The organism is Chitinophaga sp. S165, from assembly GCF_003182155.1.
Lineage (GTDB): Bacteria > Bacteroidota > Bacteroidia > Chitinophagales > Chitinophagaceae > Chitinophaga.
Map to the genome: position 1 here is coordinate 1 of NZ_QGTG01000001.1, position 57,671 is coordinate 57,671.

Here is a 57,671-nt window from a genome sequence, read left to right on the forward strand (position 1 = left end):
CGTAACAAATACCTTCTTCCATCTGCGGACGAGACTTCATCGAAAATTATTATCGGAACTTTACCAACATTGCCAGTTGCAAAATCTATGATGGGACCAGGATTACTGGCTCAACTGGTTGTAGAGAAGATCTGCGATCATCTTCCTGTGCATCGCCAGCAACAACGTCTGGAAAGAGATGGCATAAAATTACCATACTCAACACTGAATGATGGCTTTGCTAAGACGGCTGAGTTGATTACGCCTGTTTATAAAGCCCTGGTGTCGGAAACACTGAGTGCTGATTATCTGCAGGCTGACGAGACGGTGGTCCCAGTGCTGGACAAGGACAAGAAAGGGAGCACTCATCGGGGGTATTATTGGTTGTATCAGGATAATGTTAACAAGCTGGTGGTCTTTGATTATCAACCTGGGCGTGGTCGGGAAGGGCCCTCAGAAATGCTGAAAGATTTTTATGGTACGCTGCAAACAGACGCTTACTCGGCGTATAATAGTATCGTTGATACTAATAACATAACTTTAATCCACTGTCTTGCACATGCAAGGAGATACTTCGCTGACGCTATTTACAGCGACCGTGAAAGAGCAGAATACGTGCTGGGACAATTACAGCTCGTCTATCAGATTGAACGCGATAGCCGGGCGTTAAATCATGATAATGAAAAACGAGCAGTTTCAAGACAGAAGCATTCCTTACCTATACTCCAGGAACTAGGAATATGGATGGAAGACCAATACAAGCAGGTACTTCCACAAAGCCCTATAGGAAAAGCCCTTGCCTATAGTATAAAGCGCTGGGATAAGCTCTGTGCCTTCGTTTATGATGGAAAGCTACATCCAGATAATAACGCGGCTGAAAGGTCTATAAGGGCGACTGTTATAGGCCGCAAGAACTATCTCTTTGCCGGGAGCCATGAGTCAGCAAAGCGAATCGCGATGCTTTACAGCCTGATCGGGACCTGTAAACTGCACAACATTAATCCCAGCCTTTGGCTAAAAGACGTTTTAACGATTATTAACGACCATCCCATCAACAGAATCAAAGAACTTCTACCTCATATCTGGATCACGAAGCAAAAGTAACGCTCTCCAAGATCATCACCTAGATGCTGTCTACCGGATACTTACCAATAACGGAAGTATTATCGGCTTTGCTGCGCCGGATCGTGTTAAACGACCATGCTTCTAAAGCTTTAGAGGGAACAGCATAACTTAATACCCGCTCAATCCCACTATCATTAAGCCTGGGATCTATCCACTTTTTATAAAGGAATTGGCAGCACGTGCGGCATGCGAAACGGACCTAGTCAGATAAACTGCCGTATGAAGTGTGGTTGTTAGAAAAGACTGCCACCTTTTCTTTCTTGAGTAATGTCCACCATGAACGCCGGCGCGCTACGATCATCACGAAACAAGTTGGAAAATAAACAGGAAAGCCGAGGCCTTCCTGTTCGGGTTACGCTTTGGTCGGAACTAACTCAAAAGCGCAATTTGTATATCGCTATTGACAGCTTATTTATTTAATTGACATTGGGCCAAGTTGGCTCCCCACGCTGCATTTTTTCGAGATTGGTTTTAAGCTCTTTGTCCGCAGGAGCAGCAGCAACCGCCTTTTTTTGCCATTGAAGTGCTTCGCTCTTTTGTCCTAACTTATAAAGAAGGTTAGCATAAGTATCGAGGAGAGCTATCATCTCTTTTTGTTTTAGGCCATGGGCCGACATGGTGGCAACTGCTTCCAATGCGTTTCTGTTATCTGTGTTTTCAAAAGTTGTCCACGCCATCCTATTTATCATGTCGGGACTTAACCAGGGGCGTTTATGCCCATATTTCTCAAACCAGACCTTTAAAGCTTTTCCGAAAGTCTCCCAGTCTTTGTGATTTATACTATAAAATACCCGAGTTTGCCAAACACTTTCTTGACCCAGATCACCGTATTTGTCTATAGCGCTTTTTTCCATCGCTTGCCAATCTGGTATCATGCCTTTCTTAGTATATGGTGCTATTTCATCAGCTTCAATGGCCAGGGTGATACGCGTCTCTGCCATATTGTCTAACACTTCATTTGCTCTATCTACATTGTTGAGCAAAATTTTAAAACCCCGAGATCTGGTGTTATTTGTGAATTGGGCAATGAATTTAAGGTTACTTTCAAGGAGCGGATTATGTAGCATCTGAATATATTCATTAGACGCTTTGACAACGGTTATTGTATCCTTGTTTTTTTGGGCCACCAGGGTTAATTTACGAAGAAAAGCAGAATCTCTGCGCCCGCTATTGTACTCTCTCAACAATTCAGCATATGGTTTATTGCTTGGATTCGCAACCTTGGCGGAAAATCCCTTAGTAGCTAAAAAATAGTTGCTGGTTGCCGGCCATATTTTCGAATGTATGTCTCTGAGTGTATCTGCCGGCAGTTTGATTACGGCCCTGTCATAGGTGAGGAGGCCATTTTGTTCAGACTCTACATCGAACGGCTGTGTATAAATGGATCCACTAAGCCCCTGCCTTTCCAACACTTTTAATGAATCTAGCATTGCTGTGTATTGCTTCTGCATGATTGGAGGGGTAACTACACCATCGTATCCCCAGCCCGTCGCCAAGTCATCCCATAAATGTGATTCCACTGGCACACCAATCCCACCAAATTCACCCAATACCATTGCTTTGCCTGGTTGATTGGGTACATTTCTTGGAAAAGGATAGGAATGTACGTCAGTCATATCTGCAGCCACCCATGCGTTTGGTGCGGGGCTACGGAGCTGATTGTTTACGTATAGCATTTCTCCCGAGTGGCCATTTACAAGTCGGGTTGGGTCAAATTCTTTAATCCATTTCGTAAGGCGCTCCTGATCGTACTGGCCCCATTTTTCATTAAACAGTACCCATGTGATAATACAGGGATGATTATAAAGCTGCGCGATGTTTATTTTATTTTCCTTTTCAAACTGGTTACGGGCCTCCTTTGTATCATTGCCAGGGTTTATCATGTCTTGCCATATCAGCATTCCCAATTTATCAGCATGATAGTACCAACGATCCGGTTCTAACTTTATGTGTTTACGGATGGTATTGAACCCCATTGCCTTAACTGCTTTGATGTCAAACTGTAAGGCTTCATCCGTTGGAGCTGTGTACAAACCATCTGGCCAAAAGCCCTGATCTAACGTGCCAAGGTTATAGGTGTATTTATTATTCAAAAAAATTCTATCAATTCCATTTTCATCCTTTTTAATTGAAATTTTGCGCATACCGAAATAACTTCCTATTTCGTCCACGACTTTACCATTTTTAACCAGTTGGATTCTTAGATCATAAAGAAAAGGATTATCCGGGCTCCAGAGGCGGGGACTTTTGATCTGTGCAATGATAGGTTTACCAGCAGGCCCGAAGGAGCATGTTATCGGCGTATTGCCGTTTTTTACTAGTACATTAATTGAGAAATCAGGTAGAGCCGTATTAGTATTAAACTGCTCGTTGAAGTCATCATAAGAGGTTGTTCCTCCATCAGTAATGACAACCTCTACGGCTACGGATTTCGAGTCAATGTTAGGGGTGATTTTGAGAGTCTCAATATGATGTTGTGCCACCACCTCCATCCATACGGTTTGCCAGATACCGCTGCTGGGAGTATACATAATTCCTTCGGGTTTTAAGGCCTGTTTCCCATGGGGGTTAGGGCCGGCATCAGTAGGATCCCAAACTTTAACAACAAGTTCATTGTTGTCAGAGAGTAGGTTATCGGTGATATCGATTGTGAAATGTTGGTAGCCTCCAGTATGTACCATAAGTTGTTCGCCATTAATAAATATGGTCGATTCATAGTCAACTGCACCGAAATGGAGCAGCACCCTTTGGCCTGAAACGATTGAGGGTTTTGTAAACCTACGACGATACCACAACAGCTCCTCGGGTTTCAATTTCTTTCTAACGCCAGACAAGGCAGACTCAATAGGGTAGGGTACTAATATAGAACCCGTATATGTAGTTGGGACAGCTGAATGTTTAGGCGTAATAGTATACTCCCAAACGCCATTAAGGTTAATCCAGTTATTTCTCACCAGCTGAGGACGAGGATAGTCGGGTAATACATTACCTGCGCTCACCTGTTCGGACCAGCGGGTGGTTATGGAACCGGTTTGAATTTGCCAGGCTGGCTTTTTTTGAGCAATAACCGCAGTATAAAGAAAAAAGGCGAAAAGGCCTGCGACTAACAATCTACATTCTTTTCTAAACATTACGTTAGTAGTTTTATTTGTTCCGGGTATTGATTTTTATTCTTATTGCAGTCATAATACTGGTAGTTTTTCCAACATTCCTTGCCTGTTTTCAACTTGCCATGCATTGGTTCTTTTTTCTGAACCGGTTACCCCAAGCATAATCGTTAATTCCAAGGCTTGAAGCAGCATTTACATTTACACCGTATTTACACGCTTTTCTGGACGAATTCATCATTTCATATGTGCGGAATCGCGTGCGTTACATTAAGCGCTCTGATAGGTTGCTTTCAATATTCGACGGGATAACGATCCGTAGCGTAGTGCCGGAACTCTAAGAGACAGTCCGCAGTGAAAGATTACCAATTGTTCATCCTAACAACTTCTATTCCTGGCCAGGAATCTTTAAGGCCCCGTATTATTAAGGTTATATGTTTGAATCTAGCTAGTTTGTTATAGTTGAAACTGGTAATAAAATCACCAGTGATTGCATCTCTGATTTCAAATGTGTATGAAAAATTTGTCGATGTAGCAGGATACAATTTAAACCCGGTAATCTGTTTATAGTTTAATTGAGCTACTTCTGAACCCATTGGGTTACCTGAAATGTTTATGCTGATATTTTGGAAATCCTCTGACATATTGATAAACCTAACACCGGTAAGACTGTCTGTAATAGCCCTTAGAGTGTCCTTCTGCAGCACATAACTAGCACTTGTCGGTTTTCCCCCAATAAAAAGTGAATAAATATCGCCTGGATTACAACTGATTGTTTGATTGAAGATTGGTTTAGTTGTATCCTCGGCTAAAGTGACAGTCAATGGAATAGTCCTGTTAGACGGAATTCCAAACGTCAACAAGCCATTTGATGAAGTTCCATCAGAAGCCCAATAACTAAGCCTCTTGGTGGTTGCATAAATTATACTACCTCCGGTGAAATTCATATTTAAGTCATTGTTTTCTTCTGCAGCAACTGCATTCACCAAATTAATCGAGGCAGATGCGCCTGTAATATCAGCTTCTGTTTTGTTACATGAAATAAAAAAGAGTGCAACAGAAATAAGCCCAAAAAATATTTTCGTATTCATTACGGTGAAATTAAATGATGAGTTGTTTGTATTTAAGGCTGCTCTTGATACCCAGGATTCTGGTGTCCCCTTAATGCTGGATTAAAGTTAAATTCGCTGTAAGGGATTGGGACAAGCGCTTTGTAGGGCATCCAAGTTCCCCCTTTTTTAGGTGTTACAATCGACATGATATCATTTATTTTGCCTAAACGCTTAAGGTTAAACCATCTATCCCCCCATTCTAAGAACAGTTCCACCTGCCGCTCTTTCTGAATCGCATTTACCAAATCTTCTTTGGTTGCTGCGTGTGTGTTCGATAAGCCGGCCCTGTTCCTAATTGTATTCAGGTCCGTTTCAGCACTATTAGGGCCAGTTAATTTGTTCTGTTGAGCCCGTGCTTCGGCTCTAATAAGATATTGTTCGGCTAATCGTAGAACGGTTGTATACTCCATCTGATCTATAGTTCCCCATCCCTGTTTATATTTGTAAATTATAAGTGTCCCAGATGGACTTGTTGTTATCCACTTATTTCGACGTTGGTCATCTGCCTCGAAAGCTTCCAGTAAGTGAGTGCTTGGGAAGAAAATTGGATTCCCGCCGAACGCATTAATGAGGTAACGTCCATCCGGCGTGTTTTTGCTATCATTATTTAGAATGTTAGGTTGCAGTTGCCAAATAGACTCTGTGCTGTTTTTTAAAAACACTTGATCCAGATCAGTCTGTAGTTCAAAGTTGTTATTGTTGATAATTTTTGTTGCCTCTGTTTCTGCTTCTTGCCATTTTCCCTTGTATAAATAGACCCTTGCCAATAAGGATGTGGCCGCGGCTCTGTTCGGACGAATGCGCTCCATCGTTGGCGCTAGGTCTTTATCCAAATATTCATCAACTAAGAGGTCTTGCGCATCAATTAAATCTTGTTGGATTTGTCCATAGATCTCTTCTTGCGGAGATCGTGATATTGAAGCGTTAATCTTAAAGTCGGTTGTCATTACTAGTGGGACGTCACCATATAAGTTGGTCAAATAAAAGTATATCCATGCTCTACTGAATTTTGCCTCACCTGTTAAAATTCGCTTTGTTCTGTCTGGCAATGTTGTTGATCGCGATATATTCTCTAAAATTGAATTAATTCTATAAATGGTTTCTTTATAGGAGAGTATCCAAAGATTCCAGCCATCTTGACCGGTGTAGCTATTCGAGTACTCCAAAATAACCTCAGGTATTGTTGTGCCCAATTCATCTGCCATTACTGCGGACCGAATGGAAAGTCCATTATCACCTACATAGGGCAAATTTGCAGCAATGGGCGAGTATACACCGTTCATTGCTGCTACTGCGGTTGAGGTATTTGCAAAAACGGTTTCATTTGTAGTTCTATCAATCGGTAGATCAACTTCTATAAGCCTCTTACAGCCTGTGACAATAGAAATTGTGACAAATATGACCACAAGTGTGAAGCGAAGTTCAGATAAGTGCCAAGATCTGATTTTTAATCTTATAACACTTTTTATAGACTTGAGATTTTTCATTTGCTTTTTTATTTTGATTGTTTATCACAGTAAGTGCTTTTATCACTTTATTTCGTTTCCAGCGGTAACCGCGGGCTGTGAAGGAATCTCAAATAGTATGTTCATTTTAAGGTATCTCTTCGTCGCAATTGACCATAAATATTGTTCTGTTAAATTCATTTTTGCGTCTACATTAGGATAATCGATGGAAATGTCTGTGAGCGCCATCGAGCTTACTCTGATATTTGATTATAATCCAATTTGAACTCCTCCCACGATAGTGCGTAGAAGGGGCAATGATGTAGCTGATTGTATCTCTGGATCCAAGCCTTTGTAATTTGTCAATGTTATCAAGTTTTGTCCTTGAATAAATACTGAAAACGTTGCGAGGTGATATTTTTTAATCCTTTCATTAGGAAAATTGTATGAGAGCGATACATTCCTCAACCTAATAAAGGAAGCATCAACCCAAGCTAAATCGCTCGATCTTGCCCTATTGAGTAAATTTCTGAGAGGGTTTGCAGTGTTGCGGGATGTCAATTTCTGAAGGGCTGAAATATCTCCCGGATTTTTCCAACTTTCCATATATTCCATTGGTAGGTTGCCAAATTCTGGCTCCATACTGGAGAAAGATCCGGGATTGAATGAGGTAAAGGCTGGATCAAATAAATAATTTTTCCCCATTTGCTTTGTTAGCTGAAGGAAAAAGCTAAAATTTAGTCCCTTGAACGTTAGAGAATTGTTTATTCCCATTGTCATAGGAATTGTCTTTATTTTTAGTGCGTCTACAAAAAAATTGTCTACATCGGTACTAATATTTTTATCTCTAGTTTCAAATTGATATAGACCATTGGCTGTGTTTACTCCCTTTGACCGATATGCGATAACAAATCCTGTAAAAGGCTCTCCTACCGTAACGAAACGATTGAATCCATAGCCATTATATACACCCTCCGGCCGCGCCAGAAGTTTGTTATTTTGAATGCCGAAATTTGCGCCGATCGTCCATGAGGCATAGGGTTTATTTAAGATTTTGGTATTTAATATAAAATCCCATCCCATGTTCTGTATGCGTGCGTCCTGATTCTTTACAATGGCATCTGCACCAGCTGTTGCAGGAAGAGGAAACCTACCTAGTTGGTCGCTAGCACGAGTTCGCCAATAAGCCGCTGTAAATAATATTCTGTTTTCCAGGGCGCCTAATTCCAGCCCTACTTCTAACTTCTTAATCGTTTCCCAATGGTAATCCGAGTTTATTGTTCCTAGAGATATCAACGGGGTGGTGTTTTGGTAAGAATTCCCAGACTGAGGCTGATATAATTCTATATACTGGTAATCGCTAATTCCATCATTGCCTGACGTTCCATAGCTAACCCTAAACTTGCCAAAGGACAATAAGGGCAACGTTCTTTTAACGTACTCTTCCTGAGTAAAGATATAGCCAGCACCAAATGACCAAAAGTTTCCAAATTGGGAATTTGGGCCAAACCTGCTACTGCCATCACGACGGGCAGTCATATTGAATAAATATTTTCCCAGCACATTAAAATTCAATCTTCCGAAGCCTGCGACATATTTATATTGGGAACTGGAATTGTATCCTGAGATAATCGGAGCCGCTGCCATACTTTTTAATAAGGCATCATTTGTGTAACCTTCTCCTCCAATATATTCGAGTTCCTGCTTTGAACTCTGATAAGATGCACCTAGTAGGGCCTCTATTTTGAACGTGCTGAACTCTTTGCTATATGCTATCTGTGGGTCAACTGTGAATGACTGAGATTTGGAAGTAGATCGAAGAGCGGTGCCTGTATTAGTTGAGATGAATGGATCCGTCGAGGCAATTGGATATAATGATAAACTACTTGCTCTAACTTCTGCAAAGCCAATACTGGTCCTTACAGATATATTGTCTGACAATTGATAGCTTAAGTCGGCACTTTCCCTGAAGTTTGAGTTTGTTGCTTGTGTCGTTCTTAACAGCTGGGCATACGGGTTTACCCATGTAGACGCTTTGACGAATGCGGTAGAATCTGGTTCCCAATTGAGACTTCCTTCGGCATTATACAAAGAAGGGGCATTTGGAGCAAGGGAAACTGCTAGCCTGGTAAAGTCTGTTCCAGGAGATAATATGGTGTTGAATGTATAAGAGTTGTTTAACTGCGCACGAAATTTCCCATTTTGGGAATTGCCTGATATGTTTAAGTTTGTGGTGCCGATCTGATACTTATTTTGTCCAGGATAAACATATTTCTGAGTGCTGTAATTACCACTTAAGAGATACTGGATCGTAGGTGATCCTCCTTGTACGGATAAGTTTGCGGTATGAGTCGTGGCAGTACCTCCCAAAAACACTTTCTGCCAGTCGGTATAGCGAGTTTGATCCCACACGGTAAAATCGTAGTTATTGCGATTTTTTACCACCGATGTTTTGTCTGGAATTGGTAAGTCATCGTTTTTATATGCCTGTTTTCTTAACTGTAAATATTGCTGTGTATTTAACAAGTCCAGTTTATTACTTACCTGGCTAAAACCAGTTGTCAATGTTAAATTGAGCGCCATTGTTCCCGATTTGCCTTTTTTAGTCGTGATTAAGATTACTCCATTTCCTCCACGTGAGCCATAAATGGATGTTGCATCGGCGTCTGTTAGTACATCTATTTGCTCTATCTCATTGACGTTGATCAGGCTAAGTGCTGAGATTTGATCGTTGGTAATCTGTAGTGATCCCAACGCACCTGCTTGTATTGTATTGGGATAGGGGATTCCGTCGATAATAATCAATGGTTCGGATCGTAGAGACTGTGTACTTAAACTATTTTGTCCTCGCATTTGAAATTTAATTGCCGCATTCGGAAGACCGGAAGAGGGGTTTATTACTAAATTAGGTACTCTTCCCTGCAAAGCCATAATAGGATTTGAAACGGGTTGTTTCGCAAGCTCTTCTCCTTTGACAGTGTATACTGTTGCTGTGTTGAAACGCTTCGTAGTGTTGTAATATCCTTTCACAACTGTTGCGTCAAGATCTGACACATACTCTTTCATTGGTATGGTGCCAAGATTGCGTCTGCCTTTCACCGAAACCTGCTGCGTTAAAAACGATATACTGGAAATTGTAATTGATGCAGAACTAGGTACCCCATTGAGGACAAATGTGCCATCAAGACCCGTTGTTGTCCCTCGACTAGTGCCGGAAAGGGCCACCGTCGCGGAAATAATGGGAGACCCTTTTTCATTAATTACCTTTCCAGAGACTGAAATGGTAGTGTCTGACAAAGGAATAGTTGAAGATTCAGTTGTAGCCGATGCCTTTCGTATTGTGATTGTACTGTCATTAACTTCTACCCAGCCCATTCCACGAGGATCCAGCAAATCATGCATTACTTCAGTAAAAGGTCTTTTCTTAACGTTAAGGGAAACATTATTGAAAGGGGCAAGTTGCAAGTTGTTAAAATAGATTGTAATACCTGTGTTTTTCGATATTTTTTTAAGAATTACACTCAAAGAATTACTCTTTGCGTTCAGTGTAACCAACTTCTCCGAAATTCTGGCATTACCCTGAGCTTCGGCAAAAGAATAACATTGAACACAAATAATTACGAATAATAGCTTGTATAAAAGCCGGTTACAGGAATGAACAGCTGAAGGCATAACTGCAATTAATTTGGTTGATAAAAAATGGTTGGTTCAATTTATAATGGTGCTCCAGACACGTTATATTAAAATATAAGTGGCACGTTTATAATAATTTGTTTAGCGGATAATGTTTATTTCCCCGAAATACCGGCGGAGCTTTTGTGGTTATTGGTTCAGGAAAGGAAGTATGAGATTTGAGGGACCAAAACGATCCTTTGTGCTTGCAAAATAGCAAACACAGGCTTTTATGAATTGTATGGTACCAATAGTATAAGTCCCCATCCCTCTAATATAACAACGCAAGAGTTTAAAAAAGGTATTATGAGAATGTCAAAATAATTTCAAGAATTCTATAAATACATCCACCAGATCAAATTTCTCCAGTTTATTAAAAAATTGTTACTTTATGGCTAAATTGGACAAGAATCAGTCAATCCCAAACATCTAGCTAATTTGATTTTTACTATATATATCTTTTTTGTCGGGAACAAAATACTAACCAACCAGCACCGGAAGTATGAAGGATGAATACAGAATCCTGAACAGTGATCTCTTGAAGCAACTTATGGCGGGAGAGGAACAAGCTCTTGTCAAAATCATTGATGTGTATCGTACCCAATTGTCTTACTACGCCTATTATTTCTTAGGTAACGTCGATGAAGCCAATGATGTCGTCCAGGAAGTATTTATCAAACTTTGGATGGTAAAAGATAATCTCAACAACAACACTTCTTTGGAAAAATATTTAATAACCTTAACTAAAAATCTTTGTATATCGGAATTACGGAAAGCCCAAACAAGGCTGCGTCGTGCAGGAAACTATGCTTATGGACAACCTCGGTTTTATAATGCTGACGAACTTGAGAACGCCGAACTGGGTAGTCGTCTTAATGCTGCCTTGCAATCTCTTACTGCCACTCAGCAAAAAATTTTTCGTTCGGTTTATTTAGAAGGAAAGAGCCACCTTGAAGTAATGAAGGAGTATGACATAAAACTTCCAACTGTTAAAGTTACAATCTATACAGCGCTAAAAATTCTGCGTGCTAAACTGCATGATATTGTAAAATAAAATATTTTTAATACTTTTCCATCACTTTCGCGTTATTAACTTGTAATGCAAATAGACCACGAACTTATAGAAACCCTCGTGCTTAAGGAAATTTCCGGCGATATCAGCGCGCCTGAGACCGCTTTGCTTGATCAAATGTTGAATAGTAGTGCCTCGGCGCGTGAATTGGCAGTAATAATTCGCAAAAAGGTTGATTCTGTTGAACTGAATAACTATTTGCAAACAAATGGCAATAAGGTATTTACACAAGAGGTTTTATTTAAAATTTACGAGCGTAAAAAAAAGCGTAAATCTATATTGCGCTATGTAAGTATTTCTGTTGCCGCAAGCCTGATTGTCTTCATTGGTGTATGGTACTCTTTAATTAGACAGGAAGCCAATGGTGTTTACGGAACGATAACACGGGATCCACATACGTCCAATAATATTATATTGCAGTTGCCTGGCGGGGAGGCGATGCAACTTGACTCTACCGAGCAGAAACTGCAGGTTGGGAAATTAACTATTAATACTCGCAACCGTATGCTTTCATATACTGACGACGAGGATGCATCTCTAATGCAGTATGCCACTTTAGTTGTTCCGGCAGGAAAAGACTACAAAATCCTGCTTAAAGACGGTTCGGAAATTCATCTTAATGCAGCTACTAAGTTGCGCTTTCCCTTAACGTTCAAAGGTGTCTATAGAGAAATAAGCGTCGATGGCGAAGCCTATCTAAAAGTGGCTCGTAACGCCAGGATGCCTTTCATAGTCCATTTGCCGAATGGAACTGTAGAAGTACTCGGTACTGAATTCAATGTAAATACCTATGATAGTTCCAGGGAGAGAGTTTCGTTGGTTTCCGGATCCCTTAAAGTTACAACGGCTGCCAGTACGGCATTGTTAAAGCCGGGGATGGAAGCCGTGGCAACGTTAACAGCCGTTGATACAGGCATGTTTAATATAGAAGAAGTGCTTGCCTGGAAGGAAGGTAAATACTATATCGACAATGCAACATTGACAGAATTGAGCGCTGTTTTAAGCAGGTGGTATGGATGCACTGTGATCGTTGATACGGAGAAAGCCGCAATTCAGCGATTTACCGGTGTGTTGTATAGAAATCAACCGGTAGAGTTCATGTTAAAGAGCATTCAACTTACTAATACTATTAGTTATACTAAAGACGAAAACGGCATCATTCACATAAAATGAGACTGCGCCTCATTCGGTAGTTTAGCATAAAATGATACGGTGTTTAAGTTGTTAGTAGCTTGCTGCTCATTAAATAATATCCATGTTTTTAAAGGAGGCCGAAGGAGTTGTCTGCTAACAATGCAATGCTTATACTAATCAATAGTTCATAACCCACATTGTAATGGCTATTATCAAAGAGTAAAAAGTTTGCAAATATGTTATTTATAAACCACATTTAGGTTGTAACTAGCATTGGATTCCGGTGATAGTTAAATGTTCCGTGTCTACAACAACACTGGAGTTGACTTAAATAAGAAGCTTTCGCTTGTATTGAATAATTAATCGCCATCTGCTCTAGTATAAAAGTGTTCCATACAGGAAACTGTGGATGTTGTTGAAATTACTGGCAAACCGTGGTGCCCCTTCGCAGGCAGGTATTATCCAACGTATGATTGCCAACAAAACCACGTAAAAGTAAATACGCTTTCATTGCATCGTTAATTTCTATTTCTAAAAAATAGAAACGCACTAGCTGCCTATTTTGTGTTGTTCCACTTGTCAGTTTGAGTGGAGATCTCTCGTAATATAATTTACTTTTTAAGAGCCTAAGATGAAAACATTGGAGTAACAAAATGAGCGTTGGGGGGAGCCTCAAATCCAGTTAGATTTTGGGCATTTAAGGAGGCAATAGTATTTCTGGGAAGTTGCGCTGCTTTATAAGGATGAACTGATAGGTGTATCATGATTGGTGGCAATTTTAATGTCGAAAAAACATTATATTATATGTCGTTCTTGCAATTTACAGGAGTTGATATTTTGCTTTTAGGCGTGGCTGAAATGCTATCACAGTGTGGTATAGTAGTTTTAAAATTGGTTGACAAACATATTGCACATATTTATTGATACTATGAAGAAATATTTTGTTTTTATTGTAACGCTATTAGCTATGGGCACGTTATCAGCCCAGAAAAAAGTTCTTGATTTCAACGCAATTAATTCATGGCCCAGTGTAACGGGATACGGGATATCTAATGACGGGAAATATTTATGGTATACATTGGATTCAGGACGCATCGGGAGTACACTGTTTATTGCTGATGTTTCCGGTCAACGAAAGTTAACATATAGTCGTTGTTACGGCCCAAAATTTTCTAACGATTCTAGACACATTCTGTTTATGTCTGGAAGTGGGGTTTACAAAATCCGATTATATGATTTCAAGGAGTTGTTCATAAAAAATGCAAAAGACATAATAATTTCAGAACATAGTAGTTGGGCATCATACTATCAAGACGGTGAAATGAAATTGGCAAATATTGACAACGGGTCGCAATTTACCTTCACCAATGTCGTGCAGCGTTGGTTTGATCCTTCCGGTAGACATTTATTAATCAAATATCGAGACTCCCTGTCGTTATTTAACCTTGTAAACTTACAGTCAAGAAAGTTGGTTTCGCGGCCAAATGTTGGTAGTATTTGTTTTAATAATTCCGGGAGCAAACTTTTGTTCTCTGTAGAGGGTGCTAACACATCTATATACATGTATTCGGAAACGACTGACAAAACGGAATTAATCATGTCGGATTCTTTGGTAGAGTTGGGGAAAAGAATAGCATTATCTGGTCAGGGCTTGGGTTTTAACAAGACAAGCGATATAGTTTATTTTAAATATAAGATACTTCAAGATGCTCCACAGAAGGATAGCAATTTGATAACAAACTTTGTTGATGTTTGGCATTACAGAGACCGATTTCTTCAGTCGCAGCAGTTGCTGCAAAAAAGTCATCAATCAGGTATATTTAATCCGGAGCAACTTTATCAAGGCGTTAAACCAATAAATGGCAAGTCGGAAGCATTTTTATTGGAAAATGCTGATACAATCATACATCTGTCTATCGGAAATAAATATGGGCTGGTAAAAAGTGTAAATAACATTGATGAAGTTTACTGGAATGAAGAAGAATGGCCTTCGTATCAGCTTGTTTCACTAACGGACGGTAGCCGTATTGATTTTTTAAAGGCAAGCAGATGCGTTTTCCAGGTAGCATTATCTCCTTCTGAAAAATTTATTACGTGGATAGATACCACTTTGGGAAAATATATTTGTTATAATATCGAAACGAAGCAGACAATACCATTGGAAACCAACGATAACAGTGATAGGAAATTATTTCCAGGAGGGATGATTTTTGACAGCTGGACTGAAGGAGATGCATCGATTATTTGTCATGACGATTATGATCTTTGGAACATTGACCCTTTAGGGCATAAAAGTCCCATTTGTATTACTGGGGGATATGGCAAATCAAAGAAAATTAAGTTTTCGATAATAGAAAATCAAGATCAGTTTAAAAAAACTGGGAAGGGAGATGAGATTATTGTTGCGGCAATAGATGATTCTACTATGGATAATGGATTTTATAAAATTACATTATCATCGTTTTCTACACCTAAAAGATTGTTATGGGGGCCGCATTTATATTATTTCCCAGGACTATTCATTGGCGGTCCCAGGCCACCTTTGAAAGCATTGAATGCAGATGTTTATTTAATGATACGTCAGAGTGATACAGAATCTCCAAATTTGATGGTAACCAAAGATTTCATTGGACAACATTTTATTACTGATATCCATCCGGAGGGGACTTTCAAGTGGTATAATACAAAGTTGGTCTCATGGACAACCAGTTGCGATGAGTCCGCAAAAGGCATTCTGTACATTCCTGATGATTTGGATACTACCAGGAAATATCCCATCATTTTTAATTATTATGAAAAACGTAGCACAGAATACCGCAGATATCATAAGCCAGAATTAAGTGTTACCAATATTAACATTCCATACTACATTAATAAGGGGTATCTTGTTTTTGTTCCTGATATTCCTCAAAAGGAAGGCCACACATTTGAAAATGCTCTGAATGTAATAGAGAGCGGTGCGTCATATCTAGCGCATCAATTCGGTTGGATAGACAAATCAAAAATGGGATTACAAGGGCAAAGCTTTGGAGGAACAGTTACAAATTTCGTAGCCACTCATTCGAAGATGTTTGCCGCCGCACAATCGAGCGCAGGGAGAACGGATTTTATTAGTTGCTACGGAGGTCTTGGTTTCGGAGGAAAAAGTTTACAAGGTGTGGTAGAAGTTTTTCAGAATAAATTGGGGTATACGCCCTGGGACAGGCCTGATGTGTATATAAATAATTCCTCCATATTTGGTGTTGGTGATTGTGTGACACCATTGCTTATTGCGCACGGGACGGACGATGCTGTTGTTAATGTAAGCCAAGCTATTGAATTATTCACTGCACTAAGGAGAGCGGGGAAGAAAGTGTGGTTCCTTCAATATAATTCTAATCATGTTATGGAGTCGCGGAGTGAAGTTGGAAAGGATTTTATGAAGCGCCAAGCGCAGTTCTTCGATTATTATTTACAAGGAATGCCAGCGCCTGTTTGGATGACGCAAGGTATTCCTACTAAATATAAAGGAATAAAATCGGGCTTGACATTAGATGGTCCCAACAGAGTTCCATGACTTTCTGCATAGTATCACACATTGAGCCACATTCTTGTGTTGATGCGGCTACAGTTTTTTTTAATAGACTATTTCGGATATGTTTTACGATTTCTGAACTTAGACTTAGGTTAATATCTAGATGACGGATCAGTAATTAATGATTGCGATCGTTAAAGTGCCTGAAATAATTGATCTGGAATTAAGACACCATGGCCTCAGCTCGATTGATTGAAGTTTCTAACTGGGAGCAGTGATGGTGGTCCAAATGCCTAATATCACCCGGAAAAATTATGAAAAATTGTTAATGAGAGTAAGGGAACATTACAAGGATTTGCATGAAAAGATGTATGATCTCTCGTCATTACAAAGAGTCTCCACGACTGAAGGTCGTGGAGACTCGTATTTGTTAATTTGGCAATAGTCGCAATTGTTTGCAACTATACAATAGTACCATTTTAATTAATCAACTGAAGTAACCCGGGTAAGAACGGTTGTAGCTACAGTGCAATGGTTAGGAAGAGTAATCGTCTGAGTACCACCTTGCCTTGTCAGAGTAGTAAATGCGTCAGCTTCAGCTGTAGTAGAATAAACTATTGACTGAACACCAACTCCTGCGATGGTAAAGAACTGGTTTGTAGTCGTGCAAATAGGACTAGTAGCAGTATAAATTGTTCCGTTCGTAGCATAAGCAAGTGTCGTCGTAAACACTGGATTTCCGTTACGCATAGCTTTAAATGCGAATGCGCCTCCTATTAATGCGAATAGGGCAACGGCAGAAAGTACGATGCGTGCTTTGTTCATAAAATAGTTGCCTTTATAAATCAAAAGGCTAAACTTAAAGATATTAAATGTTGCCTACTCTTTTCGATGGTTTTCGGCTGTCCCATTTGCGCCTGTTTGCTAGCGTCATCAGGCAATACTGAATCAGTATATTATATATATAGTTATTTTAATGTAACGACAATAATAATCATGACATACGGTTCTATGGACTCGATCTTTTATTGTGTTCTCTATGTGGTTGGAGACAGGAATAAATTCTGGTATAATTACAACTTCATAACACAAATCCAAATAAATCTAAGGGTTAAGAATGTCGTCAGTATGGCCGTGTTATCTTTTTATCCCCTCACGAAGATAAATTCGTATGAGACAATTTTACTTACTATTCAGGCTACAAAGTTTGGATAGCGGGATTTTATCCGTTTTTTCCATTGTACTGGTTTATGCGTTTATGCTATCGTTTCCTTTTTGGTCGTTAGGCTAATCTTCCGATTGTCAAACTGCAACGGCGGAAAACCGTTAGAATGCCGACAAATTCTTTCCTTTTTATGGTAGTATCTATCTTACTATAGGGAGCAGTTACCCAGCGTTTGGCCGCGTTGCAATACATCCCAGACATTATATTATACAAATCTTTGTGTGCATCAAGTTATTTTGCGTTATATATCAGTCGATAGCCGTGATATTAGTATTTGTAGTTGTGAATACTGTGCAGTAGTTAGGGATAGTAATGGTTTGCGTGCCACCGATTCTGGTCAATGTATATCTCGCAGTTGCAGGAGCTGTGGTTGATAGTAAATTAATGCCAGGACTTCCAACTGGGGGAAGTGTAAAGAACATGTCTGATCTGGTCCAGCAGAATGTGGCACCACCCGCTCTAGTGTAGATAGTGAAATTTGCATTGAGCTGTGTTGTTGTAGTGAAGACTGGGTTGCCATTTCGCATGATTTTGAATGCAAGGGCAGCTCCAGTTATAGCTAATAATGTAAGGACAGTAAATACAACGCGCGCTTTGATCATAAGATTATTGCCTTTGTAATTAAAAGGCTAAACTTATAGATATTAAATGTTGCCTACTCTCTTCGATGGTTTTCGGCTGCCCCATGATTAAGAAAGTTCTGAGAAATAATGACGAACCAGTTTGGAAGCAATATCTATAACTTTGGATATACAGGTTTAAGCCTCCTAATGCGATCCAGAATGCGTTACTATAGTTTGTTATGACTTGAGATTTGGGACGATTTATAGGACAGTCTTTTGTACTAGAATAATATTATGCTGTTATTGCTCTATTACCTTAATTGCAAGTATTATTCTGCAAATTCAACCGATTTTTGGGTACTCATGAGGTAATTTTTTTACATTGTTTTCCTTTTCACCATTTTTTCGTACTTCTCTTTTCATACAACTGCTGCATATAATATATCAAAAAGGGTTTCAGATTATTCTGAAACCCTTTTTGATATGAAAAAAGCTACTAATTTAACGAACAACGTTTTCTACGAAATTGGTGGTGCATTGTCAGTTGTTTGTTTTAGCTTTATGCAAATTGTAGTAATACTGTGTCCTAAGACATAGTAGATTTCGGTAAATTATGGGACTTCGGGAATAATTTATTTTTCATGCTTTTGTTTATGTATATTCCGGACAAAGTGAACCACCATTCCGGTGCAAAGTGAACCACTTATAAAGCACATCAATAGCGTTATCAAAGTTAGTTAGTTTTTGCTTTACGTTTTGATTCACCCTTAAGATCTATTTTATGCATGCGGGCTGTCAATCTGTCCATAATAGCATCTGCGATGGTAGGTTCATTTAAGTAATCATACCATTTGCTCAGCGGTAGCTGAGCCGCAATAATTGTAGATCCTCTACCATACCTGTCTTCCATAATCTGTAGTAAGGTGAGCCTCATATCATGCGTAAGCGGTTGCAGGCCGAAGTCATCTAATATCAACAAAGGTGTTTTGGCGAGATGGTTCAACCATTTTACATAGGTCCCATCTAATCGTGCTGTTGCTAGTGATTCAATAAATCTATTCATGGAATAATACAGCGTGCGATAACCAAGAGTACAGGCCTGACGGCCCAATGCACAAGCTAGATAACTCTTGCCACAACCGGTGGAACCACTGATTACAATGTTCTCGGATTTTTCAATAAAAGAGCCATCGCAAAGTAGCTGTAGCTGTTCGGCAGTAAACCCTCTTGCTGCGGAGCAGTGTATTTGTTCCAACACTGCCTGGTAACGTAATTTGGATAAGCGCATGTATAATCCGGTACGTTGCTGACTACGATACCCTAATTCAGCTTCTGTAAGCATCGCTAGCAGAGCATGAGCTTCTGGTTGTTGATGTATGGGAAGATCTAGCAAGGCTTCATAACGTCCAGCCATACCATGTAGTTTTAGTTGCTGTAGCTGGGCTACTGTTTGTTCTGTATTCATGTTGCTTTTGTTTTATGGTTCTAATAATTATTATAGAATGTGGTGAAGGGAGTGTTACTAAAAAGCATCTTTTCCTCTTAGATTATCATGTAACGGCAGTTGAAAGGCCACCTTACTATCATCGGGAAGTGATTGCTGATCTAAATTGTTGGAAAGTATATTGTTAATAATCCTGTAGGCATAGGTGCCGCCTTGCAAAGCTCTCTTACAGGCAGCTTCCAGCCGTTCGTTGCCATACGTCCTCCCTAGTCGCAACAACCCTTTACAAGCGAGGAACGCCTGCTCACTGAACTGCTTGTTTAGCAGTAATTTGTCTATATAATGGCTGGTAGCCATACCTATAGCGGTGGCTTGCCTGCGAAAATAATCCGGATCCCAGCCTTGCTGGTAATGCTGGTGTGCTTCCGGCATATGTTCTTTGCAGGTGGTATAGCCATGGCGCTTGTAGCTTCGTTTATGAAATGCTATCCTTTGATGTGCATAATAGATCTCTACGATGTCTGTATCATATATTGCCTTAACCATTTTGCTGATGTAAGAACAAGGAACGCTGTAGTAATGCCAGTCTTCTCCTAATACGATGTGGTAATTACGCTGCACCTTTGCTTCGGTATTATGCTTAATAGAAAATGGATGATCTGGCAAAGGCTGCAGCTGAGATTGTTCCTGTTGTTTAAATAACTGCAGTCGACTGTATTCCTTCCTGTGCATCGAACGACTATTATGTAAGCTAAGCTGCTCATTAACGGCAGCACTCAGCTCTTCCATGCTGAAAAACACCTTATCACGTAATGGTGCATAGATACGCTGATAAGCCAATCTCACAGCACCTTCTACTGTGGCCTTATCTTTAGGTTTAGCTACCCGCGCCGCCAGCAATGTTATATTGTAATGTAAAGCCCATTGCTGTATCATATCTGTGAATACAGGCTCATAACGGCAACTTTTGCTTACTATCTGCTTCATGTTATCCGTCTTCAGGTTGAATGGAACTCCTTTAAAGTATTGCAGACAATTGTTTAATGATTTTGCCAACTGAGGAAGAGTAGCATCAGGCATAGGTACAACGTAGGTATAGCCACTGCAGGGTAATACACAAACCAGCACGGGGCAATAGATAATCTCACCGGTTTGGCGATCCGTATAAGCGAGTTTATCACCCGCAAAATCAACCATCATCATTTGGCCAGGAGGATGCTCAAAATGCATGGAAGTATCCCTTATACTACTATGACGAGATAACAAATCACAGAACTGTGAGTAGCCATATCCATCCGGATACTGTTGCAAATACTCCTGCCACAGGAGTTGGCGGGTAACTCCGGTACGTCTAAGTTCAAGGAGAAAATAGCTTACCCGATCTTCAAACGCCTGTCTGCGCTCATCTTTGACGGGGAAGACTACGGCGTTGTATATAAGTTCACTGAGCGCCGCATCGTCCATCGCTAATAGCTGTTGCCAGCTATAGCTAGTAGCTTTAAGCCGTTGAAGATAATGGCGCACTGTATTGCGCGATATGTTTAACTGAAGGGCAATCTGCCGTTCAGAGGAATTACGTGATGAATGCTGGATAATACTGCGTACAATATGCATCTCTATAACCTTGTTGGCCATTGCTATCCGGTAATTTTTACCGCAAAGCAATGGATTACTGAATAGATGTGCTATTGTATGCGCTTTGTAAGTGGTTCACTTTATGCCGGAATGGCAGGAATAATTATGATAAGGGTGGTTCACTTTCGTCCGGAATCCTGGTTAATCAGCAATATAAATCTGTTATATGTGGTTCAGTTTACCCCGGAATCACTGGTTCAGTTTGGACTGGAATTAGTGGTTCAGTTTACTCCGGATTATACAGTTTATTTATTATCATCAAATTAGGAAAGCGGAATATGGTATACGTCAATTAATTCAGTAACCTTCGTCACAACGCGCAGGATGACTATTTGAGAAACCTTACCGTGTTTCACAACAGCGGCCCGCTTATAATTTCATTCAAATTAGTTCAAACGTAATGATTCGGTTCTCGGCATTGATGAATTAATCAGATATTACCTTTGCTTGGGTTCTTTCTTCTTCCAGTTGTGCGGTAGTAAACTGATAAGCTGATTGGCGGGGCAGTCATGCAGACGATCATAAACATCGCAGAGGTATGTAAATGAATCAATGTCATTAAGGTGACATGATTCACTCAGAGAATAAAATAAAGCTACACGTTCGGCTCCATGTTCATTGCCTGCGAACATTGAGTTCTTGCGGAAGATGGTAGCAGGACGGATTACTCTCTCTACACCGTTGTTGTCAGGGGCGACATATCCATTTTCAGTAAATGCTTTTAAACGTGGCCACTGGCCCACTGCATAATTGACTGCTTTAAAAATAGGGGTTCCTGGTAAATGCTCCTGGTCTTTCTGTTCAAGTAGCCATGATTTAATTTTATCCAGGAAGGGAATAGTATACTTCTGGCGAAGTTGTAAGCGCTGGTCCGGACTAAATTTATTCCTATCAGCATAAGCTTCTATCCGGTAGATGACATTGAATAATGTCAATACCGGGGCTACAAGGTTTTTATCATATTTTTCAGCCTTCTTAAAACCACGACGGATGTGTACCAGGCAACTCATTACCGTAACCTGATCATTATTTTTGAAGGCAGCAGTGTATGATCCCAGACCTTCGGTCTGAAGTATCCCGTTAAAATCTTTCAGCACCTCTCCAAGTATATGTTGGTTTCAGGATGCGTTAAATTCAAACAATACCAACTTGTGCTCTGGGGAGAGGAACACCTATAGCCAGCCATAGAGGGTTCACCTTTGCCCACATCACTTAAATATTTAAGCTTCGTCTCATCAGCCTTGATATATGTTGACTGCATAATCACCTTTCGCAGGCATCGCAGCAGTCGTTGTAGTTTTTTATAGGTAATGTCTTCCCACCCGTCAACTGTAGATGCTGCACAGTCGACACCTGTAGTGCTTTTGATAAATTTCAGCTGGCGGTAATAGGAATCTCCGTATCCAAAACGGCGGCTGTGAAAATGAGCAAGTAATCTATTCCCCACAGTGCTTTTTTCAACCATTCGCGGTTTTACAGGCTCACAGATGATTTTCTTCTGCTCATTGATATATTGCAGGTGTTCTTGCTGCACCTTAATGATCTTGCCCGGTTGATAATCTTAATAGGTAGTTACCTTTCTTCCCATTGGCTTGAGACCCGTTTTATCAATACTGATATCAATAGTCTCAGTTTGAACTTCAAGCCATGATGGCTGCACTCTTCTTCCAATATGAGCGTGGTATCTTTTCTTCTTCCGGCTGCCTTTGATTATTTCTTGATTTGCCTGATATACATCGGTAGAAGTGGCAACAATGCTAATGATCTCCTCTATTTCCTGTGTACCCCTGTCAATGTGGAGATTTGTTGTAAAGCGTCTGTTATCGAGGTTACTAATTCGGGGCGCACTGCGTTGTTGTCGTGGTTGCGGCTGTATAAACGCAGATGATATTAGAATAGTTTGGTTACAGCAACATTTTTTCGCTCATATCTTTTCCTATACCTGATTTCAACGCCTTCCAGGATCAGCACTACATCCTTCTTGTCCAGATTAACTGATCGTATGGCTAATCATACACCGGCGTCCCAAATGTACCCTGCGCTAATCTTTTATGATATAGTGCATGGCCATCACCTTCAAAAGCCAGCATTTTGACCTGCGTGCGTCTGCCATTGAAGAAAAGATAGCTCACTCCACGGTTCAATGGATCCTGATCCATCATATTCCGCACAATCGCGGATAATCCATTTATGCCCATCCGCATATCAGTATGATGGGTATACAAATAAAAATTATAACCTGCAAGAGACAACAATGATTAACGATTTTTCAGCGTGAGTAAATATTTTGCAGGAACGGGCTGCTAGATCTTTATGCCCATCAGTTCAGCAAACAGCGGCTGATACTCACCTTGAATACTGATCGAGTCAATATTGATAGGTAAAATGGCAGGCTTGGTTAAGACCGCCGTATTGATTTTTCTATACTTGCGAAGCCAGTAGTAAAATGTCTTCTCCTTGATCTTATTGGCTGCGCAATATTGTGCAACTGTTTTGCCAGACGCAGGATACCTACTGACAATCTCTTTCATCATATCTGCTTTGGTTGCAGGATGATCATTTCCTTTAACAATGGTCTTTTGCATAATATTGTTTTTGCAAAAGTCTGAAGATTTTAATTCTCTTCGGGAATGCTCAGCTCCGAATCATTACGTTCAAACAGAGGAGTTTCTTTTTAGCACTGAAGATATATCTGCTGTGGTGATCATTTTAAGCATGGACCGTGAGTTGAGGAAAGAAAATATATTGATATAAGTACACATAATCATAAGGATTTTCAGTTTCACCAGTAAATTGACCATTGTACATGTAGGCGCACTTATTTTCCTTTGGTGATAGGAAAATAGAAAGCCGGTAAAAAATTACCAGCTTGTAAATGAATAGCTATTTTCCTGCAGTAAGTGCTCCTATTGACAACTGACTGTTTTGCTATCGGGGGTAGGAGGCACTATACCGCTGGCAGGGCCATAGGATTTTAACCAACCTATTTTAGATGAATTACGTTTCCAACCTCCGTGATGGTGTAGCCACCAGCTGCTTGCTTTATCAGCGTACTAACCGGTAAGTTTCGGTCCAGCACAAGGCGAGCCTTAACGCCGGCGGGAAATGGTCTGTCAAAAACTATCTTTTTACCAAAATACCTGGCAAAGGCTTGTACGATCTGGGTTTCATTGGCGTCGTTTAGGAAAATCACGCCAGTGGTCCAATTTACCTCCTGGGGATCGAATGTTCCAGTCACCAAATGTTGATCTTTAAGTGTTGCCATTCGACCTGGCTCCAGCGTCACGTTTTTATTGCCACCTGATACCTTCACCTTGCCTGAAATAAGACAGACCTGCTGCTGTTCAGTATCATATGAATTAACGTTAAATGCGGTCCCCAATGCCTGCACACGGATGTTATTGAGATTAACCACAAAAGGCATGGAAGGGTCTTTGGCCACCTCTATGTACGCTTCCCCCTTAATGGAGATCTCTCTGTAGCAATTGGAATTTATTGGGAGCCCGGTGTTGAATTCTAAATTATTTGCGCTGCCCGAAGTATTACGTGTTCCGAAAGTGAGTGGAAAGCTGACGCTGGTTTCCGAATTAAGACGGATCAGTGTTCCATCTGATAATTTTAAATTATATGTTTTGCCGGCAGGCACCTCGATGGTGGCCGTCTTTTTTGAATTCGGTGTAATTGATATGTTGGGTGCATTTTCACCGTCAACCATTATTGCTCCATGATGGTTTTGTCGAAGGTTGTTACCAAATAGTTTTACCGGCTCTTCATTATCAATTCTCAGAATGGCCGGCCTGATATTGGGTTCAGTAGCAGCAATTATAGGTTGTGGCGCTGCCCGTTCTATGAATTTTAGTGCAAAAATGCCTATCGTAACCAGTAGGGCAGTGGCCGATGTTATAGCAGCCAGTGAACGTCTCGCTTTTTTTCGGATTCTATACCTTCTGCGTTCATCGCCTGTCTTGATGATCCATTTTATTTTATTTGCTATTTCTTCTTCAGATTCGGTCCTTTCAAGTTCCTGCTGCACCAGGGCGACTAAGGCCGGTGCCTGCGGGCAGGTTTCCAGCAAGGTCCGCAATCGACGTTGATCATCGTTTGATAGCGTACCGGCTATTTCAGCAATAATGAGGGCCTTTATTTCGGTATTTGTGTGCTCCATTGTTATATAGTTAAGACAATCAGGAATAAAAAAGTGAGTAAGCAATCAGGAAATCTTTTTTAAAAGTTCACGCATCTTGGATAAACCCAGCCAAAGATGTTTTCTCACCGTTGTAATCTTCAATTGTATTGACTGTGCAACTGCTTTGTGTCTTTGTCCTTCAATTACAACTTTGTTTAGTATGATGGCCTGCTGCTTGGATAGTTTCTGGAACGCATTCATAACCCGCTCCGCATCAGCAGCTTTTTCGGATTCAGCGGCTTCCTGGTACTCAGATGGAAGTTGAACTGTTTCCTGAAACTCACTCGCTTTTTGGTGTTTTGACAACTCGTTGTTTTTCTTTTTAACATGATTTAATGCCCTATTGGTGGCAGCTTTTGATAAATAGGAAGGTAGATCCATGATATTTAACTTATCCCGCTCATCCCAGACTTTTATCAATACCTCCTGTACTATGTCTTCTGCGTCCTGTTGGTTGCCGACGATAAAATAGGCAGCTTTATACATGTCCTTGCCCCAGTGTCTGTAAATTTTGTCCATCGCCTGGTGGCTGCCCTTCTTTAACTCCTCCATTAAAATAACTTCCTCTTCTTTTCTTGTCATTGATACGAGATGTGTTTTGGCTTGATAAAAAAAATTAAGCTGGACTAAATAAAAGTTAGCCCTAAAGTCACATTGTTTGTTAGGAGTCATAGAAAGTAAATGAGGTCGCATTAAGGGAAAAGTTCGAGATATAGACAATGCAACCTTGAAAAGTGAGTAAGGGTACCGACAAATTTTTATCATTGTCTGCGCTACCAACATGCGACAAATATCCTTGTTTCACTACAATTGTCAGGTGATTTTAAATAACGACTAGCAAAAAAAAATTGAAGCGCCTACTCACTTTCGCAAACAGCATTGTCTATATGTAAACCAATCATTGTAGAACTAAAGGTCTTATTATTCCACACATGGAAATGAAAATGTATGCCAGCAATATATATCCCTTGCTGTTATTGATGTTATTTTTATCACTGGGCGTAAATGCACAGGATACCAAACTGCTGGAAACCACACGTGTTTCTATAGATGAAGAGAGTATCCGACTAAAACCCTTGTTACGCAAACTGGAGGCCCAAAGTTCTCTCAAGTTCAATGCCATCACGAATTGGAATAAGCGATATAAGCTCCAGGTATTTAATGAACAATTAATAAAAGTTTTAGAAGATCACTTCAAAAATAAATGGGGATTTCAGTGGCAATCGATTGATCGGGTCGTGACTATCTGGAAGCCTACTCCGGCAACACCGGAAAGTGGTAAGCCCACACCTGATACAAAAGAAAAGGTAATAAAAAGTAAAACACTTCTGGGCAGAGTCCTGGACGTAAAAGATGAACCTTTGCCAGGGGTAACAATAACTATAAAGGGAACCCGAAAGGGTACCACAGCAGATGCCACAGGGCATTTTATTTTGCCTGCCGCGGATTCGTTGACGACACTGGTTTTTAGTTGTATTGGTTTTAAAACCATCGAACAGCAATGTACACCGGCTAAAATCGTCAAGGTAAGGTTAGAACTGTCCGATAACTCACTCGATGAAATACAGGTGCCCGGATATCTGCCAACGTCCCGCCGACTGGCAACAGACGTCGTTTCGACTGTCAAAGCAGCGGATATAGATCGTTATCCAACAGGTAACCTGGCCGCATCCCTCCAGGGAAGAGCGGCCGGCTTATCGGTCACACAATCGAATGGCGCCCCCGGAGCCGCCTATAAATTTGAGATCAGGGGGCGCAATTCGCTGCTTAATCCGCCCAACCCCTTTATTCTTGTTGATAAAGTGCCTTATGCACCTAATAATCAGTCTCTAAATATATTGACGTCTATGGTGTCTCAAAATACGGGTGGGGGTGTCGGTGCCATTACCGGTATTCATCCGGGTGACATTGAATCTATACATATATTAAAAGATGCATCGGCTACTGCGATCTATGGAAGCAGGGGCGCTAATGGGGTGATTGACATCACGACAAAATCCGCTGCCATTGGCAACGGTATTAAAATGGTAGCCGAATTGATGAAAGGTTATAGCGTGCCCACATTCAGGTATAAAATGTTGAAGACCCCACAATACATCGCATTGCGGCGCGAAGGGCTCATTAATGACAAGATAGCGTCCAGTACTGATCCTAGTGACGATGGTTATGCCCCCGATATGATAGATACTTTAACCAACACGGATTGGCAACAGATACTCATCGGCAATACAGCTGTCCAGAATAGTGCGCATGTCGCTGTGTCGGCGGGAACACCAAAGACGCAAGCCCGTATTGGTATAGGGTATAGCGACGAATCAACACCCTTTTCCGATGATATGACCCATACATTAATGTCCGTTCATTCTTCGGTTCAATATGGATCAAGGGGGGATAAGTTGCAAATTGGAGGATCTTTTTATATGGCAACTGACAAGATAAAATCATATGACGCTTCTTTAAGGCCCATGTTTACCAGATCCAACCTATCACGATATAGACCTGACGGAAGCCTGAATTTTGACTATAGCGGTGAGCAAGGACAACATCCTGAAGCAGACCCAAAAAAGGCCTATCATATTGCCACAGATAATGCGATGTTAAATTTGACGTCACGGTTTGCGGTCGCCAGAAAAGTAGCCCTGAAGGCGCGTCTTGGTTATAGCAGCATTTTCGCGGGCGAAAACCTTCAGCAGCCTATTGCTGCGCAGGATCAGGCAGGTGCTGATACTTTAATGGGTACCTCCACCTTTGCGACCAACCGGTTTGAAAGTTTTATTATAGAACCAATGGCGGAATACCAGACAGAACACCTCAAACTGATCGTTGGCAGCTCATTTCAATACGCGCGCAATAGATCATTGAGATACGTAGGGCAGGGGTATACCAGTGATGCGCTGCTGGGTTCAATAGACGCGGCCTCCCACTTCACTGACTCCATACAGGGAGGAAGTGATTATAAATATGGCTCTTTCTTCGGACAGGCCAATTATAACGTATTCAATAAGTATCTGATGACGCTCACCTATCGCATGGATGGCAGTAGCCGTTTCAGTCCGGAAAACCGTTTTGGCCATTTTGGCGCCGTTGGCATCGCCTGGAATTTTATGGAAGAGCCCTTCCTGAAGCCGCTGAAGTCCACAATTGAATACGGGAAAATCAGAGCCAGCTACGGGGTGACCGGTAATGACCAGATCGGAGATTACCAATACCTGGATACCTGGCGCCGCTCCCGGGGGGAACCTTTTCAGGGAATATCCGGCTTTGCTCCTGAATCGCTTTATAATCCGGAGTATTCCTGGGAACGGTGTCGCAAATTTGATGTTTCACTGGACCTGCAATTTAAAAGAGGGGCGTGGTTGCTTGGTATTGATTACTACCTAAACCGAAGTGATAAACAACTCGTTCGGTTTGACCTTCCAGCCCAGGCTGGCGCACGCAGCGTGCTTAAAAATTTGGATGCCGTGATTGGCAATCAGGGTTGGGAAATCACAATGAGTGGTAATTTGTTGAAGCGTTCTTCGTTGCAAATAAGTACCAGCCTGAATCTCTCATTGCCCAGGAACCGGTTGATCCGCTTTAATGGTTTGGAACGGACCGCTTACGCCAAAGATTTATTAATCAATAAGTCAGTCACTTCCTTGAACGTATTTCAGTACGGCGGGGTGGATCCCACCACCGGCCTGCATACGTTGGTAGACATAGACGGCCGTGCCGGAATTGATGATAATGATAGGCGCTACAGTGGTCATCTTGACCCGGTTTATTTTGGTGGCATTTCACTGCAGATCAACTGGGGCAAGTTTGAATGCAGCCTATTGGGAGAGTTCAAAAAACAAACCGTGCCCAGTTATTTTTACAATGCGGTAATGGGCGATCTGCTGTTGGGGCTTCCGACTAATCATCCGAGTATGGTCGATGATCATTGGCGCCGTCCAGGTGACGTCGTTTCCTTTGCCCAGGCTTCCAGCAGGCGGACCAGTGACGTCCATAAAGACAGGCACCTGATTATAGCTTCCACCCATGGATACGCCGATGGCAGTTACCTAAAAGTTAGAAATGCCTACGTTGCCTATACATTCACGGGTAACCAACTGTCCCGTATTGGGATCAGCCGCATCAAAGCTTCGCTCAAAGCACGAAACCTGTTCACTTTTACCGGTTACGACGCCACAGACCCGGAAACGGCTAATCTGTTTGCGCTGCCAACACTTAGAACGGTAGCGGCAAGCGTTCAAATTACTTTCAAAGACTTGCTTAATAAGTAGATAAATGAGTGTATTATCAAAAACCAGGTGCTTACCCCTTCTTATGCTGGTCGCCGGCCTGGTAAACAGTTGTTCAGATTTTCTGGACGTCGACAGGCCAAGGGACAGGATAACCGGCGATCAGGCATTCCAAAATGCCGATACTGCCACCCGTAGCGTAACCGGTATTTATGCTGAGATGTCCAGAACCGGTAATATGATATGGGGGTATACCACCGTCTATGCCGGGATATGCAGCGATGAATTGGTGTATACCGGCACAGCACTTTCCACACGGGAATATTTCAATGGCGTTATTGATCCCAGTAATGATCTATTGGAAAAGTGGTTCTGGACATCCCCCTATGAATTGATCCATCACGTCAATAGATGCCTTCAAGGGCTGGAGACCACCAGTGCTTTACCACCTGCCGTGAAAAACCCCTTAATTGGCGAATGCAGGTTCTTGCGTGCCCTCCTGTATTTTCATCTGGTACAGCTCTTCGGTGATGTACCACTTATAACCGGGACAGATTATACGGTAACCAGTACCTTACCCAGGGCCAGTAAAGATGTTGTATGGCAGACTATACTCAATGACCTGGGCATTGCCAAAGACCTGCTTTCCAGTGACTATCCATCAGCCGGTAGGGTCCGGGCTAATAGATGGAGCGCCGTTGCGTTACTTGCCAGGTGTTATCTCTACAGAAAAGAGTGGGCGATGGCGGAGCGGGAAGCCACGGCACTGATCAACAGTGGCCTTTACCGTTTGGGCACTGTTGAAAACGTGTTTCGGGCAGAAAGTCAGGAAGCGATCCTTCAAGTATTTCCGACCATGACGGGATATAGCACTATGGAAGGCTTTCTACTGATCCCTATCGGAAATGTACGCCCCACCTTTGAGCTCTCTTCTTCCCTGTTGGCATTGTTTGAATCGGGGGATAAACGAAAAAATGCATGGGTCGGTACCCGTACTGCCAGTGGTAGAACTTACTATTTCCCGCATAAGTATAAGCAACGGCCTGATTTTTCTGTCGGTTTTAAAGCCGGTGAATACACAACACTATTTCGCCTGTCGGAGATCTACCTGATAAGGGCGGAAAGCCGAATGGCCCTTGGGGAAATGGCCGGTGCAATTGAAGATCTGAATGTGGTGCGAAAAAGGGCTGGCCTGTCTCTCATTAGTCCGGCGGCACCCGGCTCGAACGAGGGCGTTTTGGCTGATCTGATCGCACGAGAAAGACAGGTTGAACTGTTTGCAGAGGGTGGCCACCGTTGGTTTGACCTCAAACGGTCCGGACATATTAACAACATCATGCGCCAGGCGAAGACCAACTGGAAGTCTGACTACAGCCTATGGCCCATTCCCAGAGCACAAATTGTCCTCAATCCTGCTTTGAAACAGAATTCGGGTTACCCTTAACGCCAACCAGCTACCTATTTGCTGCTATTACCAGGGTAAATTTCCCGTGGTATATATAAAGACATTGTCTTTGGCCCGTAGGCACACAGTTGACGCCGACGTGCATAGATATTGTGCTTCTTCCTGGGTGGCATTCACAATGATAGTTTGGTTGTTCCAATCTATCCAATCATGCACGATTTCTGAGGAACCATGTCTGACATTGGCTGCGATGGCGCTAGCCATACCGATCCATGCTGCAGCAGCAGTTACCGTAAGTCTGATCTTGTTCATACGTAAGGTTTATGTGATGTGAATAATCGCGGTTGTCTTCGGTGGGGATGTTCCTGAGTGGAAGTCCATTTACGATGCAATGCCTTTAAAATCCGGTTTGTAATTTCTGTAGCGTACTTTTTCTTACACTTTTGCTCAAAGGCGGTACCGTGGAAGCCATAAATAAAAGGCCGTCTCGCACGATCAGCACAAAAGCGTTGCGATAGGCAAACGGGGCCAAACTAATAGTGTTGAAACCATCATTTGGTGTTGCTTATCTGCATAAATGTTTAGGTGCCATACATGAGCGGGTATGGCAATGCTGTGATATTGGTGTCGAGAAAGTAATAGTAGGCAACACAATTTTCCCAGCTGCTTGTAGCTTAGGCGTTTATTGAATTGTCCAGATGATCGGATAGTTGGTTATTTTGATGCTGATTAATTCCCCCTTAGTAGATATAAGCCAAACCCTTAGTGTAAAATGTGGCGATTCGTATGCATAATACAAAAAATACTTCTTAAGTTCGTTAATGATTAGTTAACGGAATTTGTATTTTTTGATTACTAGTAATGTTTGTCTCTTGAAAAAGCATAAGATCTAATATTGAATAAAACAAATAATGTCACTGGCTTGATCTATTCGATAATTTTTTGTGCTTGTTGAAAAAATGGATTAGAAACGGTCCAATCTTTTGGTTAAAAACTGCCAAAATCTTGTTTACCGATTCGTTAGATATTTCTTCTTCATCGAAATTTGGTCCCAATACCTCGATGATCGCTTCCACTCCTGTCTCTTCGATTTTATCTTCATACTGAAATAATTCCACCAGACCCAGGATTCGTGAAGTAGCCGACTTTAGCGACGATCGTATTGCTTGGGCCATTTCATCCTTCACCTTAGTGGTCAATATGGCTGTTTTGTATGCGGTTCGGCCAGGATAGAAAAACGATACTTCTTTGTCAACTTCCTGGTGCGTCATTACATCATAACAATAAGTATAGCTACAGCTAGGGCCTGCATAAGTTTCCGATAAATTTACAATATAAGATGCGCTGCTGAAGAGAATGATGTATGCCACCAGTGTATGTGTGTCTGGATTGCCCTGTAAACATATAGTATGGGACACTTCACGTGGATTCCAACTTATCGATGGTTCTATCAGGTGGTGATGGACATACTCATCATTATTCAGGTTGCCATTGATAAAGTCCAATAACGGAGTAACATACTTTCTGTCTCCATGTTTGGATAAATAATAGTTCAATGCAATTTTTCCTACTGCTTTTAACAGTGAATCTCCTCCCACATTCATTTGAATTTGAATTGGCTCCTCCATATAACTGGATGATCTTTCTACCTTATTTTCCATTTCCATAAAATCGGACCCAGGATATTTCTTCTTAAATCCTTTCAGAATAGCTTGAAATTCTTCCTCGTTTCTCGCATTGATAGAGTAACCATTGGCGGTTTTTGTTACGGGGGAATGAACGGGTTCGGGAAAACGGCCGTCCTTAAGTGTAAATAGCTTTCCCGATGGTGAAATTAGGTTTTTAAGTATCGGAAGTTCTTTGCTTCTTTGTCGTTTTAAACGTAGCAGGGCCACAAAGCTTTCAAATTGCTTTGAAAGATCTTTATCAATCGTACTACCATATTTACTATTGCAGTTTCTACACAAAAGTTCCGTTGAAGTAAGCCTGCCGCCGATTCCTTGCGGCAATATGTGTTCCTCAGAACTGTTCTCGGTAGTGAAAGGGACATTACAATTATAACACGTCATCATTTTTTACACCGGTTTGTTGAATGTTGTAGCAGAAGTAAAAGTGCTTTGCTTATTTATGGCCATCTGTGTCACCCTAGATCGAAAAAGGCCGTAATAATTTGCCATACGTATAACCTATATCTCTGCAAGTTCACCAAACTTGCAGACAGCTGTCAGGGTGTGGCGAACAATGGTGACGGAAGTTTGTAATGATCAAAGTATGCCTCATGGCGCTGATCAAATCTCTACTACAGTTTAGGCAATTATTTTCAATTTATTGACTATATGCATGTTTATTTCAACAGCTGGGCAAGGCTACCAAAAAAAACGAACAATGGTGTTCCAAAAGTTGTCAGTTAACGCTAGCCTTAGCTTCATAACACGCCGTATCGCCTGCCGATCATCAGCGCATTCATTCGCAAGATCTCAACACCAACTTCCTGGAGCATTTGAAACGCTTTTTTGTGGCAATGCCTATATTTTAATCCACTGCCACAAAAACAATAACTGGTCCTCGGCGGGCATGTATTCTCGGCGATGTACAGTAGCTGCCTGACCGTTACCCCCGGTGAACCATCTGTCCCCAGCACATGGCTGTAATATTCCAATAGGCCTTTGACGCCATGAGCGTATTCGCCGTTGACATAATACCCTTCTACCCGGCGATGGGTCTGATTAAAAAGATAGGGCATCACCTGTTCGTCGATATATTCCGTAACCGTTATTCCTTTTTTACAGCGTAATATCTCCTCGGCCGGTATGGTTGTACAACAGGTAAATGTATCCTCGTTAACATGCCAGTCACCAATACGGGGAATTTTTCCACCTGTTTCATAGAGGTAAGGAAATCGGTGAGGGAACTGTTCAGAGGCGTGGATCTCCACTTCATATTCCTCCCAGAGCCGCCCATCCCGGTCAATCACGGGTAGACAACCGGCTAAAACTACCCGGTCATCGACCCCAACTTTGCGCAAAGTTGGATAAGCCGCAATCGCCTGGTCTAACTGGTCTAAAAAACACGCATATCCGTTATTCATAGATATTTCCGTAAGGTTTATTGGATCCAACACCAGCAACAAGGCCGGAACTGGGTTTAATGTAAGGTGCACTATGCCTTACAATTTCCTGGCATTTAAAGCGCTTTCCCAGACTTTTTTGCCAGTGCTCACATGCAGTCTGAGGATCGGGTTCCGCCAGCGCCTTTTTGGCATTTTCGATGAACTGCTGCAGGTAGCGCATGAACGCATCCTTATGCTCATAAGTGGCCAGCAGGTCTTCTCCAACGGGTGAGGTAGGCCGCAGACACTGAAACTTCTTACGTAAAGAGCTCTCAATCAATACCAACGTTTCCTTTAGCGCAATATCGTCCCTATCATGTGGATAGTAGTTGTTGGCGACCAATATGGTCATTATGAGCCCACAGGGCATTTCCTCCCTTCTTAGATCGCCCCAGCTTTTTAAATATCGCACAATACGACGGATCTGCACGTCATTTTTGCGAACATCACTTAGCCAGCGTTCATACTGAGAGAACAGCCGCGCTTCATAAATGAAACTTTTCTGGAAGCCAGATTGGGCCTTTTCTTCAAACCAGGCGATGAATTCAACGGGGTTGCTGAGTATCCATCCTTTTGATTTTACAGCCAGGTCGGGACACTCCTTATTACCGGCGTAGTAGATCGGCAGATCTATATGAAATCCCTTTTTGTCGATGACCCGTACGCAGGTTTCTTTATCAATGACTTCTTTGGAAGCGTCATAGTCACCAATGGCGTCCAGCACCGTTTTATGAAATACTGCCGGAGCCGGCCTTTTTCCAGGAGGCAAAGGGCCAATGAAGTAAACCCCATCATCCAGGTCGTAATCATCATTTTCAGGGGCGATGATCGTGTCAGTCTCAAATGAGCCCTGGCTCTGAAACTCCAGTTCTTCGTAGGGTTTATCTTCTACGTGTTGAAACTGTTCATGGCGCTGGTATATACGGCCACGTAATTCGTTACGGGACGCTATCAATTCTTCCCGCTTTTCATCTGAGAGGCGTATCACTTGATTATAACCGCCGAAAGTCTTATGCAAATTTGCCATTGTTGTTATAGTTTAAAGAGTTTTTTATTGTTAAAAAAGGCGCATACGGCAGCATCTTTTTTGGCTATCGTGCCCCGGTCGTTACCCTTACCTTTGATGAAACGAAGGGCCTTTTTGTTGGCCCCATCCAGTTTTACCAGTTGTTGCTGTTCTGCCGAGATCTGTTCAGAAGGGATCCTGATATATTTTACTTTTATATCATTCATTTCGCAAAGTTTTTGAAGAAAATAGTCAGTGAAAGCGCTTTGCCCGATGAGTGATGGTTCAAAAAGTTCAGCCCCCCAGCGCAGAAAAGAACGGCGCCTTGCCAGGCCAGGGGATCTTCCTGCAGTATTGTTCAGGCTGCTGACAGAAAGCACCTCGACGGCGTTAAACGGCTTATCCTTTCCTACGAAATATGTTAAAGCCTCGATGATACCCACCAGTGCTGGGTTATTTGCCCAGACACCCCCATCAATAAATTGTTTATAGTTATAATGGGGTATCTCACACAGTGGGAAAAATGTTGGCGCCGCCGATGTAGCCAAGGCGACGTCCACCAGTTTAGCGCCATTGTCACGATCCAGCAAGCCATGATCGCGTTTGAAGACCCAGGGACGTGCATCCGTTATAGAATAGGAGGGGATGCAGACCAGGTTTTGCAGGTCTGCTACAGTATGAGTTCCGAAGAATTCTTCCAAAACCCCCTTTAACGGTTTATCTGAATATTTGCCACCCCAAATGGCCTGGCACAAACTCCGCCATCCAGGCAGAATACTGGGTGGAAATATTTTGCGGCCCTGCTTTTCATAAATGGCGCTGATTTCACTGGCCGGCTTACCCAGCGCCAGTGCCAGGGCGATCAGCCCTCCGGTAGAGGTACCGCATATCATGTCGAAGTACTCAGAGCATTGGCCGAAGCGCTGTTCCAGGTGTTCCAGGATGGTAGAGGAATAGAGTCCTTTGATACCACCCCCATCGATGGTCAGGGTTTTAAAAGGTCTGTAATCCGTAATTATGGTGTTTTGTTCCATTTTCCTTACTTTAGTAATACGAGCTTTTGCCCTCACCTTATACTTAACTGCCAATGGCTGAAATTCCCCGCGGGGAAAAAATTATTTTTTCGGTTATAATGGAAATAGAATTAGGAAAACATCTCAAATGGAACCAACGTAAGTTGGATAAGCTCCCTGACCAGGAGAGGGCTTGGGCAGCAGCCATTGAGAAATGCCGTCGTCATATCAATATTCGTCTTTACAAGAAGACGCATTTCGGCGCGCATGCAGAAGCTCGGCTTGGCATGGACGCTATGGACTATTATGTTGGCTACGCCATTGATGCTGTTCTGGACGGGCGTTGGCAATGGAAAGACGAATACACTCTTTCCCAGCAGCTAACTCGGATTGCCGAGAGTGTTATCAGTAAAGAGGTTGAGAAATACGAAACTGAGCGTAAAAACCAGGAACCCATAGTGGTATCATATAACGACCTGGAAACGCTCCTGTATGACCAAGAAGCGATACCACCCAGTTTTAATGATATGGATCAGATGATCCTCGAACAAAAAATAGAGGCAATTGAATCAATTATCAGCGGTGATACAGAATTGGAGGTGTTTTGGGACAGTGTGAAAGAAGGTGGTAAACCGGCCGAAATTGCAGTCATTCTGGAAATGACGCCTCACCAGGTATATAAACTAAGAGATCGTTTTAAAAGCAAAATTCAGACTTCTCCCTATTTTGAATCGGAGTTCTATGCAAAAGACAAATAGTGAAATCTTGAATCATTTTTACGGATTACTCCTGGATATGAATTTCCAGGAGCCGGATGACGATATTGTGCGAGGGGATAACTATAAACAGGATCCATTCATAGCAAAGCATTTGCGCCATATAAAGCTCAGGTCTGCCAAAATCAGGGTGATCCAGCAGCAATCCTTGTATAATAATCTGATCGCTGAAATTCAGCGATTAAAAGAATTCGGCTTCGGCAAATTACAACAATTGCTGTCGCCAACTGAAGCACAACAGCTACAACCATTATTCAACCGGTTTGAACAGCTTACTGACAAAGACGCCGCCTCTATAGCTGAAGATCAGGAGCTGTTGCAGTTATTTACTGCCCTGAAAGATAAACTGGACAATTCAACTAATGATGAGCATTCCCACCCTTAGCGCACAACAACTGTTAACGGATCTGGGTTGGTCCGCTCCGGGGGACATGACAGTAGAGGAAATAGCTTGGGCCTGCGGGTTAATGATGCAGCGTAAAGAAATGGATGGCAGCGATGGCCGCATTATCATGAATGGAGGTACGGCGATCATCAGCGTTAATACCGCAATTACATACCAGCCCAAAATAAACTACATCATTGCCCATGAAATAGGGCACGCGTGTCTCCACCGGCAGTTGCAATTTTTTTCCGATAACAATAAAACACTACAGGAGTGGTATGCCAAAGGGCCCCAGGAAAAGGAGGCAAATGAATTCGCTGCAGAACTGCTGATGCCTGCCAGCTTATTTAAAAGAAAAGTGGCCAATCAAAAATTGACATTACAACTTATCGAGCAAACCGCCACCTATTTTGGCACATCGAAGACGGCGACGTTTTTAAGATACCGTGAGCACGGCCAATTTCCCGTTATGATCGTTTTTATTGAGAACGGTATTATCAAGTGGAAACAGTATTCCAGTGATTTTCCTTATACATGGCTGACTCTCAACACGCAAGTGCCTGCTTATACAGTAGCTGGAGATGTACACTACCGCAACGTGTCAGAAGCGGCGCCAGCCAAGGTCGATGCCATAGAATGGTTTCCAGATGATTTTCGTGCCCAAAAAGATCCCCAACGCAAACTTTGGGAGCAATGTTTTCCTGTAAGCGAAACGAGTCTGGTAACCTGTATATGGACAGCATAGATTTGGGTAAATAATGGCATCCGCCCTTGTGCCCGTTCCTATCATAAGTGTCATTACGCATTAATGAATAGATTCAGGGGGAAAAATATCAGTATTGGCGTTTTATGCTGAAATTGCGTACATTGAATGGAGATATAGCATTATGATCAGCACAGAATTAATCGTTGCATTACTACAGCTACCCAAAGTCGGTCGAAAAACCACCAAACGGATAATTGGCAATCTTAAGTATAAGGTTAGTGATCTCAAAGATTTGCATGATCTGGTAAAGGAGCACGCACCAGTAGCTAAATTGCCTGACTATACTTCAGCTGAGATCGAAAATGCAATCGGTAAAGCGAACAGCATTTTCGAACACTCTGATAAGCTGGGAGTGAAGGTAATTAGCTTTGACGACAATCTTTACCCGGGTCAGCTAAAGAAAATTAATGATTTTCCCTTGATTATCAGTTACAAGGGAAATATTCAAAGTCTTTTGGATAAACCCAATGTCGCGGTTATTGGAACCAGAGATCCCTCTGAGTATGGCATGCGTTTAGGTGAGCGCCTCGCCGAAGTGCTGGCTGACCGGAATTTTAATATTGTGTCCGGTCTGGCCGTGGGTTGTGACACAGCTGGGCACAAGGGCGCCATTAAAGGCGGCGGTAGCACGACTGCGGTCCTCGCTCATGGTCTGGATTACATTTACCCCAAAGAAAATCAAGAACTGGCCCAAGAGATTCTGGATAAAGATGGTGTGTGGATTAGCGAATATTTCGTTAAGACCAAAGCCCATCCGAACTTTTTTGTCGAGCGTGACCGTATCCAGGCAGGTTTATCGCATTCTGTCATAGTGGTAGAGACAGGGATCAAGGGAGGCACTATGCACACCGTGAAGTATTGTGAGGAATTTAATAGGCGGTTGGTGTGCCTCAATCATCCGGAAAAATATTTGCAAAATGAAAAAGTGCAAGGTAACCAGATGTTGATTAATGATGGACGCGCCTATGCAGTCTCCAGCTCGGAGGAAATTGATATGCTGTCCTACCTGGTGCTGGGTGATTACTTTGCTTCACATACAACAAGTAGCGGGTATTTGTGGTACTTCTATGATACATTGGCACGAACTTTTTTTGAAACACCTCTTGACACTTCCGCTTGGAAACCGCTGCTAAATAATGCGACCGATCACCTTTCTGAGCACTATAAGGATGTTTATAGGGATATCTGTGCGAGGCTGATCAAAGACTTCGATATTAGCCGTATAGAGCCCTATCAAAAGAACGACCGCGAAGATGATATTCGGCAAACAGCGTTAAAAATAAAGAATGCATTTCAAGATTACAAAATAATACATGGAAGCCTAAAACTAAAAACTACCGTTTTTAAAAAATTTGAAGATGACATCGATCTGATCGTAAAAATGAGAGATATGGCCGATCAGAAAGGTTTAGATTATGGGCAGAAGAAAATAAATAAGGAGGACAAGCATAATAAAAGTGATAACACACAGTATAATTTATGGCAGGAGTAATTTTTGACCTGGACCAAACCATTGTCGATAGCAGCATTGCTGAGCACTTGCGTCGACAGGGGAACTGGGGAAGCGTATATCCCCTCATACCCAAATTTGCGCTTTATCCTGGTATACATGAAGCATTTGCTTACTTGCGCCAAAAGCAAATTCCTGTTGCCATCGTTACGTCCAGTCCTAGTATCTATTGTGGAAAGGTAACCAGTCATTTCAATGTGTCCTGTGACAACCGGGTATGTTACCATGATACCAAACTGCGGAAGCCACATCCAGCCCCCTTCCACCTCGCCTTACAAAAAATGGGGATTGACACTAAAAACGTCATCTCTTTTGGAGATAGCCCACACGATATCTCAGCATCTCATGCTGCTGATATTGCCTCGGTGGCGTGTTTATGGGGTACAGACGATCGAGATGCAATCATAAAAGCGTCTCCACATTATATCATTGAACGATCAGAGGACCTTCCCGAATTTATGACCAAATTTTTTTAAATATCTTATTCAGCACCCCAATAACCGAATCATTCAACGTTATGATTTTTCATCGCTTTATCACATAGGCGTGACCGATGCTTGGGCGGCAAATTCCCAACGTGGCTTACACGAGTAAGCCCAGTGGTATCAGATCCCAATTGTAACATAAGTACTAGGCATATACCCTTATCTATTTAAAACATCACACATGCTTCAGCCTTATAGAATTCAAAAAGAACACCTAAACGAGCATTTCCACTTAGATGAAAATGATGAGTGTTATTATCTCATGGAGTACCGCCCTGGTTCCCGTTATTGGGACGATCCGGCCCATCAGTTGATCTCCAATTTCAAAAAAGATATGAAATATAAAGGTTCCGCCTCATGGCCTCATAAGGAAAGGGCTATTAGCCAGGTAGCGGCACATTTTACCGAAGTCATCCCCAAGCTGGCCATGGACCGATGCACTTTGGTGCCAATACCACCTTCCAAGACCAAAACCCATGAAAAGTATGATGATAGAATGACCAGAGTGCTGTCATTACTAAATATTGGTAAGTCTGATGTGAGGGAGTTGATAGCTGCAGTCCGTGACATGGAAGCGTCTCATCGTAGTGGAGAGAATCGTCCCAAACTGGAAGATCTGATTGCGAACTACCGGTTAGATGAGGCGGAGTGTAAAAATATTACAAAAAAGATAGTGTTAGTGGATGATGTAGTAACAGCGGGTTCACATTTTAAAGCCTGTAAAAGGTTAATACAGGACCGTCTTCCTAATGTGGAAGTTGCCGGACTATTCATAGCGAGGCGCGTTGTGGATGATCCGTTCAAAGAGTTATTGCTATAAATAGTGTTGCGTAACGTTGTTGCACAGGCTTTTCATGGGAGCCAATACATTAAGGGGAACGGCGCTGCTCAGATCAGCCGTGGGTCTGGTGCCGAGTTGAGGCAATGGCCTGGTCAAGGTCTGATAGACAATGTATTTGAAAAAAGATGTTCCTTGCGACCGCTGGTGGAGTGATTTCTGCCGATAAGCATACCTTTTCTGACTTTGCGACAGTATATGAAGTACTGCTTACCTAAATTTTACAACAATTCGGACGAAGATCACCGGAGAAATGTTTTGTCCAATACAAAAAAAACAAGTTTATTTGGAGTTATGAAGTGTTCGAGTTTAACGCCCTGTCTTCTCCTTTATCAAATTTCTTTAGGTGAGTAATACTGGAACGATAAATTATCCCGCAAAGGAATGTACGAATTTCATGTTGATCCTCTTTATGTTAGCTTATCATATCAACTAATAATCCTTAAACTAAACTATGTACACTAAAGTTATCGCCAAAAAAGGTAGGTCATATCCTAAGAACCCTGCACTGGGTGTCATCATTCCGATATTTGGATTTGATGAAGCAACAGGTACTTATATCCATGCAACAAGAGAGATGTACCCGGATGATCAGGAGATATTTATTTATGCAGGTTATGCACAAATTGACCATGATATTCAGGAGAACGAACTATTTGAAATCAACGATATTAGAAGAGTTAATGATCCTTCCAAGTCATGCCAATATTCAGCAGCTGCCAATGATTATCAGCAGTTGCCTTTTACTATGTTTATCCCAATAATTGATGCCAAGTTTGACGTCAATAATAAAGAATTACAGGCTGTTCATTTCAATTCATTCTTTTTTATCCGAAGTGGAAATTCTATCTACGGTCCATTGGCGGCGGATTATGATAATAATAATAAATGGCGCCCAATAAACAGAGGAGACGACCGCTTCGAAAATGTATATGAAAATCTTTTTTCGCACATAGAAGATAACCATGATTGTGTGCTGCAATTCAAGGTGGATACTTTCAATGAAGGAATTATCGGTGACTACGTTTTAGATCTTAATATGCTGCTGCAATCTGGCAAATATACCACCATTTATGCTGGAACCAAAGAGGATACAATTGCCTGGGCACGCACAAAACTGCCAAATGCATTAGCCGCATCCAAAGCGGAGAGCGATTTCTTAAAAAAGCTCTCTACATTTTCTCTTCCAAATATCACTCTGCCAAGCGAAAAACAGAAACTGGAAGCATTCAGTCGTTATGTCGGCGAGGCCAATGATGTAATCAATGTAGCACTCCCCAATCTTTTTGAACGCTATTTGGAAAGTGACGCGGGTAGAGCTAATTTAGAGACCTATCTGGCAGAAAATGCCTCTTCATTCATCCAGGAATACAGGAAAGATGAGTTCACTGCAGCGGATAGAGAGTTGAAATCTAAAAGGGAAGAAATTGATGCCCTTGAGCTACAGGCGGCGAGTTTGAAACAAAATCTGGAAGCAAACAACGAGAAAATTCTAGAGGGTGTAGATGAGGGCGACAAAGCAAAACTTAGGCATATTATTAAAAATGAAGATCAACGAAACCGGTTTTTGAAACTTTTTGATGCGACGGGGGTATATGAGTCAGTGCAGGTAAAAGTCCAACAATTAGAAGGGAAGAGGGAAATCCTTGAAGATGATGTTAAACGTCGGCAAAACGAAGTAAATAAACTTGAGGCGCAGGAAAAGGCTGTAAAGGCTGCCATTGTAACTGTTAAAGACAAATTCTTTAAGGAAGAGGATTTTGCCACGCGCCTTGTTGAAACAAAAATATATTCCGATATCTTAAACAATATTGAACCGGTAAGTTTACACGAAAAAAATAGTGAACTGCAGGCGGAATACAAGGTCTTGGACGTCCATCATGGTAATATTGAGGCCATCGAATTCATTAACGAGATTACCAATCGTCTTGACTCGCTGGGGCGGACGATTAATCCTAACGACGTAGTTAATTATCTAGTTAGCTTGCACCAAAATTTCCTTACCATCTTTGCCGGATTGCCAGGGGTTGGTAAAACCTCCCTTGTTACCAAATTGTCACAGGCCCTCGGTGCTTACGCATTTGATCGGTTTCTGGCTGTTCCTGTGCAGAAGGGATGGACTTCCAACAAGGACCTGATAGGATACTATAATCCTATCACCCGCAGATATCAACCGGCTAAAACAGGTATGTATCAACTACTAAGGCTTCTGCACAAAGATGCTGAGAACGGCCAAGAGTATCCGGCAATCGTGTTACTAGACGAAGCGAATCTTAGTCCGATTGAGCATTATTGGGCTGAATTCTCTTCGATCGCTGACGATGAAAATAAAAGGCCTCTTAGGATTTCGGATGAACATTGCCTTAAAATTGGCAAAGGAATGCGTTTTCTAGCCACGATCAACTACGATCATACAACCGAAGTCCTGAGTGAACGCTTAATTAGTAGGGCACCTATTATTAAGCTGTCAAAATCTGATATTGGCCTATCCGATGATTTGCCAGCAGAGTTCCAGTTCCCGATTTTTGACTATGCGAAGCTCGATTATTGGTTAAGAGAGCAAAGGGAAAGTTACAAGGTAGATGTGAAGACCCGCTTTGAAAGCATAATAAAAAAGCTTGAAGAAGACAATCCTGCTCTTGGTGTTCCTATCATTGTTTCTGCAAGAAAGCAACGTGCAGTCGAGAAGTATTGCGCAGCGGCTAGCCCCCTGATGAAGATGCATTCACCGCTCACAGCCCTTGACTATGCCGTTAATCAGCATATACTACCCCTTATTGCAGGAAGAGGCGATGCCTACAAAAAAAGGCTAGAGGCTCTACATGAAAAATTACAGAGCATGCCAATATCGTCTAAACATCTCACTAATATCATACAAGCCGGTGATCAAAATTTTAAGTACTACAAGTTTTTCTACTAATGGAAGCAATTAAAGTGCATGTATATACTGCATCACGCCTGGGCGACACGCCCACGTTGCAATTATTATCGGAGACCAAAAGCCCTCAATTCTCTGAAAATGCCTTTTTTCAGATTGTGTTGGAGTCCAATGACAGGCTACCGGAAGGTACGTACGTCTGGTTGGGAGATTTTCGTTGCCCGTTAGAGTTTTTTTCTGGTAGTGAAGGTTCACCATGTCTGTATTGTCCGAGCGTCAATGCGATTTTTTCCACAGAAGAATATGATAAGTTTTCAGGTCATTTTGATACGCCATATGGCCGTAAAAGACTCAGCAAGATATTTCTCAATCATTTTGGTAATTGCGATATTGAACTCGAACTACCAAACGGGGATAAAGTAGAATATCATTTACTTGGTGCTGTGGAAGTCAGTTCAGAAAAGATTCAAGATATCAAAGGGTTACTGGACTATTTATTTCAGAAAGACTTTTACTTCTGGAATATCGTTTCGTTAACAAAAGCCTCGGGCGATATAGATGAAAAAATTACAGAGAATGTATACTGGAAACTATGTTCGGTCCGGGATATTTGCAAAGTGTTTAATGAGGAGTTTTTAGACCAACTTGTCTTTGACAAAATTACCAAACTGACGCCCGCTAATATGGTTCGGCCTTGGAGCGAAACGGAACTGATATCTGACACATCATTATTGTGGATTATTGAGAATGAAGATGTTCTGCAGTTAACTACCGTGGCTGACGAAAACCATTTTCTGTTGCTTAATAGGCCGTTCAAGTCAGATGTGGTATTCTCAGAGTCGCTGTTGGAATCAACTGATGTCTACGAGAACCAATTGGTCCACTGGTTTGTCAATGATGTTTATCAGTTTCTACAGGAAACCAAAGCGGTAGTACGTGAGAAGTACCAAACCTATGTGAAAAAAGAAGACCTGCTGAAGTACGGTATTTATGCGGGTTTTTTCAAACGTATGGTGTCATATACAGAAGAGTTAGAAATTGCGATTGAAGAGATTAAGGGCACCTTGAATCGTCTCGTTCCAGTATCTATTGAATTGATAGATTCAATTCAGGACCAACGCATACACAGCAAACCACATTACCGAAATCTGTATATGTGTTTGGTAAAGTGGTTGGAGAATAGACAGGTCCGCTATTATCCAGATCCATTGTTGTCTGGTTTAAAGCACGTGTCAAAGTTATACGAGATATTTTGCTTGTTTAAGATTTTTGATGCCTTATTAGATGATCTCCATTTTACCACCGAGGACCAGTCTGTCCTGTATCAGTCCGCGAGCCTGCTAACAAATCCATTCTCAATGGAAGACATTGAGCTGTTACCCACTTACCATTTTGAAAAAAATGACATAAAGATAACTGTACACTATGATACATTGCCGGTTACTTTGACAACTTCAAGGGCCGGAGGCCGGGGACTGCGTCCAGACTTTGTGTTAGAAGTGAATGTTGGCGGCGAAATAAGTTACTACATTATGGATGCTAAATATAAGACCGTCCGCAATATCGAAAATTTCGATTTTGCGGAATTAACGCTTAAATATCTGCATGGAATCTCCACGGTCTATGGAGGGACAATAAAAACGCAGGCATTATTAATCTTGAATCCAATTACCCAGAGCGGAATGAAGTTTTATCACCAAAACGCATACAGTTTGTGGGGACAGCATCCAGTAACACCGGCTATTGGTAGAATTGAAGTTTCCACTGACCCGTCCGTAAAAGGATATCTTGCCAGAGTATTGGAACAACTGATGCTACTTTCAAAGCGCTTGGCCTAGTTTGTTGAACAAACAATACAGACGAAATTAAGCTTAAGGACAAGTTTGGACGATTTTAACAATTGCTGTCAACTGAATCTTCACCTGTCCAATCGATCCCCTGAGCGTGTTTGAACTGTTTAATGGCTTCTGTCAGCGCAAAGAAACTTCCAAGATTGGTATGAACAAACAATGTGTCTTCGAATGTAATCTGAGCCAACGCCCAACCTTTTATGGCATTATCTTCACTGCAACGGGAAATAACCCATAACGTTCGCCCGTCTTCAGATCTTGCTACTTCGTAAATAATAAAGCTAGCGTATTTGTTAGTGGAAAAAGTCCTGCCAATTTGCAGATTCTCGGCGTACGTGTTCATTGGATTACAGGTGCTGTTCTGCGGACAACAAGGAAACTCGCAGGCCGTCTTCCAGTTCATTTGAATCGCATTAGGTGTATCCGAAACTGTGACTGTAACTGATTCTTCTGAGGGGCTTGGGTAATGCCTGTCCCTAAATATCCATCGATCTAAGGAACCGCTACCGGATGGAAACTTATCGTTCGCTGCCCAAGCCAGGAGCCGTTCTCTACATATTTGCGCTTCTTCAGCACTAACGGTTTGCATCCATTTGAAATTCGGCTCCTGGAATTTGTCACGGAATTTTAATGGATCGGCAAAAAAAGCCTCGACGCTGCCACAAACGATCGCAATGCGTTTTGCCGTAATTGGGTTTAGCATTGTATTTTCCAATCTTGTCACCCAACGCAGATTTTCCGGCCGGTTGTTCATTTTGTTTGTATCTATGTGATCAACCACATGTTCTTTGGTAGGAGCAACACTATGGAATGCTGTAGCCACAATGCGATGGACGCGCGCGGTGCCGATTTCCATATATCCAGTTTTGACGTTATGTTTACCCCTGGTCCACTGGCTATCATTTTTACGAGGACGTTTTCCGTCTCGAGGGTGGCGTAGCACGGATCCGTTATCTCTTACCATGTAATTTTCATCTTTGTAGACACATGTGGCTTCACATTTGAAATCATCTAGGTTTGCTGGCATTAGGGACTGATATTATAGTTTAAAAAATAATATTCAACGAATAGGAAATGAAAAAAGTGTATACGCTATTACCTGTCAGGCACCAAAAACGAGCACCCATAGTGTACGACCACCACTTAAAAAAATTAAAGCAAGTATAAATATTTTTCGTCTTAAAAACATTGATACACTACATGAGAAATATCCAGCGATCGTATTATTTGAGAGGTACGTAATCAAAATTAATTTAAATTTAGAATGTAACATCCGGTCACAGAGATTGTATTAAATTATATTATTGTTTGGGGGCAAGCATATGATTGTAAAACTCCAACCGCTAGAAGTAGCCGATCAGAACTTAGTCTGAGAGTAAGCAATGCGATGCCTAAATACGTTGCCAATCTTTTTGGTGGATAACAGGTTTGTAGAATAATAACTTTGTAAGTATGCTCGTTCAATTTATATTTGATAGTCGCTTAGACGTTCGATTCTTGAATGCACTTTATGAATCGGAAATTTCATATGCGATAGATCTTTTTGACTTATATTTAAAGGTTGTCCCGCTAACTATGGCAAACGCCAAGGAAGTTTTTGAAGCAGGGGATATGAAAAGTTGCGGTCTTCTAATCCATAAATTGAAATCCTGTTTTGCTGAAGTGGGACTGACGGAACTTGAAAGGATAAGGGCTGAAGTGGAAGTTCTACTTCTCAAAAACAATCTGCCAGAAGCCCGCGAGAAATTTGCCTTACTTCATAAACGATTTTGTCAGACATTTCCTATCATCGAGAATGAATACTGCCGCATAGGAGATTTTCTCAAAACCAACCAGCAAGGCGAAATAATATAAATGAATAACGATACTTTGATAGCGTCCTTACGCTCCATTGCACAATAATTAACAAGAAATTAAATTATATTTAAAATGTAATTTCGGTTTTGTGAAAAAATATTCAATTTGTGTTCACGCAAGGTGGCGTTTTCTGTGAAATGCCATGGCTGTAACATTCGACATTAAATAATGTTTGTAGCGTGAATTTTACATATTAGATTTTATTTCTAATTTATTTTTCATGTCCATCCTAACTGATAATCTCTTACATATCGCAGTTTTTGGTATTCAACTGAGGGCGGTATTTGTTCGTATACTCAATGATGTATAGCTAATCCTAATCATGGATAAGAACAGAAACACTCGCTCACTTCCCCAAGACTTGCATTGTGAGGTTGAGGAAAAATAAATCTTTATATATGTCTTTTCATTTTACGTTTGATAGTCGGCTAGACGTTCGATACTTGCAAGCAATTTATGAATCGAATCTTACATATGCAGCAAAGGCGTTTGGTGTTTTTATCGAGACCTTTCCGTCAAATTTGGATATCGCCCGAGAAGCCATTGAGTCAAAGCGTCACGGGGAAGGGTGTATCTGTATCCATAGGCTAAAAGGCGGTTTAGCCTTTGTGGGATTAACGCAGCTTGAGGCGGTAAGAGCTGAAACAGAAGAACTGGTGCGTTCGGGAAATGTGGAACAAGCCAGGCAGAAATTTGCATTACTTAATGAGCAATTCCAAGAAACGCTCCCCATTATCCAAAAAGAATACGATCGCCTTTGCGATTTCATAAAGACATGCTACCAAGATGTAAAAAATGACCATGCAGACTGAAATTCTGGTAGCAGTTATTGCCGCTATCGCTGCTGTTGTGACTGCAATAACCAGTGCCGTCATAAACATACGTAACAGCCAAAAGATCGAGTTGCTGAAGAATGAACTTGAAAGAAAGAAAGTGAAAGATCAAGAGATCATGAAATGGCTGATCTCTTATAAAACAGATATGGTTGATCAGCACCTGGTCAGTCTCAAAGATTTTTTAACGATATTACAGTATTCCAAGGATCGGTTAAGAAATATTTTCATTAACTATGATAGTATCATTTCCGAGGAAAGGGCAGGGCAACTACAAAATGTTCAGCACGCGATCATCGAAAAATATTCTATGACGCGATATTATTTTGATAATACTGTTTGGGGAGATTTGGCACACAATATCAAAAGCAACCTCCTTTCGATCATAGGGGAATTGTCTTCAACAAATGATCTTGATCGGGCCATGATAACTTCATTAATCCACGACGTCTCAGTAAAACAAAATGAGTTACATAAAGGAATGGAACAGGAAATTCTTCAGTTATATCAATCCTTACAAAACTCTCTTTCGTAGATGAAAGGTTTGTATTGCACGATCGATATGGCGACCAATGAACATGTTAATTATTTGGTGGCTTTGTATCGACATACTTCAACTGTGGTAGATAACGCAATTGCCGCTCAGGTATGCTTGGATACAACCGATTTTGACTTTTTGTTGCTAACATATAATGATAAGGGACCTTTCAAGTTTGATCAAATAACGGCCGTCGCTACGGTTGCCCGCCAAAAAAGACCTTGTTGTGTCATAATTATCTATCGAGATTATTCGAGTATACTAACGGATTTGGATCAGAAGATCCCTAAAATGCTATTTGATATTTGCATCAGTAATACTTATGAACTACACAGGCTTCGCAGAACAATCACCATTTTAAGGGACAGAAGGATTTTTTTACTTCAATCCGGGCAGATGCTTCGTAGTATCAAGGGTGTCATGTATGGAGCATATAACTCGCCGACTCAGCTATATAGTAGGCATTTAGAAAGAATGGGAATTGAAATAACCCTGACCGAGGATATAGATATCTTGAAAAAACACATTGGATCGCTCAATCCCGACTTTCTAATAACCCATTGTCATACCCGTGAGGGGGATTTCGATCGTATCAAAAAAATATCACAATGGATCAAGGGAAATATGACTTCGTGTACCTTGCTAATCAGCTGTGTCAGCGCAGCAGTCGAGCACTATAATGAAAAATATCAATTGGAACATTATCAGTATGACGCCTTGTTTGATCCAGCGATATCCGTTTCTAAATTGATGTCATTGATACTAGAGGGTGAAGCGAAGAAGCAAATTTTGAGATCGACTTGACGTTGTCAGGTCATCTATGTAACGGTTTACTTAGACAGGATATATGATATTAAATGGCAGACAAGCACCCAGTAGCAGAAATGATGATCACCGCTTGCCTTATGCGATAGCGCTCATTGTGATGAAAGCGCCATATTTTCTCTTTTCGTTAGAAATCAGGCCCAGTAAATAGCTTCAGTTTTCAAAGACACATCAATAGTGTTAAGGACTGGATGTTATCGGAGGATAGTAGTGATTGGTAGAAGCTCTGCCTCGCTGTCTTGTTCAGGGATAAATATCTGAATCAATTATGGATCAAAAGCTTTTTAAATAAGGATTCGGTAAAGTCGTTTATAATCGCCAGGTGGCTAACAAGGAAAATGCCCGCCAAGTCAAATATTGAAATTAATGTTTGGGTGGAAATACCTAGAAGTCATTAAATTTTGTTTAAAGTAGCAATTGCGTTTATATATTTGAGTTGTATTCCGAATTGTTAACCGTTTTTAGCCCATTAGGACCAAATACATATTCTCTTACCTCAAAACCAAAAAATGAAAACAGCCCGTACCCTGAGGGTAATAGTCCTCTTTTTACTATTAGTTCCCTTATCGTCAATTATCAATTCCTGTAGTCCTGTAGAACAGGAGCAGTATGCCCTACCTACATCACCGGAGTTGAGTTCTTTTTTTGATTCCTCCGGTGTCACGAACCCTGAGGTATTGGCTATACTGAATGAAATAAAGAGACAAAACCAGGAGAAAAATTTCCTGCGCTATTTTGTAGATAACAATGGTTACCCGGTCTGGAATAAAGCCATTGTGCCTACCAATCCTAAGATTGGGACTACACTTATTCCCCTATCCTCAAAAAGCAGGTCGGAAATCCAGGGTTTTCTAACCGTCAACCATACGGCAGCCAATTACAAGTTTAGGGTATTTCTCAAAAAAGCAATTAGCCGTTATGGGAATCAAAAAAGTAGCCCTTATACCGCCGAAAGGGTTTTTAAACTCATTAACTATTTTGATTTAATAGTGTATGGTACAAAGACACACGCCATACCTGATATTCGGCTTTTACGTTGGGACTCATTGATCCAGCGCCCAACTGAAATTGATAGTAGAAAACTCTTTGCAATAACTGCAGTTCCAAATCAAGTCAACTTAGCCAGACAAAGAGATAACTCAGGTGATTTGAGTGCGGCCGAATGTTTTAACATACTTTATGAGACAGAAATTTGGTGGGATCCGGACGGTGCAGATGATCCTTGTCATTGCAGTGGTAATGAGTCCTATCACCATTCGACGTTTGATGTAGAAGTGATGTGTACCGGTTCTGGTGGCGGTGGTGGCGGAGATGTAGGTGATCCAGATACACCGCCGGTTATCGATGGCACCAGTGAGGGAAGTGTAAACGGGGGTGGCAGTGGCGCTGGCAGCACTCCCGGTGGAACCAGTTATCCTCATTTAACTGAGTGGTGGCGAAATTGGGATCAGGGCGACGAATGGGATCTTTCCGCTTTTAATATTAATGATGATAACACCCTCCAACTATATACAGGGTTGTTTTGGGACGGTCTTGTCAATGTTAATGCTCCTCTGTCCGGCTTCTCGGCTACACAATTGCGCAATCTTGCGCTTGCACGAGGATGGAATGCCAATCGCACCACAGTTGAATTTAACAGGTACGTCGGGAAGGCATTCGAAGAAACCGCCCTGAAATTCTTTGGGCTAAGGGAGAACAGGCTGAACTTTTCAACCCCTCTTCGTACGGCGCAGAATGGCGGTACCGTAAAAATGACTAGGCCAGATAACTTGGACAACTTTATGTTCGTCTCTTCCAATACGCAGGGCACTAATGTTTATCAGTTGGTTAACTGGTTTGCAACGGAAGTTAAAGCATACCACGGCACCCTTGAGCTGTCGTATAACAATTATCAAATTCTCGGTGAGCTGGAGATGCTAGCGCAGTATAGGCAACTTAGTTATAATGATCCCGCATTAGATGCGGCGGGGGTGACTCAGGTGAGATCTGGACCAGTCCTCTTCTTCATTACAACAGCTGATACGCAAATCGGAGCTTCAATCATAGCCAGAGCACAAAGCATGGGGATCAATATTTGGCAATCAAAGGCGGTTTTTGACCCGGCTACCAATCAAATGTCATTTGAACAACCTAAATTTGTGCTCGCCCACTATGGCGGTTTCGTCAGTGGGCAGACAGTTCCTAAAAACTATCTTAATATTAATATTCAGGGCTATTCGCAAGGCGTATTTGGGTTGCCAATGCCCTTACAAACGCCTCTTACTCCTAATTTTGTTATTGATCCAGAGGAACTTGTGATTCCATAAGGCGTTAATGGTTAAATCGTGATATATGTTCAGACGTTTGACAGAAATTGAAAAAATACAGCTGTTGAAAGAAGGCAATTTCAAATTGCGCAACGATATTAAGATCAATTCCTTTGACGATAACGTTTATTACGAACTGAATGACGGCAGAATTGTATTGGAAGCCAGTGATTCTCATATCTTCTCTATGTTTGATTCCTATCAGGATTTCAGAAAGGAGTTGGGGCTTGATGATCCTTTCGGCCCGGAACATGTGTTGAAAGGGACTAATTTCGGTAGCCAGCTCACATCGACAGAAATATCTGAAGCAATCACTGCAATAAGCCAACATTACGCGATCAATCCTGCCAAACTTAATAATACTTTTCAAAGTTTACAGTTGCTTGACGATAGGCGTTTGTATTGTAATTTGTCTTCTGACCAATTTCGTGACAAACTATTTAAATCGCTGCTGATTTACTTGGGAATGGTTGTTATACATGAAAAGGGTGGCAAATGGAAATTCATTTACAGCCAGGAAGGCAATTTGTGGGAGCCACATATTCTGCTGAAAAATGGTAAAGTAGTCAATCACTTTTTGGATCTGTCTGACGAAATTTTGGAAGAATTTGACACGATGTCGCTTTATTTATTAGCCCAATCCCGACTTGAGCATTTGTAAGAATTTAATAGAACAGAATAAAAATCCGGTTAAGCACCTCTTGACCGGTTTTTTTTATTCTGTATTTTAAAATTTCTATTCGCGTTTTCCTCTATTAATTACCAACAAGCAAACTAACTAAAGTATACAATTCATGAGACTAATGAACAAGTTAGAACAGGATTTGTGTCTGACTATCCTAGAAGGATATGGCAATGATATTTTTCTTCAAAACATCATTCTTCGCTATGTTCAAGATGCAACCTTTCACACCAGATTAGGCCCAAACGGTGAAAAATCCGCCTGGATAGAAAATATCTAGTGGTGAGCGAGATATCTCTGGTATAAACTAAAAGGAAATAAAAAACAAGTATCGATAATGATAAGTTTTCTTATTACAGCTGCAGCACTTTCACTTCCGGACTATGTACCTACTTACGGCTACTATTACGGTATATGGGAAAATGTCCAATCCCGTTGTAGTAATCCTGTCAAACGAGCAAGGTAATGTCTTTCGTGCACAGCAAAGCAGAGCAGGTGCGTGGGCCGGGAAAAGCCTACATATGCCATTTTTAGAGACTGTTCAACGAATTTGTGAAGCTGGTTGGGGCGAGCAGCACCCAATAAGAAATCAGCCAGGCGTTCGGATTCATGGCTGCCTGCGCCCCCTATGTCTTTCTGATAATGACTTTCCATATAGAGCGTGGCTGTATGAGTTTGCCCCTTACAGGCATGAACGGTCATTACTTCAATGTTGAAATCCGGGTGTACAAATACATTGGGATGTTGCATAGGGTGGGCCACAGCTGCTACATTCGCGGCTACAACTACAGGTGGTCCATTAACAAAGTTATTTGCATGATGGATATTTTTTTGAAAGAGCGCTAACAGCATTGGTAAAAATGCGCGTATCTCTATCAGAGTCGTAGGGGACTGGCCCATCAAGATCTGCCTGCTCCAACGATAAAGATTTCTCTGCAGTGTGTCATAGACCTGCGGATGTTGTTCTTTCAGGAATTTATTGAGTTCTGTTTTGTTATAGGATAACCCCGGTGTTGGTTCCACAGCTTCTAACCTTAATACCCGTAACAGTGCATTGTAAATGTTTTTTACCACACCTGCAAATGCGTTGTTTGAAGAATGATGCAGATAACTTTCCAGACTGCTGTAGTTGACTTTGGGAGTGTGTCTACGTCTGTCAAATGAAGGATGATAAGTGGTTAGTCTTATTCTCTGTGGGTCTGCCTGTGCATTCCAGCAAATAGCTTTATACTTTTGGCTCCCGGTCCGTGGCAAATCGCCCGAGGCTCGGTATTGGGCAATGAGCTGGGCAAAATGAGAGATAACAGCCCCGATGTTTCTGTCATTGTATATCAGAATATGGGGCAACAGGTCTATGGGGGTACCATCCGCATTGGTCTGATGGCCGGTAATCTGAATGGGGGTATGGGCGATTTTTTCAACTATCCTGGCAACATGAGGCGATAGTCGATGACTGCCGTTTAATTGCAATACCAGCGGTCGGTCTGCCCAGGTATGCTGTCCTTGTGATATATTACTATAGATCGCCTGGTTTTTGTCGCCAATCCGCTGATAAATGGTAGTATTAGCTGGACTGTTTGCAAATACCCTCTCCAGCAATTCATATTGGTGTTTGGCCATGTCCTGCATCTCATCAACAAACACAAACTGAAATCTTTTTTGCAGGATGGAGGTGATTCTGGGAAATTCGGCCAGGTAGCGATCAGCAAGATAATAGGCATCATCAAAGCATAGGTATCCGTCCTTTAATATCTTAAGTTTGAACGTATGCAGCCAGGCGAGCACGCCCTGTTTTTGTACAGGGTTCCAGTCTGTCGCAGCTGTGCTACGAGGCCTTTTGATTGAAATGTCAGGACCATTAATTCCGGTTGTTAAACGCACCGCATTGCCAACCAATGCAAAACGTAGATCCCCAACATTTTGATAGAAATTCAGGTAATATCTCGCGTTGTTTTGGTCAATTATGGGGCGTCCACCTAACACTGTGGTAGAGAACCTGCTGACCTTTTCATAGTAAATCTCATCGTCTATTCGCTTGGGTCTGCGTTTGAACTTGACTGTATAATAAGGGATAGCCAGGAATTTATCCACGAAACCTTGAATTGTGCCTATAAAATGGGGCGACGAAAATAGTTTGGGACAATAAGCTGAGATTTTATCCCTGATTTCATCAACCGCTGCATTGGTGTGCGAAATGACAAGAATTGCCCGGCTATCCGCCAGTGGCAGATAGCGCTCAAGGATCAACAGCTTGGCCAGCAGTACTGTCGTTTTTCCGCTTCCTGGAACGGCTTGCAAATCACAGGTGTCCAGTTCGCAGATAAAGCGGATCCTTTCCTGATCAAAGACACCGGTTCTGCTAAAAAGAATCTGTTCTGCATAGGCTATATCGTCGTTAGTTATTTGCAGCATATGTAATAGCATCAAAAAGGTATGTAAGGCTTGTCTCCGTCCTGTAGTCGGTATTGCTAGCGTCGATCTCCAGTTCTCTGGCAAACATCTGTGCTACTATTGCCTTCGATATTTTTTCCTTTGCCACGGACAGCGTGGTCTTTCCACTCAGAATATGGTTGTATATATCGAAAGCAATTTTTTCAGCTGGCTCTGACCAGTTGGTAAAATGGGTGGCAATGTTGGCAATGGCGTTATCATAGTTTCGAAGATCCTGCACCCCCTCATCTATCTTTTGTTCCCGCAGGGCTTTCAGCACTGATAAATAAAATAGCCTTCTTAATTTTGGTGAGGAGGCAATACAGTATTCCAGTGTCCACAAAGGGCTGACGAAAGTTCTTACGCATTGGCCATTGTATTTATGTTCCTTTGTTGTGATCGCATTGGCTAGCCGTCCATTAATCTCCGGTTGTGTATAGGGTCTGGTTCTCTTATGGCCGGGATTATTCGGGTCATCTTCTTCGATGTTTTCACCCGCAAGTAATGGTTTTATGTCCACGTCCGTCACCACGGATACCTTGACTTCCATCTCTGGTTGCTGTCGTCGTTTGAAAATACCGGCATAACGTAAAAATGCGGTATTGCCTACATTCACTACCGACACCCCTCTTTCAGTCAAATTGAAGCCAATTTTTTTCGCTAGAACCGGTAAAATCAGTTCTTCGGCCCAGCCCTCTACCAATATCACTCCGCGTGCAAAAAATAGGTTTGCTTTTGTGGTGTCGAGAAATCGCTGCAGAAACGAATAGTCAGTCGCTGTGAGTAAGGTATGATCTGCTCCCATAGGGAAGGCCCTTCCTTTTTGGCAGATGATCAGGTGGTTGAGGTGAATTTTGGAACCGATGTTCGGGCTGTGACTGGTGATCAGCAGTTGAACCTTGTTTTTCTCGGCTTCAGATTGCAACGTTTCAATTACCTGCATTTGCACCTGAGGATGGAGGTGGGCTTCAATTTCTTCGATTAACCCCAACCTCAGACTATCGTCAGGATTTTTCGCCAGATGCAACAGCTCCGCCGCTATGCAAAGGAGATTGTGGCTACCTAATCCGAGGTTATAGCCATTATCAAACAACAGCGAAAGGGATTCAAGTATTTGTTTTAGATCTTGGGAATTGACGCTAAAGGCGGTTTTTTTACCTGAGAACTGTGTCAGGTATTGGTCTATAGCTGTTTTCAACTCTTTGCCCCCCTGCGCGGCGACAGGTAGATCGTTGCCATCGGAGTCTTTGCCGTCAAAGTAGGCTGCGACCTCCGCATTCGCCTGCTGAGTCAGTGTAACCAGCCGATGGGGCATCTGGTTATTAAACGCCTGGTGGCTATGTAGTATTTGAGAAAGCCGGGAATTGCGGCGAGAAGAAAGCTCGTTTTCCGCATCGCGAAGCGGCCGTAAATAGGTGATTTTTAGCTTGTCTCTGGCTTCTGCCGACAACTGCAGTCCCTCGTCATCGGCCCCCGCTTTCACCTCTGCAGGCAAAATACGGTCCGGAATTCGCGTGACGTCCAGCATCAGCTTTAGGTAGGGATTGCGGCCATCCCAACCCAGCCATTCTGTGAAATTTCTGGCCTCATCATCGCTCAACGCTGTGATATAACACTCAATACGTAGACGTGATGTGCCCTCAAAGAAATCTTCATCTTCGATCCTTAGCCACTCCAAACTATGCGTTTTCAGTACAAGTTTGAGCGCGTCTATAATAGCTGTCTTGCCCGAATCGTTTTCCCCTATCAGCAGATTCAAACCACTCTTAAGGTTCAGATCCAGATGGGGAAGCAAAAGATCGAAAGGGGCGGCGGAACCGAACTTCCGAAAGTTCCATAAGCGTAGTCTCGATACATACATATGGCAGTTAGTTTCAACGGGAATTTCTGCAAGATACTCAATATTTAATTTGGGCTGGTGTTCGCCACAAATGTTTGGCCTGTCTTTTATTGTTATTCACCTCGCATAAAGCCGGTAACAGACAGCTCAGAATGTATTTTGAGGGCAGGGGATCGTCGTAGAACTTCGACACGCTAACGTCATCTTTCCCGGAGAAATATAATTTTATTTCAATATTCGTCGACAAAGGGCGGTTGAAGGCCTTTTGTTCCTTTTATAAAACATGTTCATTCGAGGTTACGCTGACCGAAACATTTGCTGGCGATGACGGATTTATTTATGATTGGCTAAATCATAAAGAATACTTTTTACAAGAATTTTTGCGTTCACAAGTTGAAGGAATGGCCGTCGCTCAAATAAAACCGGAAAGCGACCCCTCTTGAATATGGAAGTCAAATGATTGAACCTCTTTCGCTGCATAATCGACGGCTCGTGTTGTGGCTTGAGAGTATAGGTTATGTGTTTTATCACTGCAATTCATAATGCCAAAACCAACGAGGGTTTTGACAAAAATGACATCATTGCGTATCTGGAAAGCCAAGGTAGCGACCAATCCAATAAATGCTGCCGGACAATTCTTCACCTGGATCACGTCACCGCTCACAGTTAGATTGTTTTTTGCCGATGACACACAGATAGCACGCGCCATCCTGGTCCCTTTTGGGAATGCTTTGCCATTTGACTCCAAAAGCCGTTCGCTGCCCTTCATTAGTCTTAAATCAAGGTACATAGCTAATTGTTCAGGCATCCAAACGGACAAGCCGCTTGGATGCCTTTGGGTTTTTCGAATACATCAAAATTTATTAGAAACCGACTGCAGAAGAGAGAATTGAGAAAACAGGA

42 protein-coding genes are annotated in these 57,671 nt (G+C 41.9%); 20 read left to right on the forward strand and 22 right to left on the reverse strand.

Features of this window, described 5'->3' with window-relative positions; genetic code table 11:
- The coding region (locus tag C7475_RS00005; RefSeq protein WP_110049666.1) for an IS66 family transposase at window positions 1-1,083 on the forward strand (1,083 nt) is incomplete at its 5' end.
- A gap of 437 nt (window positions 1,084-1,520) precedes the next feature.
- On the opposite strand, the gene C7475_RS00010 is transcribed toward C7475_RS00005, so the two are convergent.
- The 4 genes from C7475_RS00010 to C7475_RS00025 all read right to left on the reverse strand — a co-directional run bounded on the left by C7475_RS00010 (window position 1,521) and on the right by C7475_RS00025 (window position 10,440).
- Entirely contained in the window at window positions 1,521-4,235 is a 2,715-nt protein-coding gene (locus C7475_RS00010) for a sugar-binding domain-containing protein (protein WP_110049668.1), read from the reverse strand.
- Between the two features lie 338 nt (window positions 4,236-4,573).
- A complete protein-coding gene (locus C7475_RS00015; RefSeq protein WP_110049670.1) occupies window positions 4,574-5,302 on the reverse strand; it encodes a DUF4397 domain-containing protein in 729 nt (242 codons plus the stop codon).
- 32 nt (window positions 5,303-5,334) lie between these two features.
- Window positions 5,335-6,810 (reverse strand): RagB/SusD family nutrient uptake outer membrane protein, encoded by a 1,476-nt coding sequence (locus tag C7475_RS00020; RefSeq protein WP_110049672.1) that lies wholly within the window; start codon window positions 6,808-6,810, stop codon window positions 5,335-5,337.
- A gap of 228 nt (window positions 6,811-7,038) precedes the next feature.
- Window positions 7,039-10,440 (reverse strand): SusC/RagA family TonB-linked outer membrane protein, encoded by a 3,402-nt coding sequence (locus C7475_RS00025; RefSeq protein ID WP_110049674.1) that lies wholly within the window; start codon window positions 10,438-10,440, stop codon window positions 7,039-7,041.
- A 502-nt stretch (window positions 10,441-10,942) separates the two neighbouring features.
- On the opposite strand from C7475_RS00025, the gene C7475_RS00030 reads away from it, so the two are divergent.
- From C7475_RS00030 to C7475_RS00040, 3 genes are all read left to right on the forward strand, one after another.
- The gene (locus tag C7475_RS00030) at window positions 10,943-11,494 is read left to right on the forward strand and encodes an RNA polymerase sigma factor (protein WP_110049676.1); all 552 of its coding nucleotides are present in this window, start codon (window positions 10,943-10,945) and stop codon (window positions 11,492-11,494) included.
- A gap of 45 nt (window positions 11,495-11,539) precedes the next feature.
- Window positions 11,540-12,685, forward strand: a complete 1,146-nt coding sequence (locus C7475_RS00035) for a FecR family protein (RefSeq protein ID WP_110049678.1) — start codon at window positions 11,540-11,542, stop codon at window positions 12,683-12,685.
- An 889-nt stretch (window positions 12,686-13,574) separates the two neighbouring features.
- On the forward strand, window positions 13,575-16,202 hold the full coding sequence (locus tag C7475_RS00040) for a prolyl oligopeptidase family serine peptidase (protein WP_110049680.1): 2,628 nt from the start codon (window positions 13,575-13,577) through the stop codon (window positions 16,200-16,202).
- Between the two features lie 441 nt (window positions 16,203-16,643).
- Here C7475_RS00040 and C7475_RS00045 read toward each other — a convergent pair whose 3' ends face one another.
- The 9 genes from C7475_RS00045 to C7475_RS00095 form a co-directional block, all read right to left on the reverse strand.
- Entirely contained in the window at window positions 16,644-16,985 is a 342-nt protein-coding gene (locus C7475_RS00045) for a hypothetical protein (protein ID WP_110049682.1), read from the reverse strand.
- 1,696 nt (window positions 16,986-18,681) lie between these two features.
- Entirely contained in the window at window positions 18,682-19,413 is a 732-nt protein-coding gene (gene istB, locus C7475_RS00055; protein WP_110049686.1) for an IS21-like element helper ATPase IstB, read from the reverse strand.
- 57 nt (window positions 19,414-19,470) lie between these two features.
- Window positions 19,471-21,027, reverse strand: coding sequence for an IS21 family transposase (gene istA, locus C7475_RS00060; protein WP_110049688.1), 1,557 nt, complete (start codon window positions 21,025-21,027; stop codon window positions 19,471-19,473).
- Window positions 21,028-21,464: 437 nt separating this feature from the next.
- A complete protein-coding gene (locus tag C7475_RS33395) occupies window positions 21,465-22,124 on the reverse strand; it encodes a transposase (protein ID WP_110049692.1) in 660 nt (219 codons plus the stop codon).
- On the reverse strand, window positions 22,118-22,492 hold the full coding sequence (locus tag C7475_RS33485; protein WP_370445412.1) for a transposase: 375 nt from the start codon (window positions 22,490-22,492) through the stop codon (window positions 22,118-22,120). The genes C7475_RS33395 and C7475_RS33485 overlap by 7 nt, the downstream gene beginning before the upstream one ends.
- A gap of 541 nt (window positions 22,493-23,033) precedes the next feature.
- On the reverse strand, window positions 23,034-23,282 hold the full coding sequence (gene tnpB, locus C7475_RS00080) for an IS66 family insertion sequence element accessory protein TnpB (protein WP_370445401.1): 249 nt from the start codon (window positions 23,280-23,282) through the stop codon (window positions 23,034-23,036).
- A 48-nt stretch (window positions 23,283-23,330) separates the two neighbouring features.
- Window positions 23,331-23,612, reverse strand: coding sequence for a helix-turn-helix domain-containing protein (locus C7475_RS00085; protein WP_110049698.1), 282 nt, complete (start codon window positions 23,610-23,612; stop codon window positions 23,331-23,333).
- A gap of 398 nt (window positions 23,613-24,010) precedes the next feature.
- Window positions 24,011-25,192, reverse strand: coding sequence for a FecR family protein (locus C7475_RS00090; protein WP_110049700.1), 1,182 nt, complete (start codon window positions 25,190-25,192; stop codon window positions 24,011-24,013).
- A gap of 45 nt (window positions 25,193-25,237) precedes the next feature.
- A complete protein-coding gene (locus tag C7475_RS00095) occupies window positions 25,238-25,795 on the reverse strand; it encodes an RNA polymerase sigma factor (RefSeq protein ID WP_158286366.1) in 558 nt (185 codons plus the stop codon).
- A gap of 350 nt (window positions 25,796-26,145) precedes the next feature.
- On the opposite strand from C7475_RS00095, the gene C7475_RS00100 reads away from it, so the two are divergent.
- Together C7475_RS00100 and C7475_RS00105 are read left to right on the forward strand one after the other, a co-directional pair.
- Window positions 26,146-29,478 carry a SusC/RagA family TonB-linked outer membrane protein gene (locus C7475_RS00100; RefSeq protein ID WP_110049704.1) on the forward strand — a complete coding sequence of 1,111 codons (3,333 nt, stop codon included), beginning with the start codon at window positions 26,146-26,148 and terminating at the stop codon, window positions 29,476-29,478.
- Window positions 29,479-29,521: 43 nt separating this feature from the next.
- Window positions 29,522-30,880: a RagB/SusD family nutrient uptake outer membrane protein gene (locus tag C7475_RS00105; RefSeq protein ID WP_158286367.1), complete on the forward strand. Its 1,359-nt coding sequence runs from the start codon at window positions 29,522-29,524 to the stop codon at window positions 30,878-30,880.
- A 27-nt stretch (window positions 30,881-30,907) separates the two neighbouring features.
- Here C7475_RS00105 and C7475_RS00110 read toward each other — a convergent pair whose 3' ends face one another.
- From C7475_RS00110 to C7475_RS00130, 5 genes are all read right to left on the reverse strand, one after another.
- Window positions 30,908-31,153 (reverse strand): hypothetical protein, encoded by a 246-nt coding sequence (locus C7475_RS00110; protein ID WP_110049708.1) that lies wholly within the window; start codon window positions 31,151-31,153, stop codon window positions 30,908-30,910.
- Window positions 31,154-31,755: 602 nt separating this feature from the next.
- Window positions 31,756-32,913: an HNH endonuclease gene (locus C7475_RS00115; RefSeq protein ID WP_110049710.1), complete on the reverse strand. Its 1,158-nt coding sequence runs from the start codon at window positions 32,911-32,913 to the stop codon at window positions 31,756-31,758.
- 353 nt (window positions 32,914-33,266) lie between these two features.
- The gene (locus tag C7475_RS00120; RefSeq protein WP_110049712.1) at window positions 33,267-33,929 is read right to left on the reverse strand and encodes an SEC-C domain-containing protein; all 663 of its coding nucleotides are present in this window, start codon (window positions 33,927-33,929) and stop codon (window positions 33,267-33,269) included.
- Entirely contained in the window at window positions 33,922-34,977 is a 1,056-nt protein-coding gene (locus C7475_RS00125; protein ID WP_110049714.1) for a cyclic GMP-AMP synthase DncV-like nucleotidyltransferase, read from the reverse strand. Before C7475_RS00125 ends, C7475_RS00120 begins: the two co-directional genes overlap by 8 nt.
- A 5-nt stretch (window positions 34,978-34,982) precedes the next feature.
- Window positions 34,983-35,990 carry a CBASS cGAMP-activated phospholipase gene (locus tag C7475_RS00130; RefSeq protein WP_146217411.1) on the reverse strand — a complete coding sequence of 336 codons (1,008 nt, stop codon included), beginning with the start codon at window positions 35,988-35,990 and terminating at the stop codon, window positions 34,983-34,985.
- Between the two features lie 53 nt (window positions 35,991-36,043).
- Here C7475_RS00130 and C7475_RS00135 point away from each other — a divergent pair, with 53 nt between their 5' ends.
- The 8 genes from C7475_RS00135 to C7475_RS00170 all read left to right on the forward strand — a co-directional run bounded on the left by C7475_RS00135 (window position 36,044) and on the right by C7475_RS00170 (window position 45,445).
- Entirely contained in the window at window positions 36,044-36,727 is a 684-nt protein-coding gene (locus C7475_RS00135; protein WP_110049718.1) for a hypothetical protein, read from the forward strand.
- A 7-nt stretch (window positions 36,728-36,734) separates the two neighbouring features.
- Window positions 36,735-37,130, forward strand: a complete 396-nt coding sequence (locus tag C7475_RS00140; RefSeq protein WP_146217412.1) for a hypothetical protein — start codon at window positions 36,735-36,737, stop codon at window positions 37,128-37,130.
- Window positions 37,108-37,875 carry an ImmA/IrrE family metallo-endopeptidase gene (locus C7475_RS00145; protein ID WP_110049722.1) on the forward strand — a complete coding sequence of 256 codons (768 nt, stop codon included), beginning with the start codon at window positions 37,108-37,110 and terminating at the stop codon, window positions 37,873-37,875. The genes C7475_RS00140 and C7475_RS00145 overlap by 23 nt, the downstream gene beginning before the upstream one ends.
- Before the next feature lie 142 nt (window positions 37,876-38,017).
- Window positions 38,018-39,388, forward strand: coding sequence for a DNA-processing protein DprA (locus C7475_RS00150; RefSeq protein ID WP_146217413.1), 1,371 nt, complete (start codon window positions 38,018-38,020; stop codon window positions 39,386-39,388).
- A complete protein-coding gene (locus C7475_RS00155) occupies window positions 39,376-39,882 on the forward strand; it encodes an HAD family hydrolase (RefSeq protein ID WP_110049726.1) in 507 nt (168 codons plus the stop codon). The genes C7475_RS00150 and C7475_RS00155 overlap by 13 nt, the downstream gene beginning before the upstream one ends.
- A 271-nt stretch (window positions 39,883-40,153) precedes the next feature.
- A complete protein-coding gene (locus C7475_RS00160) occupies window positions 40,154-40,711 on the forward strand; it encodes a hypothetical protein (RefSeq protein ID WP_146217414.1) in 558 nt (185 codons plus the stop codon).
- A 472-nt stretch (window positions 40,712-41,183) separates the two neighbouring features.
- Window positions 41,184-43,649 carry an AAA family ATPase gene (locus C7475_RS00165; RefSeq protein ID WP_110049730.1) on the forward strand — a complete coding sequence of 822 codons (2,466 nt, stop codon included), beginning with the start codon at window positions 41,184-41,186 and terminating at the stop codon, window positions 43,647-43,649.
- Window positions 43,649-45,445: a nuclease domain-containing protein gene (locus C7475_RS00170; protein WP_110049732.1), complete on the forward strand. Its 1,797-nt coding sequence runs from the start codon at window positions 43,649-43,651 to the stop codon at window positions 45,443-45,445. The genes C7475_RS00165 and C7475_RS00170 overlap by 1 nt, the downstream gene beginning before the upstream one ends.
- Before the next feature lie 55 nt (window positions 45,446-45,500).
- On the opposite strand, the gene C7475_RS00175 is transcribed toward C7475_RS00170, so the two are convergent.
- Window positions 45,501-46,313 (reverse strand): HNH endonuclease signature motif containing protein, encoded by an 813-nt coding sequence (locus tag C7475_RS00175; RefSeq protein WP_199236148.1) that lies wholly within the window; start codon window positions 46,311-46,313, stop codon window positions 45,501-45,503.
- A gap of 596 nt (window positions 46,314-46,909) precedes the next feature.
- On the opposite strand from C7475_RS00175, the gene C7475_RS00180 reads away from it, so the two are divergent.
- The 6 genes from C7475_RS00180 (at window position 46,910) to C7475_RS00205 (ending at window position 52,477) form a co-directional block, all read left to right on the forward strand.
- Entirely contained in the window at window positions 46,910-47,311 is a 402-nt protein-coding gene (locus tag C7475_RS00180; protein ID WP_110049737.1) for an Hpt domain-containing protein, read from the forward strand.
- Between the two features lie 401 nt (window positions 47,312-47,712).
- Window positions 47,713-48,126, forward strand: a complete 414-nt coding sequence (locus tag C7475_RS00185) for an Hpt domain-containing protein (RefSeq protein WP_110049739.1) — start codon at window positions 47,713-47,715, stop codon at window positions 48,124-48,126.
- Window positions 48,116-48,682 carry a hypothetical protein gene (locus C7475_RS00190; protein WP_110049742.1) on the forward strand — a complete coding sequence of 189 codons (567 nt, stop codon included), beginning with the start codon at window positions 48,116-48,118 and terminating at the stop codon, window positions 48,680-48,682. Before C7475_RS00185 ends, C7475_RS00190 begins: the two co-directional genes overlap by 11 nt.
- The gene (locus C7475_RS00195; protein WP_110049744.1) at window positions 48,683-49,489 is read left to right on the forward strand and encodes a hypothetical protein; all 807 of its coding nucleotides are present in this window, start codon (window positions 48,683-48,685) and stop codon (window positions 49,487-49,489) included.
- Window positions 49,490-50,019: 530 nt separating this feature from the next.
- Entirely contained in the window at window positions 50,020-51,816 is a 1,797-nt protein-coding gene (locus C7475_RS00200) for a hypothetical protein (protein ID WP_110049746.1), read from the forward strand.
- Window positions 51,817-51,841: 25 nt separating this feature from the next.
- Window positions 51,842-52,477 (forward strand): hypothetical protein, encoded by a 636-nt coding sequence (locus tag C7475_RS00205; RefSeq protein ID WP_110049748.1) that lies wholly within the window; start codon window positions 51,842-51,844, stop codon window positions 52,475-52,477.
- Between the two features lie 426 nt (window positions 52,478-52,903).
- Here C7475_RS00205 and C7475_RS00210 read toward each other — a convergent pair whose 3' ends face one another.
- The 3 genes from C7475_RS00210 to C7475_RS00220 form a co-directional block, all read right to left on the reverse strand.
- Window positions 52,904-54,910: a UvrD-helicase domain-containing protein gene (locus tag C7475_RS00210; protein ID WP_158286368.1), complete on the reverse strand. Its 2,007-nt coding sequence runs from the start codon at window positions 54,908-54,910 to the stop codon at window positions 52,904-52,906.
- Window positions 54,894-56,789, reverse strand: a complete 1,896-nt coding sequence (locus tag C7475_RS00215) for an ATP-dependent endonuclease (protein WP_110049753.1) — start codon at window positions 56,787-56,789, stop codon at window positions 54,894-54,896. The genes C7475_RS00210 and C7475_RS00215 overlap by 17 nt, the downstream gene beginning before the upstream one ends.
- Window positions 56,790-57,180: 391 nt before the next feature.
- On the reverse strand, window positions 57,181-57,576 hold the full coding sequence (locus C7475_RS00220; protein ID WP_110049755.1) for a hypothetical protein: 396 nt from the start codon (window positions 57,574-57,576) through the stop codon (window positions 57,181-57,183).
- Window positions 57,577-57,671 lie beyond the last annotated feature (95 nt).

Bases quoted from the DNA above. Each gene is read 5' to 3' on its own strand.
- C7475_RS00010 (WP_110049668.1), bottom strand. From the start codon at position 4,235: ATGTTTAGAAAAGAATGTAGATTGTTAGTCGCAGGCCTTTTCGCCTTT.
- C7475_RS00015 (WP_110049670.1), bottom strand. From the start codon at position 5,302: ATGAATACGAAAATATTTTTTGGGCTTATTTCTGTTGCACTCTTTTTT.
- C7475_RS00020 (WP_110049672.1), bottom strand. From the start codon at position 6,810: ATGAAAAATCTCAAGTCTATAAAAAGTGTTATAAGATTAAAAATCAGA.
- C7475_RS00025 (WP_110049674.1), bottom strand. From the start codon at position 10,440: ATGCCTTCAGCTGTTCATTCCTGTAACCGGCTTTTATACAAGCTATTA.
- C7475_RS00030 (WP_110049676.1), top strand. From the start codon at position 10,943: ATGAAGGATGAATACAGAATCCTGAACAGTGATCTCTTGAAGCAACTT.
- C7475_RS00035 (WP_110049678.1), top strand. From the start codon at position 11,540: ATGCAAATAGACCACGAACTTATAGAAACCCTCGTGCTTAAGGAAATT.
- C7475_RS00040 (WP_110049680.1), top strand. From the start codon at position 13,575: ATGAAGAAATATTTTGTTTTTATTGTAACGCTATTAGCTATGGGCACG.
- C7475_RS00045 (WP_110049682.1), bottom strand. From the start codon at position 16,985: ATGAACAAAGCACGCATCGTACTTTCTGCCGTTGCCCTATTCGCATTA.
- istB (WP_110049686.1), bottom strand. From the start codon at position 19,413: ATGAATACAGAACAAACAGTAGCCCAGCTACAGCAACTAAAACTACAT.
- istA (WP_110049688.1), bottom strand. From the start codon at position 21,027: ATGGCCAACAAGGTTATAGAGATGCATATTGTACGCAGTATTATCCAG.
- C7475_RS33485 (WP_370445412.1), bottom strand. From the start codon at position 22,492: ATGGTTGAAAAAAGCACTGTGGGGAATAGATTACTTGCTCATTTTCAC.
- C7475_RS00085 (WP_110049698.1), bottom strand. From the start codon at position 23,612: ATGCAAAAGACCATTGTTAAAGGAAATGATCATCCTGCAACCAAAGCA.
- C7475_RS00090 (WP_110049700.1), bottom strand. From the start codon at position 25,192: ATGGAGCACACAAATACCGAAATAAAGGCCCTCATTATTGCTGAAATA.
- C7475_RS00095 (WP_158286366.1), bottom strand. From the start codon at position 25,795: ATGACAAGAAAAGAAGAGGAAGTTATTTTAATGGAGGAGTTAAAGAAG.
- C7475_RS00100 (WP_110049704.1), top strand. From the start codon at position 26,146: ATGGAAATGAAAATGTATGCCAGCAATATATATCCCTTGCTGTTATTG.
- C7475_RS00105 (WP_158286367.1), top strand. From the start codon at position 29,522: ATGCTGGTCGCCGGCCTGGTAAACAGTTGTTCAGATTTTCTGGACGTC.
- C7475_RS00110 (WP_110049708.1), bottom strand. From the start codon at position 31,153: ATGAACAAGATCAGACTTACGGTAACTGCTGCTGCAGCATGGATCGGT.
- C7475_RS00115 (WP_110049710.1), bottom strand. From the start codon at position 32,913: ATGATGACGTGTTATAATTGTAATGTCCCTTTCACTACCGAGAACAGT.
- C7475_RS00120 (WP_110049712.1), bottom strand. From the start codon at position 33,929: ATGAATAACGGATATGCGTGTTTTTTAGACCAGTTAGACCAGGCGATT.
- C7475_RS00125 (WP_110049714.1), bottom strand. From the start codon at position 34,977: ATGGCAAATTTGCATAAGACTTTCGGCGGTTATAATCAAGTGATACGC.
- C7475_RS00130 (WP_146217411.1), bottom strand. From the start codon at position 35,990: ATGGAACAAAACACCATAATTACGGATTACAGACCTTTTAAAACCCTG.
- C7475_RS00135 (WP_110049718.1), top strand. From the start codon at position 36,044: ATGGCTGAAATTCCCCGCGGGGAAAAAATTATTTTTTCGGTTATAATG.
- C7475_RS00145 (WP_110049722.1), top strand. From the start codon at position 37,108: ATGATGAGCATTCCCACCCTTAGCGCACAACAACTGTTAACGGATCTG.
- C7475_RS00150 (WP_146217413.1), top strand. From the start codon at position 38,018: ATGATCAGCACAGAATTAATCGTTGCATTACTACAGCTACCCAAAGTC.
- C7475_RS00155 (WP_110049726.1), top strand. From the start codon at position 39,376: ATGGCAGGAGTAATTTTTGACCTGGACCAAACCATTGTCGATAGCAGC.
- C7475_RS00160 (WP_146217414.1), top strand. From the start codon at position 40,154: ATGGAGTACCGCCCTGGTTCCCGTTATTGGGACGATCCGGCCCATCAG.
- C7475_RS00165 (WP_110049730.1), top strand. From the start codon at position 41,184: ATGTACACTAAAGTTATCGCCAAAAAAGGTAGGTCATATCCTAAGAAC.
- C7475_RS00170 (WP_110049732.1), top strand. From the start codon at position 43,649: ATGGAAGCAATTAAAGTGCATGTATATACTGCATCACGCCTGGGCGAC.
- C7475_RS00175 (WP_199236148.1), bottom strand. From the start codon at position 46,313: ATGGAAATCGGCACCGCGCGCGTCCATCGCATTGTGGCTACAGCATTC.
- C7475_RS00180 (WP_110049737.1), top strand. From the start codon at position 46,910: ATGCTCGTTCAATTTATATTTGATAGTCGCTTAGACGTTCGATTCTTG.
- C7475_RS00185 (WP_110049739.1), top strand. From the start codon at position 47,713: ATGTCTTTTCATTTTACGTTTGATAGTCGGCTAGACGTTCGATACTTG.
- C7475_RS00190 (WP_110049742.1), top strand. From the start codon at position 48,116: ATGCAGACTGAAATTCTGGTAGCAGTTATTGCCGCTATCGCTGCTGTT.
- C7475_RS00195 (WP_110049744.1), top strand. From the start codon at position 48,683: ATGAAAGGTTTGTATTGCACGATCGATATGGCGACCAATGAACATGTT.
- C7475_RS00200 (WP_110049746.1), top strand. From the start codon at position 50,020: ATGAAAACAGCCCGTACCCTGAGGGTAATAGTCCTCTTTTTACTATTA.
- C7475_RS00205 (WP_110049748.1), top strand. From the start codon at position 51,842: ATGTTCAGACGTTTGACAGAAATTGAAAAAATACAGCTGTTGAAAGAA.
- C7475_RS00210 (WP_158286368.1), bottom strand. From the start codon at position 54,910: ATGCTGCAAATAACTAACGACGATATAGCCTATGCAGAACAGATTCTT.
- C7475_RS00215 (WP_110049753.1), bottom strand. From the start codon at position 56,789: ATGTATGTATCGAGACTACGCTTATGGAACTTTCGGAAGTTCGGTTCC.
- C7475_RS00220 (WP_110049755.1), bottom strand. From the start codon at position 57,576: ATGCCTGAACAATTAGCTATGTACCTTGATTTAAGACTAATGAAGGGC.